The sequence below is a fragment of the Pseudoalteromonas luteoviolacea NCIMB 1944 genome (assembly GCF_001625565.1).
GTDB lineage: Bacteria > Pseudomonadota > Gammaproteobacteria > Enterobacterales > Alteromonadaceae > Pseudoalteromonas > Pseudoalteromonas luteoviolacea_F.
The window spans coordinates 1-56,804 of sequence record NZ_AUXS01000012.1 but is presented as its reverse complement, the minus strand read 5'-3'; the positions used below and the strand labels follow the sequence as shown (position 1 = coordinate 56,804).

Here is a 56,804-nt window from a genome sequence, read left to right as displayed (position 1 = left end):
CAACGCGTCAATATCTACGACGGTTCCGCGCGACGCGTTGATTAAAATAGCGCCTTGCTTCATCACTTCAATTTCAGCCATGCCAATAAGGTTTTTAGTCTGCGGAGTTTCTGGGACATGTAAACTGATCACGTCTGCACGTTGTAATAGCTGAGTTAAGTTCTGCACCTGTTGTGCGTTACCTAGCGTGAGCTTGTCCTCGATGTCATAAAACTCTACTTTCATGCCAATATTTTCGGCCATGATCCCCAACTGGGTGCCGATATGGCCGTACCCAATGATGCCTAAGGTTTTACCTCGCGCTTCAAATGATCCAATGGCAGATTTGAACCACTGGCCACGGTGTGCCATGGCATTACGTTTTGGAATTCCGCGAAGTAGTAACAGAATTTCACCTAACACTAATTCAGCAACTGAACGAGTATTTGAAAACGGTGCATTAAAGACCGCAATGCCAAGCCGCTTAGCTGCCTCTAAGTTCACTTGATTGGTGCCGATGCAAAAACAACCCACGGCAACAAGCTTTTCAGCGGCATTTAGGACTGCTTCATTTAGGTGCGTTCGCGAGCGTATACCGACAAAATGAACATGCTTAATACGCTCAATTAATTCACTTTCAGGTAACGATGTCTTAAGGTATTCGATATTGCTATACCCATTGCGCTTCAATGTTTCAACCGCACTTTGATGCACGCCTTCTAACAATAAAATTTTAATCTTATCTTTTGACAAAGATACCTTACTCATGACTCATTCCTATTACCTAGTTTGTGGACCTTTTGGTGTCCCTGTTATTACGGTGTTTGCTCCTCTATGGGCAAATAGTCCATTTGTGACAACACCGACGATTTGGTTAATTTGTTCTTCAAGTGCTTTTGGATCTGTAATATTTAATCCGTGAACATCTAAAATGACGTTGCCATTATCTGTGATCACACCTTGGCGATAGACAGGATCTCCACCAAGTTTAAGAAGTTCTCTGGCTACATAGCTACGCGCCATTGGGATAACTTCAACAGGCAGTGGAAAATTGCCTAATGTGTCAACATGTTTGCTTTCGTCGACAATACAAACAAATTTGTTGGCAACTGCCGCAACGATTTTTTCACGAGTTAATGCCGCACCGCCGCCTTTAATCATATGACCGTGCTCGTTAATTTCATCGGCACCATCAACATAGACGTCAAGTTGGGCTACATCATTTAATTCAAATACTTCAATACCGAGTGCTTTGAGCTTTTCAGTTGAGGCTTCTGAACTAGAGACTGCACCTTTTATTTCATCTTTAATGCTTCCAAGTGCGTCTATAAAATGATTAACCGTGGAGCCTGTACCTACACCGACAATTGTATTTTCTTTTACATGTTCGAGGGCTGCCCACGCGGCTGCTTTTTTCATTTCATCTTGTGTCATAACGTAATCACTTTGTTGTCTTTAATTGAGCTGAGATTATACGCTTAAACACTCGAGTTGTATGACTATAAATTGCATACATAGCACTATTTTTAGCAACGGCAGTAAATTAGCCCCATTGGTAATATTGAGTCGGCGTCAATATCGCAGGAAGAGGAACGTCCCAAGCTTCAATTGGTAATTGACTGACTTTTTGGCAATCATGAGCAAGTCCAATCAAACGAGGCTTTGTCCAACCTTGGTTATAATATGTTGCCAAGGTTCTGTCGTAATAACCGCCCCCCATACCTAACCTGTTTCCTTGTTCGTCAAATGCAACCAATGGCATGAGTAAGAAATCAAGTTGATCAATTGGGCAAATTTCACTGCAATTCAATTTAGGTTCTAAGATAGCATAGCGGTTTTGAGTCATGGTTGAGTTTTTTTCATACCTTTGGAATAGCAAAGTCTTGCCGCTAAAAGGGTGTATAACGGGTAAAAAAACAGCGATATTTTTATCCCAAAGTGATTGAATTAAAAGGTTTGTTTTAAGCTCGCCATCATTTGCAAGGTACACCCCAATTGCGGTGTTTTTTGCTGGGTTTATATGTTGAAAAAAACTAATATTTAGGGAGGATTCAGCTTGAGTTTGAAAATTTTCATCTAGAGACTTTCTTCGTTTTCGTACTTCAATTCGAATATTTTTTCTTAACTCAGAACTTTCTACGTTTGAACTTGAATTTTTTTGCATTAGAACTTCACCATCTCTGGGAAAGCGAGGCTGAAACCAAGTACGATGAGCAATATAAATAAAATAACTAACAGTGTATAAAGTAGCTTTTTAGATTTGGGCTTGGGCTCAGTTTCTAAGTCAAGCTCATCGAACAGCTCGTCGCTTTGCCAGTGTTCGTCATCTTTTTCGTCAATACTTTTCGCTTGTACATCTATCCGTTGTTCTAGCTCTTCTAATTTTTCTTCAATGCGGATCAGGCTACTGGTTATGTAATCAAGAGCTTCAAAGACGCGTTCGTTGGCTGCAGTATCGACTTGTGCTGTGCTAGTTGCACTATTTTGTAGCGGCTGTACTTTGCTTTGAAATCCGTAAATTGCTAGCAGCTTAGCTTGTTTCAAACATTTGTTCTTATCAGCGGCGCCAAAGAGTGGTTTGCCCTGTGTAAACGCGACAATTTTTTCTTTCGACACGCCTAATTTTACAGCGAGACTCTCCATAGCATTTTGGCTATCGGTATCAGCATTAAACCCTACAAAGACAACTCTAAATTGGTCACTCATATATGATCCTATTTTCGTTCTAATATGAAGAGTATACCCAAAAAGTTATCGGAAGCATTGAATTAATCCGTTGAAGTTGGAGGCGGCGATCAATGTGAGCAAGGGAATTGTTGTAAAGGCAAATTATTCTGTAGAGAGAGGAGGGGGGTTTAGCGCGAAGGGCCATCTAAGTTTAAAAGAACAGAGTACTTCGCACCTTGATATGGTGTGAAAGCAACGCCCTCACACCATTGACGATATTAGTACTTCGCAGGCTGCCCAGCTTTAGGTGTTGCCTTTAAGATGAAATCTCTTAAGTCTTGATTTGATAATTTAAGGTCTTCATAACGCAAATACATCATATGACCTGAGCGGTAACCTTTAAAGCTTAAACGCTCTTGCATTTTGCCGCTTGGATCTAAATGCCATAAATTGTATTTACCATCAAAATAGTTAGTGGCACCGTCGTAATATCCAGACTGCACCATAACATGTAGATAAGGGTTTTGTGCCATTGCTAAGCGCAAACGTTCACCCACGTTATTTTTGGTTCTATCCCAAGGACGCACTGGACCAAACATATTGTATTTGATGTCAGTTTTATAATTTAGCTCTTGGCGGAAATAATGATTAATTGCTGGCGTGAATGAATGCAACCAAGACGTTAGCTCTGGCCAGTAATCAGGTATGTCACCAGCGGCACGTTTGTCTATGCCCAGGTAGCGTGAATCTAGTCGGCCGACCGTAAATTCTCTCTCGCGAAGAAGCTCTTTCCAAAACGCGGAATTTGGAATGTCCAAGTTATTTTGTGCGACAAATAGCTCAGATAAACCCGCATACTTGGCAACTTGAGTGATCACGGATTGTTTCTCTTGTGCGCTGATCATGGCACCTTTGGCCAAGGCTGGTAAATAGTGGTTCAGTGTATAAGCTTCGACCTCTTCTAGCAGTTCAAGTAGGTCTTTATTTTGCAGCTCCTCGCTGAGAGCTTTATGGTACCATGCAGTGGCGGCGAAATACGGCAAGCGATTTGCTGCTTTTACAGGTCCGTCTCGCTTAATACCAATATCGGTAGGAGAGACCAAAATAACCCCATTTAAGTACATCCATTGCTTATTTTGCAGCTCATGAGCCAGTCCAGCAACACGTGTCGTACCGTAACTTTCTCCGATCAAAAACTTAGGCGATAGCGCTCTGTCATGGCGGTTGATAAAAGTATTTAGCCAAGTTGCAAGGTATTTGACATCAGCGTTGACTCCAAAAAACTGCTTTTTTTGCAATTCTTTACTTGGCATTTTTCCGTTGCCGTCAGGTAGCATTCTTGAATACCCAGTATTGACAGGGTTTACAAATACGATGTCGGTTGTGTCTAACACCGAGTATGGATTATCTCTAAGCCCGTAGGGTTGAACAGGGAAGCCTTCATCATCGATTTTTAATACTCTAGGTCCGGTATATGCGATGTGCATCCATACAGATGCTGAGCCTGGGCCACCATTAAATGAGATAAGGAGTGGGCGCTTAGAAAGATCTTTGACCTTATCTTTTTTGTAATAAGTATAGTGTAGTGAGGCGATTGGGTTGCCTTCATTGTCCCATAGTGGTTGCGTACCAGTTGAGACCGTATAATTTAGGCGTGTGCCATTTATCGTTGCTTTATGCTTTGTGGTAATTTGATGATCAATATCAAAACTTAATTTTTCAGCTTGTTTAACATTGGCAGCACTGGCTGCGCTAATGCAAAGCAACAATAGACCTGATATTATTTTAGGTACAGCGGTCATGGTAATCCTCAAAATTCACTAATAGTGTCCATTTAATGCTTTTTTTACGCTGAATTCAAAGTGAATGAGACTAAATAGCAATATTCGCAGGCTATTACAATTTGTTTACCAATTAGGGGCGATGCAGGTTTTTTTTGTCACAAAAATCGCGTATATTTCACCCTTATGTCTGTAGTATTAAAGTATTTAGCCCTGTTAAATTCTTGTGTAACTACATCTCTCATTGCAGTCACTAGAGAAAGCTTCCATGCAAAAAGTATTAATTGTTGAAGATAGTAAGGTTGTTCAACAGATCTTACGCCATTTGGCATCACAACATTTAAATGTCGATATAGACTTTGCTTGGTCACTCAAGGAAAGTAAAGCATTACTAAAAAGCAACCGCTACACCTTGGCCTTGGTCGATCTAACTTTACCTGATGCGATGGACGCAGAGGTGGTGCAGTTAACTTTGAGCCACAATGTACCCACAGTCGTACTGACATCAAAAATTGATGAATATAGCCGCCAACAGATGCTCGAAATGGGCGTGGTCGATTATGTGATTAAGGATAATCGTGATTCCTACTTGTATGCGATTAAACTCGTCAGTCGATTGTTAAGAAATCAGGGCTGTAAAGCACTCATTGCCGATGACTCAATGATCAGTCGAGCAGTAATGAGGCAAATGTTAGAAAAGCAGCTATTTACAGTTTTTGAAGCGCAAGATGGTGAGCAAGCGCTTACTATGCTAAAAGCTGAGCATGAAATTAAACTCCTACTTACCGATTATGCTATGCCAACGATGGATGGTTTTGAATTGGTCAAAGCGGTGCGTAATTTCCGGGGGCGTGATGACCTTGCGATTGTAGGGTTGTCTGGTGCTGGAACTCACGGCCTTTCTGCTAAGTTTATTAAATATGGTGCCAATGATTTTTTAATGAAACCTTTTATGAACGAAGAGTTTCATTGCCGAGTAATGCAAACAATGGAGCAATTAAATTTAATTGCTGATATTAAAGATTATGCTCATCGAGATTATCTCACAGGCTTATATAACCGCCGTTATTTCTGCCAACAAATGGATAAATTGCTTAAAACAGGTTTACAACATAGCTGTTTAGCCTTGCTAGACTTGGACCTGTTTAAAGAAATCAATGATAAATACGGTCATTTAGGTGGGGATAGTATCCTTACCCAAGTTGCTCAGCTGTTGACGGATTCATTCTCAGATAGCCTCGTTTCACGAGTCGGTGGAGAGGAGTTTGCTGTGTTGTTAGCTGAGCAAGATATACAGAAGGCAAAAGCTGCGTTTGATGGCTTCCGAAGAAAGTTTGCCGAGAACATTTTCTCCATAGATGAACACAAGTTACATTGCACTGTAAGTATAGGTATCGCAAGATGTGAATTTCCCACGTTGAGTGAGGTAATGCGTCACGCTGATAAAGCTTTGTATCAAGCAAAAGCACAAGGCCGCAATAGTGCAGTTGGTGCCTGCACCAAATCAATTCAAATACTGGAAGAGTGCACCACCTAAGTGCACTTTTTGCAATTCCCCATCTCATTTCAAGTTTTATCTCATTGATTAATAAAAATTAATTTTATTGGCACAAAGGTTGGATTGTGTATTCCATCAACAACAGGAATCACACTCCTCTGGAGGTCAACGATGAAAATGATAAGTGCGATTATCAAGCCATTTAAATTGGATGAAGTTCGCGAGGCGCTCGCCGAATTAGGTATTGAAGGCATGACGGTTGTCGATGTCAAAGGGTTTGGCAGACAACGAGGCCACACTGAGTTATATCGAGGTGCTGAGTATCAAGTCGACTTTATTCCAAAAATAAAACTCGAAATAGCAACACACAGTGAAAATTGTCAGCGAGTTGTAGATACGTTAACACAAGCAGCCAATACCGGAAAAATCGGCGATGGTAAAATTTTTGTGTATGACCTAGAGCAAATAGTGCGGATCCGTACTGGCGAATTAGACGAAGAAGCAATTTGAGAGGCAACTGATGGACAACACAATTATAGAATTACAATTCTCGCTCAACACGTTTTACTTCTTGATATCGGGCGTTTTAGTGATGTGGATGGCTGCGGGGTTTGCCATGTTAGAGGCGGGATTGGTCAGATCAAAAAATACCACCGAAATTTTAACCAAGAATATCGCATTGTATGCGATCGCTTGCACCATGTATTTGTTGATTGGTTATAACATTATGTATGTAGGAAATTCAGAAGGTGGATTTGTCCCAAGTTTTGGAGCATTGATTGGCGAAGCCTCAGCGGATGCGGATCATGCACTAGAGTCTGATTTTTTCTTTCAGGTAGTTTTTGTAGCCACGGCTATGTCTATTGTCTCAGGCGCAGTTGCCGAACGGATGAAGCTATGGGCGTTTTTATTGTTTACCGTGGTATTGACCGGTGTTATTTATCCAATTCAAGGTTATTGGAGTTGGGGAGCTGGATTTTTATCTGAACTGGGTTTTGTTGACTTTGCTGGTTCGGCAATTGTTCATGGCGCGGGGGCTGCGGCTGCACTTGCAGGAGTTTTGCTATTGGGAGCGAGAAAAGGAAAGTATGGTAAGCACGGTGAAATATACCCGATCCCTGGTTCTAATTTACCACTAGCAACACTCGGTACCTTTATTTTATGGATGGGGTGGTTTGGCTTTAACGGAGGGTCTCAGTTGTTTATAGCAGACAAAGAAAACGCCATTGCGGTGAGTCAGATCATGCTCAATACCAATGCTGCCGCTGCTGCAGGCGCGATATCAGCACTACTAGTATGCAAAATTATGTGGAAAAAAGCGGATTTAACGATGATTTTAAATGGTGCACTGGCTGGGTTGGTGAGTATTACCGCGGAGCCTGCCTCTCCAACACCGCTTTTAGCATGTATCATAGGTGCACTGGGTGGCAGTTTGGTGGTGTTCAGTATCGTTACATTGGATAAATTTAAAATTGATGATCCGGTCGGTGCTATTTCTGTTCATGGTGTATGTGGATGCTTAGGGGTAATGATGGTGCCATTTTCAAATAGCGAAGCCAATTTTGTATCTCAGTTAATTGGTCTTATGTCCATTCTCGGTTTTGTGTTTGTTACCTCTTATTTGGTCTGGGCGCTTTTGAAAAAGACCATGGGGATCCGAGTTAGCGAAGAAGAGGAACTCAGTGGTATGGACCAGCATGACTGCGGGGTTGACGCGTATCCAGAGTTTGTCACGATACGTAACCACTAGCAGTTAAAAAGATTAAAAAAGCAGGCTTTAGCCTGCTTTTTTGGTTTCAGTGGCCGTTAATCTAAGTTACTCTAGCATCATTCTAGATATCGTAAAAATTACTCCGGTAAATGTCAGATAAAAAACGTACCCCTGCAAAAAAATCAAAGTCGAAGCGCACAACTAAGAAGTCATCAAATTCTAAAAAAATGCCTATAAAGCAGCGCTTAGGGGTATTTAAATCCCGGGTTTTACAAACGCTTTGGTCGCTATTTTGGAAAGGTGGCCTAGCAGTTTGCTGTGCGGTTGCTATGTACGTTGTATACCTAGATGCGAAAGTGAGTAAGCAATTTGAAGGCAATAAGTGGCAACTTCCAGTGCAAGTATATGCACGAGCTATGACCTTTTATCCAGATCAGTATTTGTCAGAAGATGAAGTGATTTGGGAGTTGGAACGACTAAATTATTCTCGAGTAAATCGCATTAAAAGAACGGGTCAATATCTGGTTCAAGGTCGCACGGTCACCATATATCGTCGCGCTTTTGAGTTTTATGAAGGCGAAGAGTCGGCAAAAGTATTTACGCTTAACTTTGCCGGAAAAAAACTGGCAAGTGTCGTTGATAAGAGTGGTAGAAGAACTTCATCTGAACGTCTAGAACCTGTGCAAATTGCTCGGATCGGGAATGAAACCAATCAAGACCGAGAGTTTGTTCCTTTAGATAAATTTCCTAATGTACTCAAACAAGCGCTATTGGCCGTCGAAGATCGCAATTTTTATGAGCACCACGGAGTATCCGTATGGTCAATAATGCGTGCCCTTTACAGTAATATTCGAGCGGGAAGAACAGTGCAAGGGGGTAGTACGCTCACTCAGCAGTTGGCTAAAAATTTCTACCTGACACGTGAACGTTCAATTGTACGCAAAATCAATGAAGCTTTTATCGCGTTGATTTTGGACTACCGATATAGCAAAGATGAAATTTTGGAAGCTTACCTCAATGAAGTTTATTTGGGTCAAGCATACAACCAAGGTGTACATGGTATGGGGCTAGCTTCGGAATTTTACTTTGCTAAGCCTGTAGATGAGTTAGAGTTTGACCAAATTGCGCTGTTAGTTGCGATGGTTAAAGGGCCTTCTTATTACAACCCGCGACGATACCAAGAGCGGACTATGGAACGTCGAGATCTCGTACTTAGACTGATGGCAGAAAATGGCATCATCACAACCACTGAATATCGTCAGTCGCTAGAGCGTAAAATTGAGATTCAGCCGCTAAAAGAAAGTTTACTTCAGTCTTATCCGGGGTATCTGGAGTTGGTAAATCGAGAGCTGAAAGGCCTGGTGCCAAATGATGATATTATTCACGCAGGTGTGAGGATATTTACCTACTTTGAATTGCAAAAACAAAGTGCGATGGAAGAAGCTATCACATCTGGCTTACCTTATTTAGAGCGTCGCTTTGGTACTTCAGGACTGGAAGTGGCCATGTTGTCTGTAAATGCAGAAAAGTCTGGAGTATCTGCATTGGTGGCAGGTAGGCAGATGCGTTTTTCTGGCTTTAATCGAGTGTTGGATACAAGGCGCAGTGTCGGCTCTTTGGTCAAACCTGCAATATACTTAACGGCACTGCAAAAAGACTACAACTTGGGCACATTGGTCGATGACTCACCACTTCAAGTAACTGATGCATCGGGTAAAACTTGGTCTCCTGAAAATTTTGATCATGAGTTTCGAGGTCAGGTGCCGCTTTACGAAGCGTTCAGTAAAAGTTTAAACATACCAGCAGTAAACCTTGGGTTAGACGTTGGGGTACATAAAGTAGCAGATACCATGACTGAACTGGGGATAAAAAGTGATATTCCGACGTACCCTTCAATGTTGCTAGGGGCCGTAGAGCTTTCTAGTTTCGATGTTGCTCAAATGTATACAACGTTGGCTGCCGATGGACGTTATAGTGAATTGACCAGTATTTCTGCGATCACCGATTCCAGCGGAAAAACACTCTATAAACACCAACCTGAGCGGGAGCAAAGGTTTGAGCCTGCATCTGTGTACATGACGAAATATGGTCTAAAAAGAGTAACTAAAAGTGGTACTGGTAAGCGTCTTAATAAACACTTTCCTTCGATTCAACTGGCAGGCAAAACCGGGACGAGTAATGATTTGAGAGACAGCTGGTTTACCGGTTTCGATCATAATACCGTTACGGTAACTTGGATCGGCCGAGACGATAATAAACCTGCAAAGTTGACTGGCGGAAGAGGCGCACTTGAGCTTTATATTCGCTATTTGAAACCTCTTAATCCGCAGGCTATTGTGGATGAGCGGCCTGCAGGAGTTAAGTGGGCGTTTGTCAATAAAGCAACGGGTAAACAAGCTGCACCACACTGTGGACCAACTATTCAGTTGCCTCTGCGGGCGGAGTTATTTAACCCACGCCCAAGTTGCGAGTAGAGCTTATGTTCTGAACTGGCTCATGGCAGACTTTAAATTGGCTGCCATGTTGCTCAGTTGATGGGCATCATCTTGCGTAGCTTCCGCTGAGCCCAATGTATGTTCAGCAAGATCGCTAATTTCGCTGGATTCAGAAAGCGCTTGTTGTGTGGCTTGAGTTTGCTGTTGTACGAGCTCTCGAATGACATGTCCTTGTTGATCAATATCTGTCATGCTTTGCTCGGCGGCACTTAATATTTGATTGGTCTCGTTGGCTGCACTTACCCCTCGCTCCATTTTTTCAACGCTACTCAGCATTTTTTGCTGAGTATTATTTGACGCACTTTGCAATGACTTGATAATCGAATGGATTTCCTCAGTTTGTTGTTGGGTGCGCTTAGCGAGTGTGCGTACTTCATCTGCAACAACAGCAAATCCTCTTCCTTGTTCTCCCGCCCTCGCAGCTTCTATGGCCGCATTGAGAGCCAATAAATTTGTCTGTTCGGCAATTTCACTGATCCCTAGGCTTACTTTACTGATGTTTTGGCTGTCTTGAGCAAGTTTGTCTAACGCTTGTCTACTCTCCTCAAACTCGCGTTGTAACACAGTCATATGTTGGGCGAGCTCAGTCGTATTCACACTGCCTTGTTTAACTTGTTGAGCGGCGGCGCTTGCCAGCTCAGTCGCGTGTTGTGCAGAGGTTTCCACTGAATCTGCGGCATTGGCCATATCGGAAAGGGCATTATGAATGCCGGAAATTTTAATTTGTTGCTGGGCGACATCATGGCGAGTGTCTTGGCTTATGTGACTTAGTTTGTCGGTAGCATGATGCAGGTCGCTGGTGGTATTGTGCACATCTGCTAATAATTCAGTAAAGGCATCCAGCACACGGTTATATTGGGCAACGATATCATTTAACTCATCATCTCCCCGAGAAACAGCTCTAGCACGCAAGTCGCCCTGAGCTGCCTTTTGTGCAGATACCGAAAACTCAGAAATGGTGTCAACAACGGCAAAATAAAAACCTAGCATTAGATACAGAGCGATAAACAGACTCAGCAGAGATGCCGAAGCTACAAGGTTTCGGATCGTTTGTTCTGTACTGAGCTTCTCCTGCAGCAAGGTTTTTAGTGTGGGTAGCGCGGCTTCAATCAAGTCCTGCGTTTTTCGTTGTACATTTCTATGACTGCTGGCAAAAGCGCTGGCGGTCAGCTCAATATCATCTGGCTCGAGCAATTTTGTTCTAATTGCTAGCTGGTATTGGTCCAATGCTTTGTTGAGTGCATCAATTTGTCCAGAAAGCTGCTGCTTAACAAATGGACTTTCTTGTGTGGCAACTTCAAGTTTATCTAACAACTGAGCTTTTACTATGGGCAGAGCTTTGTTGAGATTAGACAGCGCGATAAATGAGTCTGGCGTAAAACGACCTCTGCTAATGATGGCATTGGCCTGCTCTGCAATGTTGTTTATTTGATATACAACTTTGGGTAGAGACTCCACCAGTGAACGGTTTAAGTAAGAGCGACTTAAGTCGTTATCAATGGCTAACTTGGAGGCAATGGATACTTGCTCTAACGGCGTGTTGGACGCTTTTGCATTGACTGAAAAGCCATTTTGAGAGAGCAGTCTTTGATTATCTTTCTGACGGTTGTTGATGATGTTCTCTAGCAGTTTAGGGTAGAGGTTCAGACCCTGTTGCTGTTGTTGGCTAACTTCAATTGAGTGAGTCAAAGTTGAATTTAAAAAAAACAGACTTAGTGCCAAAGGCAATAGTAAAATACCGAATACCAGACTGATTTTTGTTTTATATTTTAACTGAGCCATAAATGAGATGGCGGGGCTACATAGCGATCTGAGTCCTGTCATAATTTAAATCTTTGTTATTGAGTCACGAAATAGAGACCTTATTAAGACAAAGAATAGTTCAAAGAAACAGAAATTTTTTTTCAATATGAAAAAAAAGCCCTTAATGGGCTTTTTCTTATGTACTTAACAACCAAACAAGGTTGGCATTTTTTGCTACTTATTTTGCGATTAGCTTTGCGAATGCGCGATCTGCGGCAGATATTGTGTTTTCAATATCTTTATCGCTATGCATCGTGCTGACAAAGCCGGCTTCAAACGCAGATGGCGCAAGGTATACGCCTTCGTCTAACATTAAGTGGAAGAAGCGTTTGAATTTATCTAAGTCACATTTTGTTGCTTGCTGGTAGCTATCGACACGCTGTGCTGAAGTAAAGAAAAAGCCAAACATGCCACCGGCATAGTTGGTTGTTAGTTCAATACCGTGTTTATCAGCCGCAGCTTGGAAACCGGCGCATAAAGCTTTGCTTTTTGCTTCCAATGCATCGTGTAGACCAGGCTCAGAGAGAAGCTCCAGAGCTTTTAAGCCCGCAGCCATCGCAATTGGGTTACCAGATAAGGTACCAGCTTGATATACAGGGCCAACAGGTGCGATGTAATCCATGATTTCACGTTTACCACCAAAAGCGCCTACTGGCATACCGCCGCCGATGACTTTACCTAGGCAAGTCAGATCAGGCACGATGTTGTAATATGCTTGAGCACCACCAAGAGCAACGCGGAAACCAGTCATTACTTCATCGAAAATAAGTACTGACTTGTGTTCATCACATATTGCACGCAGACCTTCTAAAAAGCCCTCAACAGGTGGGATGCAGTTCATGTTGCCAGCAACTGGCTCCACGATGATGCACGCGATTTCGTCTTTATATTCGGCAAAAATCGCTTTGACTTCATCCATGTTATTAAAAGATACCGTTAGCGTATGCTTGGCAAAGTCTGCTGGAATTCCCGGGGAATTGGGGACGCCCATAGTGAGCGCTCCAGAGCCTGCTTTTACTAGCAAAGAGTCAGCATGACCATGATAACAACCCTCAAATTTGAGAATCTTATCTCTGCCTGTATAGCCACGAGCAAGGCGTATAGCACTCATGGTTGCTTCAGTACCTGAACTGACCATACGCACAGTTTCAATTGATGGAACCAACTCTTTGACTTTTTCAGCCATCAAGATTTCGGTCTCGGTTGGCGCACCATAGCTTAAACCGTTTTCAACAGCGTCTAACACAGCTTGTTTGATAGCTGGGTGATTGTGGCCAAGGATCATTGGCCCCCACGAGCCAACATAGTCGATGTAACGGTTATCGTCAGCATCAAAGGTGAAAGGGCCCTGTGCTTTTGTAATAAACAAAGGTGTGCCCCCAACGCCGTTAAACGCTCTTACTGGTGAGTTTACACCACCAGGGATGGAAGCTTGTGCACGCTCAAATAAATCTTGGCTAATTGTCATAATGTGTCCTTCTTGATTAACTTTGACGTTTTCTGCTGAACCAAGGTACGTTTGTTTCATACTGTTGTACTTTATTTTCTACACCCAGTGTCAGTGCGAAAAGTGCCATCCGGATCAGTACACCGTTTTGTACTTGTCTAAAGATGGCTAAGTTATCGTTGCTGTTTAAATCGTTATCCAGCTCATTGGCATCGCTGCGGCTATCCCTTGGAAGTGGGTGCATCAGTACAGACTCAGGTTTACAGTGCGCATCGTAAATTGCTTGGCTAATTCTAAATCCACCACGATATTTATTGGCTTCTTCTTGCGATGGAAAGCGCTCTTCCTGGATACGTGTTTGGTAGACGATATCCGCTGCGAGGTTACCTTCCATTTGAGAAACAAGCTCTATTTGATGGCCTGCATTGGTGACCGCGTCGAGGACGTAGTCAGGCATTTGCAAACCGTCAGGTGCAACCATTGAGAATTTAATATTTTTATAATGGCACAGTAGTTTGGACAGAGAATGTACGGTGCGGCCATATTTCAAATCGCCGACCAAAGCGATATGCATACCATCGACTGTGCGATCGAAACGACTAAGTTCACGATCGATGGTCAGTAGGTCTAATAGCGCTTGAGTTGGATGTTCGTTCGGGCCATCGCCGCCGTTGAGTACTGGTACATCGGAGCCTGTCGCAAACTCTGCGACACTGCCAGCATCTGGGTGGCGCATGGCAACCGCGTCAGCATAGGCTGAGATAACACGGGCAGTATCATATAGTGACTCACCTTTTGCCAAGGCGGAGCTTTGCATGCCGGTGGTTTCTCTTACTAGACCACCTAATAAGTTAAATGCAGTACCAAAACTGACACGTGTACGGGTACTAGGTTCAAAGAATAAATTTGCGAGTACGGCACCTTCAAGCACTTGAGTACGTTTATGCTTTTTGGCATACGGCTCCATGCGCTTGGCGACGTCAAAAATTAATTCAATGGCTTCTCTATCGAGTTGATTGACAGAAAGGATGTTTTCACCTTGGAAACTTAGCATGCGGCGATTCCTAATCACAGATTGACAACAGGAGGCAAGGGTGCGCTCCTAACCGAGATAACCTTGGCAACAGCAGGTTACTGGAACGATATGATAGCATAATTGAACGTCAACAGGAGAGTATGACGGCAGGATACCGTCATATTTGTATTAAAAAAATGGTTTTAAGACTGCGAGCAATATGATGGGTAATAGCAAGAACACCGGAAACTCGTTAAAAAATCGATAAAAACGTGTGCTGCGAATATTTCGGTCGTGCTTAAAGTCTGCCAACAGTTTGAAACAATAGGCATGATATATATAAAGAATGATCACAAAGACCAGCTTATAGTGGAGCCATAAATTGTATTTAAACCACTCCCTGCCGTATTCAACAATAGTCAGCACACCAAAAACGGCGGTGAGTACTGCAAAAGGCGTCACGAAGTATAGCAGCCGTCGCTCCATAATTTTGAGCATGGCAGAGCATGCTTTTTCTTCAGTCATGGTGTGATAGATAAATAGCCGAGGCAAGTAGAAAATGCCTGCAAACCACGCGACCATAAAAAAGATGTGCAAAGCTTTGTAAATCAGCAAAGCGCTCATAGTGCCCCTTATTTTTAGTTAAAGTAAACTGTTTCTCATTGTTAGAATGTGGCGCAGTTTGTCCCAACGCACTACACCCATGATCTGGAGGCTGTCTTTTTGGTTATAGACATACACCGCACCAGAACGTTTATCTTTCAATATTTCAAATGCTTCCGCAAGTGTAGCCTGAGTGCTCAAGCCTTGAAGTGGGATATATTTAACGGTTGCGCTGTCGTCTGATACCAGCGTCAGGTCGTATTCTGCGAGGCGGTAGCCTTTTTGTTCATCATAGATAATGAGAGGTGTTTGGCTGTCAACGGCTGAAAGCGTGTCTTTAATTTGGTTTTTATCGCTTGAGTAAAGCAACTTAAAGTCTTCTTCCATTTCCTCTACGATCCCCACCTTTTGTAACGCTTCTTTCGCTGGGGAAACTTGATAGGGCAGGCCCTGGAAATCAAGTTGCTGAATAAAAATAGAACGATTGCCAAACACTTGTAGTGCTGTAACATAAGCTGTTGAAATAACGAGCATAGCAGGAACAACGATCTGAGGGTTTGAAGTCAATTCCATCACTGCTGTCAGTGCAGCCAACGGGGCATGTAACGTCGCCGCTAGTAATCCCGCCATACCAAGTACGCCATATGTCCCGGCGACGTTTGCTTCAGGAGAAATAAACTGAGCAAAAAAGGCCATCAAGGTACCCATCACAACGCCTAGTCCGATTACCGGGCCAATTAACCCTCCCGGAATACCGAGTCCTATTGCAAATAAAGTTGCGAGTAATTTGGCGATAAAAATTGTGGTGAGTAGTTGCAAGTCGTCAGGTGTTTCTATCGCTAATTTAATAGCGCTCATGCCAGAGCCCATGGCTTCAGGTACTAGGTATCCAATTAGGCCTGCGATGAGTCCAGCAAGTAGCAAGCGAGGAAACATGCTGATTGGTTTGAAGGTTTTAATAATGAGCATGAGGTTTTGATTAAACGCAAAAGCAACTGCGCCAAGTGCAAAACCACAAAGGATAAGGTATGGGTAGTGCCAGAAGCTTAACATTTCAATTTGAATTAGAGAGAGCTCAGAAACATTGCCAAATACAAACTGCGTAGCCAGTGCGCCAGTGACAGCTGCAAGCATGATAGGTACAAAAATATGGATTTTGTATTCCCTCAATACAACTTCCATAACAAAAATCACTGCGGCTAGTGGGGTATTGAATGACGCCGCGATGCCTGCTGCCACGCCACAGCCTGCTAGAGTTCTCGCTGCGTTATGAGGTAAATGAAGACGTTCTGTAAGGACACTTGCGCCAGTTGCGCCCATATGTACAGAAGGTCCTTCACGACCAACTGAAAAACCGCAAATGAGCGCAATACCGCCTCCAAAGAATTGATTTACCGAGTTCCAAATAGGCATATGGCCGTAATGGAGTTTGATACGGTTAATGACAAAAGGAATACCAAGTCGATAGTGCTTAAATCCAGTTAAGTTGGCAAAAAGGGCAATGATAAGGGCCGCGCCGACGGGCAGTAAAAGCCTTTGATGTTCGGCAAGAGAAGTAAAATCGTCATGACTATCAAGGAAGGCTGACTGAACTAGCTCGATCATTAATCTGAATAAGATTATTAATACGGCAGCAATTAAACCTGCACAAACGCCAAGCAGGCATAGTTGTGCTGATGTTCGAGGTTGTGCAAGGCGCCGTCTAACTTGGTCAAGTGTCATAGTTCATCGCTTGGGATTGAAATTATCTCTTTATTTTATCAAAAGATTAATGCTAAGTCCCTGCCATAAATTTAGCTTTATAGTGTTCTGCTGAGGGATTGGGCAATTTAGCGACTACTCATTGTGGAGCGCTCAGAGATACTTGATTAAAATAGTCGGGTATTAGATAATTCCGCTAATTATTGTACAAGGGTCGAACGCACATGTCAGAAGAGTTACCGATAAAGTTTAGCGATGCAGCGGCAGCGCGCGTAAAAGAGTTGATTGCTGAAGAGGAAAATCCTGAATTAAAGCTTCGCGTATACGTAACTGGCGGAGGATGCTCTGGGTTTCAATATGGCTTCACGTTTGATGAGAAAGTTAATCCAGGCGATTTGGAAATTGAAAAAAACGGTGTGGTTATGGTGGTTGATCCAATGAGTATCCAATATTTGGTTGATGGGATCGTCGATTACACTGAGGGGTTAGAAGGTGCGCGCTTTTTCGTAAACAACCCGAATGCGACAACTACTTGCGGTTGTGGTGCAAGCTTTAGTGTCTAATAGATTCAATTTAAACAGTAAAAAAGCCATGCAATTGCATGGCTTTTTTATGTCGGGTTGGTGACATGGATCATCAGAACAAAAAAGCCCAAGATAAATGCTGAAAAGAGAAGAATATAGATAAAACCACGTTTTCCTTGTCTGATAGGTACATTATTAACCCGCAAGAAGTAATACCATCCAAAGCACAAAACCAGTGGCAATAAAAATAAAATTCGGAACATTCTGAAGCCCTTTTTTTTAGGTTAATTTTAAGATTAGCTGTAAACACTTATTTTTTAAAGAAAAATAAATTATTTCAAATACTGGTACAAGATATAAAATTTTTGTTAAAGTGTACCTTGTACCCTACATGAAAAAAACGAATATAGTTTTTTGAAATTTTATTAGGATTTAGCGTTAAGATAGTCTATACCTAATTGGGTACATAGGAACAACCCTGTTGTTGATACAGGAAATGTGCAAGGCCTGTAAGGCCTCTAGCGAAATAATTTAAGCTACATTAATACAGCCGAGTGAGACGGGCAAATTTCACGAGGCCAGTTGAGATTAATCATCGAGTAGGAGATGTTTATTTATGATGGGTAAAACGGTTTCTTCGGAAGAAAACGGAAAGTTAACAAAATGGTTGAAATCAAAGCGTCATGAGAAAGGTCATACAATGCGTAGCCTAGCTCAAGTTTTAGGAACGCCACACTCTTTCATTGGAAAGATTGAAAACCAAGAGCGCCGTTTAGATGTGATTGAATTCTTACGTTACTGTGAAGCGTTGGAAGTTGACCCGTATGAAGGCTTGTCTTTAATTAACAAAGAAGAGCTTTAACCTGCAACGGGATTAAGAAAACAAGGTGCAAGGAAATGCACCTTAGTCTTGTTTTTTATATGCAGCTTCAATGGCATACAGTTTATGCCTAATAAGATAGAGAAACAGCAATGAAGGGATAACCATAAGTGCTGTGATGACAAAAAATACAGCCCAGTTTCCACCTAACCAATCATCAATGACCACGCCACTATAACTAGATAGCACGGTTCGACCTAAGCTGCCCAAAGAGGCAAGTAAAGCGTAATGTGTTGCGCTGAACGTTCTGTCACAGAGCATCGAAATAAATGCGACCATGGCAACAAGTGACCAAGCTTGTGTAAAGCCATCGACAACAATTGCCAATGCATATAGCGACTCTTTTGGTCCAGCTATGGCTATCCAAGAGAAAATTAAGTTGGATGCAGCCATTGCAATGCCACTGATGAATAGCCCTTTAACAATGCCATATTTATGGTTAAAAATACTTCCCAAAAAAGCAAAAATGATGGTAATAAGGCCTGTCCCAAGTTTTGAATACTGCGCAATTTGAGTATTGCTAAACCCCACTTCTTTGTAGAAAACAATCGACATGCGAGCTAAAAAAGCTTCACCAATCTTGAATAAGAAGATAAAAGTTAATAGTGCAAGCGCAGTTTTAACTCCGTTTTTGTTGAAAAAGCTAACAAAAGGGGCAACGAGTGTGACACCTAGCCATGCAAGGAGTTTATTCGCACGGGAATGACCAAGCTGAGATAATTTCTGTTCGTACGCTTTTTGTATTTGTGCTTGTGCTGTATCGCGATGGGAGTCGGGCTCTTTCGCCAATATTGTGACAACAGATAGCAATGCCATTATCATAGCCAACAGAAGATATATGTCTGGCCAACTCACGTTGGGAAGATCCGCAGCAAAAAATGGTATGGCTCCAAGCAGTGCATAGCCAGTCCACCATCCTGACGTTGCCATAGCTGCTGCGGCTGTCGACTTTTCACTCTCAGATTGTGGTAGAACGTCAATTCGATAGCCATCAATTGCAATATCATGTGTTGCGGCAAACAGCGCGATTACAAAGCACAGCAACGCGGCGTAAAATAAGCTGCTTTTTAGGTCGACAAAGGCCAAGCAAGCTGCACTCAGCGTGATGACAAGCTGCCCTAAAAAAATCCAACTCCTTCTTTGGCCGAGCTTTTTACCTATGAGAGGGAGAGTTAAGCGGTCAACTAAAGGCGACCACAAAAAATTGATCGTATAGGCACTAAATACAATACCAAATAACCCAATTAAGCTGCGACTAAGGCCTTCATCTTTAAGCCAAGCAGACATTACCGAACCGATTAAAACCCAAGGAAACCCCTGACTCATGCCAAAAGCAAAAACAGTTAATAGTCGTTTGTCTTTATAGTAGTTTAAATATTGTGCAATGCTTGCTGTTGTCATCATAGTTTAAGCTAGAGCTCTTCAACTGGCAGAATTTCAATGCTGTGGATAATTACCGCTGTTTTAGGAATGAATGAGTAACCAAGCTTTTTGTTATAACCGGTTTCTACTTGCATGATTTTATCTAAGGTTTCATAACCTTCTGTCACATTACCGAATACAGCAAAGCCCCATCCGCGGCCTGGATTTAAATGATTATTGTCATCCATATTGAAGAAAAACTGACGTGTGCCCGAATGAGGTTTGTTGTCTTGATACGCCATTGCGACCGAGTACATTTCATTTTTTAAACCATTGCCACTTTCATTGAAAATGGGCTTGCGTTCGAACATACCATCATAATCTTTGTCGTACCCACCACCTTGAATAACAAAATCCTTTTCATTTACTTCATCGCGTTCAACACGATGAAATACAGAGCCTTTGTAGTCGCCATTGACGACGTACGTCAAAAAGTTATTTACCGTTAAAGGTGCGCGAGAACGGTCGAGATCAATCACTATCTTACCGAGAGAGGTGTTGACTTGAACTCTAGGAAATAAGTTATCTTTTTGTACAAATCGTCCCTCTTTATTTGCTGCGTGGGCAAAACCAGCTGAAACAATTATTAATGCAAATACTAATGTACGGATCATGTCAGTGCCTATTTGTTTTTATTGTGAGATGAAGTTCGTTAGTTCTTTATCTTCCATTATATGCGTGACCAGTTGTTCTGCGAGAGTATTTAATTGTCCTTCGATTTTAGCTTGGTCGTGTTTTAAAGATCCAGATAGGGTACGCTTTCCACTATAAGATTTAGTAAATGTGCTGCCCCCTTTGGATACTGAAATTTTAAACTCCGCTTCTGCGTTACTTTCATGTTTGCTGTAGGATTCTGAGACCAAGGCTAAAAAGCGGTGAATTTCTAGGGTAAGGGTTGTCTTTGCTTCTGGTACTACGTTGGCGTTGTTGGCAGCTAGAGCTTTCTCTAACACAGCTGATACAGTCACAGGTAAGTTGGCATCAGGCAGGTAAACTGCTGGCTCAGTATCGAGGACTTTTACAGTGAACTTGGAAGTTCTTAAATCTACGACATTAACTGTGAGTGGTGTATTGAGCTGAACAATTTGGCCGGCAGAGTATTGAGGATTCATGATCACCGCTTTTGGCGCAGCTGCGCAGCCTGATAAAATAGTTAGCAAGCCCGCAGTTGCGACGGAGTAGAGAGTTTTGGCCATGATTAGCTCCTTTTTATTACACTTAATACGGTAAACTTTTTATTATTGCCCAGTACCTTACAATTACCAAAAAGGCGCTGCAACTTATCTTGGTAATCTAGGTGGCGATTTCCGATTATTCTGAGCTCACCACCATTTCTCAGAGTATATTTGGCCTGTAAAAACATTTGCCACGCAATGTGATCAGTGATGGCCTGAGCTTGGTGAAAAGGCGGGTTGCACAAAACCAAATCAGCACTATTAGGTGCAAAGTCAGTTAGGCAGTCGTTATGAGTAAATTGGCAATGGTTCAACCTTTCTGGCAAGTTGTGATGTACATTTTGTTTTGCGCTGGCAACAGCCATCGCAGATTCATCGACAAAAGTAACTTTTGCGTTTGGCATTCGCTTTAAAGTCTGCAGTCCAATGACCCCGTTTCCACAGCCTAAATCAATAATATTGAGAGGCTTTTTTCCGGCAGGCAAATAGTTAATAAAAAAGCGAGCACCGATGTCTAGGGAGTCACGCGAAAAGACATTTGCATGATTAATCAATGTCATATCAGTGCTTTCTAGCGGCCAAGAAACAGGAAACTTACTATCTACAGGTTTGTTCGTTGTGCTTGAAAAAATTAATCGAGACTTTTTGACTGCGAGGCTTGTTTTGGGCTCAGATAGAAAGTGATTGAAGGACTTCAGCGTTGAGGTGTGTATTTCTTTCGCTTTGCCTGCGGCAATAACAGGGATGTCGGCCGGTAAATGACTTAATTGTGCCAATTGATGCTGTAAATAGCCGGCATTTTTAGGTATTTTCAACACAACCAAGTCTACAGCATGGGGTAGCGTCTCTAAGCTGTGCAAAAAAGAGATATGTGTTAGTGGTAACTGGTTCTCTTTAAGGTTGTGTCGACATGCCGCTGTACTGACAAATGAATCGTTGACAAAATGAATGCTAGGTAATTGTTCTTCCTGTTTATAAAGCGCTGAAATGGCGCAGCTAAGTGCACCGAAGCTGTCGTTTAATACCAATATATTTCGAACACTTGGGTATTCTTCGCTGATATAGTCGATTAGATATTCGTCAGCGGAATCCCATGCTTGTAGGCTGCGATTTTTTTGTTCTAAGGGAAATCGATGTAGAGTAAATGGGTGATTAGCCAAGACCGCGTCGGTTGTCATAGTTCTTTATTTTTCACTAAAATTGTGAGTACATAATATCATGTCACAGCTGAACAAAGAATGTTTGCCTGAGGGCTTTGCTTATTTTCCGAGTGTTATTTCTTTTGATAAGAGCCTTGCGCTATATGATCATTTAGTTGACAGCATTCCATGGCAGCAACCTCAAATTCAGGTATACGGCAAATATCATCACATCCCACGATTGCAATGTTTTATTGCCGACCGAGAGGTTCGTTATGGATATTCTGGAAAATCATTGGATAACGTGGCATGGCTTCCCGCATTGTCGGCAATGCGGCAGAGATTACAGCGTCAGTACGCAAAGGAATTCAATGCGCTTTTACTTAATTGGTATCGTGATGGGTTGGATACAATGGGTTGGCACAGTGATGATGAAAAAGAGTTAGGCGCAACGCCTCTGATAGTGTCAGTATCTTTGGGGGCACCCAGATTGTTTAAAATTCGTCACAAGCAAACCAGAGAGGTGATGTCAATTATGCTCGAAACAGGAAGTTGTTTGCTGATGACAGGAGAAAGCCAGCGAGATTATGAACACAGCTTGCCCAAGCAAACAAAAGTTACACAAGGGCGAATAAATCTGACATTTAGAACGGTTGGTTAATCGGTATTATCGGCGTATAGTATGTGATGTTTAACAATATGAAAGTAAAGAGTATACCCATGTCTATGCAGGAACATATACACACAAAACTCAAAGATGCCCTTGATTGCACACATCTTGAGGTGATTAATGAAAGCCATATGCACAGCCGCGGGACTGAATCACATTTTAAAGTGATTGTTGTAAGCGATGAGTTTGCTGGGCAGCGTCTATTGCCACGTCACAGACGTATAAACGAAGTGCTCAAGTCAGAGTTAGCGAATGAAATTCATGCGCTAGCGATTCATGCCTATACGCCTGAGGAGTTTAGTGAGCAATCAGCACAAGTGCCGGCATCGCCGACTTGTTTAGGTGGCTCAAAACTTGATAAATAGCTGATCAGACCTGTATTTAGGTCATCAGAGATTACACTATAACGCAATTTTTCTGGCTCCATCTTTTTATATTCTTCATTAAATACTGTAAGAGGTGGGCCTAAATACTTGAAACAAATTCAAAATTTAGTAGGAAATATAATGGTAATTAAGCCGAAGATCCGTGGTTTTATCTGTACAAATGCTCATCCAGCAGGTTGTGCTGCACATGTAGAAGAACAAATCGCTTTTGTTAAGCAACAGGGCGAGCTAAAAGATGGCCCTAAAAATGTACTAGTCATTGGTGCTTCTACTGGCTACGGTCTTGCGTCTCGAATTACTGCCGCATTTGGCTCTGGTGCAAAAACACTTGGTATTTTCTTCGAAAAAGAAGGTACGGAGAAAAGAACTGCCTCAGCAGGTTGGTATAACACGGCCGCGTTTCAAAATGCTGCTGACAAAGCTGGACTGTGGTCAAAAAACATCAATGGTGATGCTTTTTCTACTGAGCTCAAAGAGCAAGCAATCGAGACGATTAAAGCTGAAATGGGCAAAGTTGATCTAATCATCTACAGCCTTGCATCACCTCGTCGTACAGACCCAAAAACAGGTGAAACACATAGCTCAGTACTCAAGCCAATTGGCGAAGCGATCACAACAAAGAACTTAAATACATCTAAGCGTGTTATTGACGAAGTGAGTGTAGAAGCTGCCAACGAAGATGAAATTGCTAACACAGTAAAAGTAATGGGTGGTGAAGACTGGGAGCTTTGGCTAGATGCGCTGAAGCAAGCCGATGTACTTGCAGATAACTTTAAAACAACTGCATACACTTATATCGGTAAAGAGTTAACTTGGCCAATTTATGGTCATGCTACTATTGGCAAGGCAAAAGAAGACTTAGATAGAGCTGCTGCGGCAATCAAAGCATCGACGGCGGATCTACATGGTGAAGCTTATGTCTCTTCACTTAACGCGGTAGTAACTCAGGCAAGTTCGGCAATACCGATCATGCCATTATATATCTCAGCTTTATTTAAGGTTACTAAAGAAGACGGTACTTACGAAGGTACAATCGAACAAATCCATGGCCTTTTCAATGAAAGCCTTTACAGTGACACGCCAAGGTTTGATGAAGGTGGTCACCTATTCCAAAACTATAAAGAGCTGGAAGAAGGTGTACAGGCGCGTATTCAACACATTTGGGACACAGTCGATACCGACACAATAGACTCAATGACAGATTACGAAGGCTACCATAACGAATTCCTAAAATTATTTGGTTTTGGCGTTGATGGCGTTGACTATGATGCGGATGTAAATACTGTAGTTGAAATCAATAATTTAGTATAAAACTTAACCGCAAGGTGAGGCGCCCGAGCCTCACCTCTATCGAGATTACCCCACAAACCCCTTTCATCTTTTTCTCATTCAATACCACTTTGGTCTATATTGAATTAATCGCAATTAGCTGAACTGAGCTAAAACCATTGTTAAGTCGTATTAATTTGATAATTCTACTCGCATAGTCAGGGCGATTAATGTTAAAATTGCGGAAATATGTGAGGACTATATATCACGACGCTTGTTTTTGGTTGATTTGGCTTTTGTCAAGTCTCTTTTGACTAGGCGGGTTCTTTTTGATACTGAAAACATGATGAGATAGCGGCCGTGATAACTAAAGATTTTTCAATTTCTTTCCGTTAATGTAATGCAAGTGCGTATGATCAACATAAAAAAAGGTCTGGACTTACCCATAGAGGGCGCACCACAGCAAGCTATTCATGATGGCGCTGCCATCAAACGCGTAGCTGTGCTTGGTGAAGAGTTTATCGGTATGCGTCCAACCATGCATGTTCGCGTGGATGACCAAGTCAAAAAAGGCCAAATTCTTTTTGAAGACAAAAAGAATCCTGGCGTCAAGTTTACTGCGCCAGCCTCTGGTGTAGTTAAAGAAATCAACCGTGGTGCTAAGCGTGTTCTTCAATCTGTCGTGATTGAAGTACAAGGCAATGAGCAAATCACTTTTGAAAAGGTCGCAGCTGCTGAATTAAGCAACTTAGATCGTGAAAAAGTGAAAGAAGTGCTTATTGAATCTGGTCAATGGCCAGCGCTACGAGCACGTCCATTTAGCCGTGTTGCAGTACCAAGTGCAACGCCGAGCTCAATCTTCGTGACAGCCATCGATACTAACCCATTAGCTGCGGATCCTGCTGTGATCATTGCCGAAAACGTTGAAGCGTTTGAAGCAGGTCTAGCTGTAGTTTCTCGTCTAACTGATGGTAAAGTATTTGTGTGTAAGCAGTCTGGTAGTAAAGTACCAAGCTCTTCGCTATCACAAGTAGAAGTACATGAGTTCGCGGGTGTACACCCAGCAGGCTTAGTGGGTACTCATATCCATAACTTAGATGCAGTTGGTGCAGATAAGCAAGTTTGGCACTTAGGTTACCAGGACGTTATTGCGTTTGGTAAGCTGTTCCTTACTGGCGAGATCTACACTGACCGAGTTGTTTCTTTAGCAGGTCCTCGCGTAAAGAATCCTCGTTTAGTTAAAACTCAAGTTGGTGCGTCGTTAACAGATTTAGTATCTGGTGAACTTGAAGACGGTGATAACCGAGTCATTTCTGGCTCTGTGTTAGCTGGTAAAACAGCAACCGGCCCTCATGCTTTCCTAGGTCGTTACCACGTACAGGTTTCAGTTCTTCTTGAAGGTCGTGAGAAAGAGCTATTTGGTTGGATTGCACCAGGTAGCAACAAATTCTCTGTTACACGTACATTCATTTCACACTTAGCACCTAGCCGTTTGTTCAAGTTTACAACGTCTACAGGTGGTTCTAAGCGTGCGATGGTGCCAATTGGCAACTACGAGCGTGTAATGCCTCTGGATATCCTACCAACGCTATTACTTCGTGATCTGATCGCTGGCGATCTAGATAGCGCTATCTCTTTAGGTGCGCTTGAGCTTGACGAAGAAGATTTAGCATTGTGTACCTTCGTATGTCCAGGCAAGTACGACTACGGCTTAATCCTACGTGATTGCCTGACTACTATCGAGAAGGAAGGTTAAAAATGGCCTTAAAGAAATTTTTAGAAGACATTGAACCTCACTTTGAACCAGGTGGAAAACACGAGAAGTGGTATGCGCTTTACGAAGCCATTGCAACTGTGTTTTATACTCCTGGTTATGTAAACAAAGGCGGCACGCATGTGCGTGATAACATCGACCTAAAACGTATCATGATTTTGGTATGGATGGCGACGTTCCCGGCTATGTTCTTCGGTATGTTCAACATTGGTCACCAAGCCGCAATCGCGATTGGTAACGGTTTTGACATCGCAACTACTTGGCAAGCTGGTATTTTCCAAGCGCTAGGTGGTGAGCTGACAGCAACTTCCGGCTGGGCAGCGAAAATGTTTTATGGTGCGTGTTTCTTCCTGCCTATTTACGGAACTGTGTTCATTGTAGGTGGTTTCTGGGAGGTATTATTCGCATCAGTTCGTAAGCACGAAGTAAACGAAGGTTTCTTTGTAACTTCTGTATTATTTGCATTGATCCTGCCTGCAACTATTCCTTTATGGCAAGTTGCATTAGGTATCACATTTGGTGTTGTAGTCGCTAAAGAAGTATTCGGTGGTACTGGCCGTAACTTCCTTAACCCTGCACTAGCTGGTCGTGCGTTCCTATTCTTCGCATACCCAGGTGATATCTCAGGTGACACAGTATGGACAGCAGTAGATTCGTTCTCTGGTGCAACATACCTAGGTCAAGCAGCGATTGGTTCACTAGATTACAGCAACATGCAGTTGTGGTGGAATGCGTTCTACGGCTTTATCCAAGGTTCAGTGGGTGAAACGTCTACGCTAGCACTGGCAATTGGTGGCTTGTTCTTAATGTATGTTCGTATCGCGTCATGGCGTATCGTACTAGGTACTTTCCTAGGTATGGTTGTGATGTCTACGTTATTGAACATGATCGGTTCTGACACAAACGCGACATTTGCTATGCCTTGGCATTGGCACTTAGTGCTTGGTGGTTTCGCATTCGGTATGTTCTTTATGGCGACAGACCCAGTTTCTGCGTCTTTCACTGATAAAGGTAAATGGGCATACGGTGCATTAATTGGTGTAATGGTTGTTCTTATTCGTGTTGTTAACCCGGCATACCCAGAAGGTATGATGTTAGCAATTCTATTCGCTAACCTATTCGCACCACTATTCGACCACTTTGTAGTGCAGTCTAATGTGAAGAGGAGATTGGCACGTGTCTAGTAACAATGAAACTATCGGCAAAACGTTAGGCGTTGTTGTTGGTCTGTGTTTAGTGTGTGCAATCGTCGTATCTTTTGCGGCAGTACAGTTACGCCCACTACAGCAAGCTAACAAAATTGAAGATGTTCAACGTAATATTCTAGCTGCGGCTGGTTTTAAAGACGTTGAAAACGTTGCTCAAAAGTACAACGAAGTAATCGATGCGCGCGTTGTTGACTTTAAATCAGGTGAGTTTGTTGAAACTGATCCTAACTCATTCGATTTTACAATGACTAAGTTTGATGCAGAGCGCAGTTTTGCACTTCCTAAAGAAGAAGACTTAGCTGGTGTACTTCGTATGACTCATGAGTCTCCTGTATACCTTGCTAAAGGCAGCAATGGTCAGGTTGAGTCAGTGATCCTACCGATTCAAGGTTACGGTCTTTGGGGCATCATGTATGGTTTCATCGCTCTTGAACTTGATACAAAAACCATTAAAGCTATCAACTTCTATCAGCATAACGAAACCGCTGGTCTTGGTGGTGAAATCCAGAACCCTAAGTGGACAGCTACTTGGGAAGGCAAGCAACTACCTGTTGATATCGTAAAAGGCACTGCTGGCAGCGATGTAAATAAAGTAGATGGCATCTCTGGTGCAACACTGACGTCGAACGGTGTTGAAAATACATTCAAGTTCTGGACAGGCGATAAAGCGTTTGGTCCATTCCTAGCGAAAGTACGTGAAGGGGCATTGAACTAATGGCTAATGCAAAAGAAATGAAGGAAGTCTTGTTAGGACCAGTCTTCGCAAACAACCCGATTGCTCTGCAAGTATTGGGTATTTGTTCTGCGCTAGCGGTTACTTCAAGCCTTAAAAATGCGCTTATCATGTCACTAGCTTTGACTGTGGTAACTGCGTTTTCAAGCTTATTTATCTCGTTGATCCGTAATCACATTCCGTCAAGTGTACGTATCATCGTTCAAATGACGATTATCGCATCGTTGGTAATCGTTGTTGACCAAACACTTCAAGCATTTGTTTATGCAACAGCTAAAGAACTTACCGTATTCGTTGGTCTAATTATTACCAACTGTATCGTAATGGGTCGTGCTGAAGCGTACGCAATGAAGTCGCCACCGCTTATGTCTTTCTTAGACGGTATCGGTAATGGTCTTGGTTACTCTGTAGTTCTACTTACAATTGGTTTTGTTCGTGAGCTATTCGGTGCAGGTGCACTATTTGGTGTTGAAATTCTTCCACTTGTTGCTGACGGTGGTTGGTACCAGCCAATGGGTCTATTAATTATGCCATTCAGTTCATTCTTCCTAGTTGGTTTCTTCATTTGGGTACTACGTACTTATAAGAAAGACCAAGTAGAAGCGAAGGCATAAGGGGAGAAAGATGGAACATTATCTTAGCTTATTTGTAAAAGCTGTTTTCATTGAAAACTTAGCGCTATCTTTCTTCTTAGGTATGTGTACATTCCTTGCGGTATCTAAGAAAGTAACTACCTCATTTGGTCTTGGTGTTGCTGTAATCTTCGTACTAGGTGTTGCTGTACCGGTAAACAATATTGTTTACCACGCAGTACTTGCACCAGGTGCGTTAGAGTGGCTTGGTTTCCCTGAAGCGGACTTGAGCTTCCTGAAATTCCTGACTTTCATCGGTGTAATTGCAGCACTCGTACAGATCCTAGAGATGACTTTGGACAAGTTCTTCCCTGCGCTATATAACGCGCTTGGTATTTTCTTGCCACTTATCACTGTAAACTGTGCGATTTTCGGTGCGGTAGCATTCATGGTAGAGCGTAACTATAACCTTGCAGAATCAGTCGTTTTCGGCGTAGGTTCTGGTGTGGGTTGGGCGCTTGCAATTGTATTGCTAGCTGGTCTTCGTGAGAAGATGAAGTATGCTGATATTCCTGATGGTCTTCGTGGTTTAGGTATTACCTTTATCACTGTAGGTCTAATGGGCTTTGGCTTCTTGTCATTCTCTGGTATTTCACTTTAATTAGCGAGGAAACTATACGATGGAAACGATTGTATTAGGCGTAAGTATGTTCATCGCTATCGTTGTGATCTTGGTGCTAGTCATCATCGCAGCGAAATCGAAGCTTGTACCAAGCGGTGACATCACGATTGGCATCAACGGCGATGCTGACAAAGCAATTACTTCAGCACCAGGTGGTAAGCTTCTAGGCTCACTAGCTGATGCAGGTATCTTCATTTCATCAGCATGTGGTGGTGGTGGCTCTTGTGGCCAGTGTCGCGTACATGTTCACTCTGGTGGTGGTGATATCCTTCCAACTGAGCTTGACCACATTACTAAAGGTGAAGCGCGTGAAGGTTGTCGTCTAGCGTGTCAGGTTGCTGTTAAGACTGACATGGAAATCGAAGTAGAAGAGTCTATCTTCGGTGTTAAGAAGTGGGAATGTACAGTTATCTCTAACGATAACAAAGCGACATTCATTAAAGAGCTTAAGCTTGGTATCCCTGAAGGTGAGGTTGTTCCTTTCCGCGCAGGTGGTTATATCCAGATTGAAGCGCCAGCTCACCACGTTAAATATGCTGACTTCGATATTCCTGACGAATATCGTGGTGACTGGGAGCGTTTCGGTTTCTTCAACCTTGAATCTAAAGTTGATGACGAAACAATCCGTGCATACTCAATGGCGAACTACCCAGAAGAGTTTGGCATCATCATGCTGAACGTACGTATTGCGACTCCGCCGCCAAATAACCTAAGCCTACCTTGTGGTAAGATGTCATCGTACATCTGGTCACTAAAAGAAGGTGATAAAGTAACTATTTCTGGTCCATTCGGTGAATTCTTCGCGAAAGAAACTGAAGCAGAAATGGTATTTGTTGGTGGTGGTGCAGGTATGGCACCGATGCGTTCACACATCTTTGACCAGCTTAAGCGTCTTAACTCAGACCGTAAGATGTCTTTCTGGTACGGTGCACGTTCTAAGCGTGAGATGTTCTACGTAGAAGACTTTGACGGCCTAGCTGCTGACAACGAAAACTTTGAGTGGCACGTAGCACTTTCAGATCCTCAACCAGAGGACAACTGGGAAGGTTACACAGGCTTCATCCACAACGTATTACTAGAAAACTATCTGAAGGACCATGAAGCGCCTGAAGATTGTGAGTTCTACATGTGTGGTCCACCGATGATGAACGCGGCTGTTATCAACATGCTGAAAGATCTTGGTGTTGAAGACGAAAACATCCTACTTGATGACTTCGGTGGTTAATTAGGAATTTAGATATGATGATAAATCGTATTTAATAAGATTAAACCCCTAGGGCGCGCTCTAGGGGTTTTTTTATTTTGTTTAAGGACTAAAAAATAGATGCAAAAACTAGGCACTTTATTCTCAGTTGTTTTTTTAGTGGTTTTCTTGTCAGCCTGCGGACAGCAGCAGTCTCAACAAAAGCCGGTTGAAATAAACGGCAAAACTATGGGGACGACCTACAATATTAAAGTTTTCCCAGGTCCAATAGCACTGGAGGCGGAGCGTTTTAAAAAAGAAGTCGATGACACCTTGATTGCTGTTAACCAATCTATGTCGACATATATCCCGGACTCAGAAATTAACCGTTTTAACCGCCTTGATGCAAACACAGTGATGCCAATCAGTAGTGACTTTCGAATTGTAGTCGCTGAGTCTATTCGTTTAGGTCAGTCGACTAAAACCTTAGATGTGACAATGGGGCCTCTTATTGATTTGTGGGGTTTTGGTCCGGATAAAAGGCCTACTAAAAGGCCATTGCAGGCAGAAATTGAAGCTATGCAGGCAAACATCGGGGTGAATAAACTTCAGCTCACCTCAGAAGGTCTTGCTAAAGCTTTGCCTCATTTAGAGCTGTCATTTTCAGCTACGGCTAAAGGTTACGGAATTGACAAAGTCGCTGAGTTAATCGAGAAAAAAGGGTTTTCAAATTATATGATAGAGATCGGCGGTGAACTTCGAATTTCGGGCAGTAAGCCGGAAGGTGTACCTTGGCGTATCGCCATCGAAAAACCGGATGCACCTGCTGGGCAACGTCAAATTCACCGTGTTGTAGAGCCAGGTAATAATGCCATCGCGACATCTGGGGATTATCGAATTTTCTACGAAATGGATGGTGAAGTATTTACACATTTAATTGACCCAGGTACAGGTAAGCCTGTACGTCATGACTTAGTGTCTGTAACGGTATTGCATCCATCTGCAATGACAGCCGATGGGCTGGCCACAGCGCTCACAGTGATGGGGACACAACGAGCGAGAGCTTATGCAGAAAAACATAACCTACCAGTATATTTGATTAGTAAAACCGATGCTGGGCTAGAGACATTCTCAAGTACAGCTTTTGCGCCGTATTTAGATGTAAAAAAGTAACCAGTGAATTAGGTTAAATATCATTGCTTTTAGTGTGGTAAATTCATTCAACTTTGGCAGATTTAGATATATAATATCGAAAGTATACCGTCAGTTGCTTGGATGTTGACCAAGCTAGTTTATTGAGGGGCCTTTGCCTATGTCACTATTTATTCTTACCTTTGGATTACTTGTATTGATTGCTGCAGCTATGGCTGTGGGTGTTATAGTTCAGAAAAAATCAATGGCAAGCAGCTGTGGTGGTTTAGGCTCTATGGGTATCGACAAAATTTGTGATTGTGATGATCCATGTGACAAGCGTAAAAAGCGTTTGGCGAAAGAACAGTCTTGGCGCGAAAACCAAATTTTATAAATTGATTTAAAAACGCAGGGTATCCTGCGTTTTTATTGTCTGTTTGATCAGATGATCCAAACTCTTTATTTTGTTCGTCATACCAAAACAACACAGTCGGGCAAGCTGTTGGGTAAAACTGACCCTCCCCTTACCACTGCTAGTCATCAGCAATTACTCACTATTTTTGATTCTCTTTCCAAGCCTGATAGGGTGATAAGTTCCCCAAAACTTCGTTGTTTGGAGCCAGCACAAACATATGCTGAAAAATCAGGTCTCATCCTATCTATAGAAAATGAGTTGCAAGAGATGGATTTTGGACTTTGGGATGGCAAAAGCTATGATTGGTTGTGGCAAAATACAGCTCACCCAAGTATTGGTGAATTCTGGCAAAACCCTTGGGATATCGCAGTTCCAGAGGGAGAGTCCATGATTAGCTTCAGCACTAGAATCGCATTGTGGTGGCACAATTTTACTGCCGATCGCACCGATGACACTGTTTTGATAGTGACTCACGGCGGCGTAATAAAACAGTTGCTAGCACTTTGGCTCGAGCTTCCTAACGGTGTCTCAAGTCACTTAAATTGTTTTGAAGTTGGTTATGGCTGCGTGGTTAAAGTAACCGTTTTTTATGATGAAAATGGCAAGGCATGGCCCAAAGTTGTGTTTTAGCCATCTAGACTTCATAATACACAAAATTATTTCGACATCACTTGGGAATGAGGTGCAAGCCCTCAGCTGTCCCCGCAACTGTAAGTGCGTCAGATCGACTAGCCGCACAAAGCCAGATACCAAGGTTGAAATAACAGCTTAAGCGGGCGCACTTAAGTTACATCCACATGTTTCATTTGTTTTGCAAGCTGTAGTGATGTGTGCCCGAAAAAGAGGAATTATGGCGGCAGCACAAGTATCAGTTAGTAACCTACATCTAGTTATCAATAATAAATCCATTTTAACTGACATGAGTTTTTCTATCGAACAGGGGCAGTTCCTTGGCTTGATAGGTCCAAATGGAGCAGGGAAATCTTCATTGCTACGATGCCTGTACCGCTTTCAAGATCAAACATCTGGTACTATTACGATAGATGGTAAAAATATCGCGGAATTTAACCGGCAAGATTATGCACGTAAAGTTGCGGCTGTACTGCAGGAGATCCCAAGTCAGTTCAACCTAGGGGTGTTTGATGTAGTCGCAATGGGTTTGACCCCCCATAAAAGTCTATTTGCGAGTGTGTCTCTGCGCGATAAACAGGCCATTCAAGAAGCGCTATTAAAAGTCGGATTGACTCATAAACAAAAGCAGCCCTACGAATCGTTGTCAGGAGGGGAAAAACAAAGGGTTATGATTGCAAGAGCAATTGTGCAAAGCCCAAGTTTGCTGCTGATGGATGAGCCGACCAGTCACCTGGATGTGAAATATCAAATTGAAATTATGGCATTGGCAAAATCACTGGGGATCACGGTCGTTGCTTCCTTTCATGATTTGAACCTAGCTGCTGCATTATGTGATTCAATTTTGGTTATAAATAATGGAAAGTTGGTTGCGCACGGTTCACCACAAAGTGTGGTCTCATCGTCTATGCTTGCACAAGTTTTCGGTGTAAATGCGGATGTAACTTTGCAGCAATGTGCTGAGCGTGAGCACGCTATTCCCCATATTCGCTATCAATACCAGTCACTGCAATCTGCGATTAATAGCGGTACCTCAAGGAGTCAGCGATGAGGTTTGCGGCAAGTAACGTTTTGTTGTTGGTGTGTTTATTTAGCTTCGTTTGTAGCCTGAGCATTGGTGCAGTACAGGTTGACTTTTACGATGTATGGTTAGCACTTTGGTCATATGACAACACACAATTGGCGCAAAAAATCGTAATAGAGCTCAGGCTTCCACGAGCCGTTCTCGCATTTTTGGCTGGCGCAGGGCTGGCAACAGCAGGGCTGATTTTACAAACAGTTACTCGCAATCCTCTTGCTGATCCATATCTTTTTGGCATTTCTTCTGGTGCATCATTTGGTGTAGTTTTACTACTCACCTTGTTTGGGGTTCAAAGTGGGTTAGCGATGTCTGGGGCAGCACTTCTTGGCAGTATATGCGCAATGAGCTTGCTGCTTTTGATTGCTTATCATAAAGGAACTGCACAAATAGAAAATATGCTACTTGCTGGTGTTGCGCTATCTTTCTTGTTCAATGCCTTCACTAGCTTGCTTTTGTATTGGAGTGATCCTCAAGCGGTCAGTGCCATTATATTTTGGAGTCTCGGCAGTTTTAGTCGAGCTGATTGGGCTTGGATGTGGTTACCATCGGTTGTCGTAATAAGTGGCTTGGTGATTGTAATTTGCTTTAGGCGACATTTAAATGCGTTGCTTTTGGGGGACGAAAGCGCTGTTACGCTGGGGGTTAATGTTCATCGACTACGCTTGGGTATGTTACTGGTAAGCTCTTTGTTGACGGCAGTGTTAGTTGCAGCGTGTGGTGGTGTCGGATTTGTCGGGTTAATGATCCCCCATATTGTGCGTTTTTTCATTTCCCAAGCTCGCGTACTCGGTATGGTAGTTACTGCCTTAAGCGGTGGATTGCTGATGCTGTGGGTAGATGTCATAGCGCGTATCATCATTGAAAATCAAGAGTTACCCATTGGCGTTATCACAGCAGCAATAGGTAGTGTATTTTTTCTTTCTTTGCTTATGTTCAGAAAACGCACCGCAAGTATTTAATGAGGCTTAAAATGATCTCTCCTTTGGATTTAACGCACAGCAATTTTATTCAGCAAAAAATAGATATGAAGATCAAGCCTAAAGGCTCTTTAGGTAAATTGGAAGCACTGGCAAAACAACTGGTTTTGATTTATGCACAAGGCATTGGAGAGCGATCTCTGTCGTCAATGCAATTTGCTATTAAAGAGCCAAGTATCAGTGTGTTTGCAGGCGATCACGGTATAGCGAAAGAAGGTGTATCGATAGCGCCTAGCGAAGTCACGGGCCAAATGGTTGCTAACTTTGCAAGCGGCGGTGCCGCTATTTGTGTTTTAGCTCGTCAGTTAGGGTGGCATTTAAATGTTGTTGACTGCGGAATTTTAACCCCTGTTCCAATGTCCAATGTCGTCGATAGTCGACTCGGTGCAATAACAGCACCATTCCATCAACAACGTGCTATGAACTTAGCCCAATTAGAAGCTGGATTTGTGAGCGCTAAACGGCTGGTTGAAGCTGACATACAACGCGGTTGCAACCTTTTTGCATTTGGTGAAATGGGTATCGGCAATACGACCTCTGCTGCTGCGATATTTTCAGCTATGTCTGGACTGCCTCCGTCACAGACCGTTGGGCAGGGGACAGGTGTTAGTCAGGAAGTTGTCAATAAGAAACAGCGTTTAGTGAAACAGGCGTTAGCAAAGCACAAGCTAAATAGCACCAAACCCGAAGAGGTTTTACTGTCTGTTGGTGGGTTTGAAATTGTTCATATAGTTGGTGCAATACTGGCCGCCGCCGAGGCACAAAAACCAATTGTCATCGATGGTTATATCGCTACGGCAGCCGCCATACTGGCAATTGCGATGGAACCACATTGTAAGCACTATATGATATTTGCCCACTGTTCAAACGAGCAAGGACACAAAAAAATGTTGGATTATTTAGAAGTAGAGCCATTATTGCATTTAAATATGCGATTGGGAGAGGGCAGTGGTGCAGCGCTTGCTCTGCCAATAATTCAAAGTGCACTCGCAATTTACAATGAGATGGCGAGCTTTTCAGACGCGCAAGTAACGCAAGTTGTAAAATGATATGAGACAACTCTCTCTATTTAAACTTGCTGTTATTTTTCTCACCCGTGTGCCAATCAAACTAACAGCTCCTGTGAGTGATGAGCACATCAATCAAGCTGCTCGGTATTTTGCTTGTGTGGGCTTGTGCATTGGTTTGTTTATGGCGTTAGTTCTTTGGGCTATGTCACTATTCTTGCCATTTGGTGTGGCAATTGTATTTACACTTGGCGCGAGCTTACTTCTTACAGGCGCATTTCATGAAGATGGATTTGCAGACGTTTGGGATGGTTTTGGTGGGGGATGGAGTCGGCAACAAAAACTCGACATTATGAAAGATAGTCGTCTGGGTACCTATGGTAGTGTGGCGTTATTATTATTGCTACTCGGTAAGTTTCAACTCATGCTTGCACTGAGTGAAAACTTAGCTGCACTGCTGTGCAGTGTGGTGCTTGCACAGACCCTGAGTCGGGTTAGTGCAACGAGTTTAATTGGTAAACTACCTTACGTTCAACTTGATGCACAAAGTAAAGTAAAGCCTATTGCTAAAAGCTTAAATACTCAATGTCGCACAATTTTGTATGCCTCTGGGGGCATGATTTTATTTTTGACTTATCTGCTTTCTCTTGTGTCTATCTGGCAAATTCTAACACTCATTGTCATTTTGTGGGTAACACGATGGTTATGTCAGCTATGGTTTAGACATCAACTTGGCGGATACACTGGCGATTGTTTAGGGGCAGCGCAGCAGCTCTCAGAAATTGCCATCTATACTTATTGCGTGGTGAGCTTTTTATGACTAGACGCGTAGAATTTATCCTTGGCGGTGCTCGATCTGGAAAAAGTTCGATGGCGGAGCACAGGGCACAAAACTGGTTGGCTTCAGGTAATGTTCAAGAGCTGATTTATGTGGCAACGGCTCAGAGTAAAGATGAAGAAATGGCGCGCAGAATTGCGCATCATAAAGTCAATAGAGACCCCTGCTGGCAAGTCATTGAGTGCCCTTGGCATATAGCACCCATCATCGCTCAATTAAAACCTTCACAATGTGTACTAGTGGATTGTTTAACACTCTGGCTGACATTCGGCTTGTGTGAGGTTGAGTGGTCAGAATATCAAACACAAAAAAAACACCTGATTGACGCGTTGTTGGCGACTTCTGGAAGCGTGATACTTGTGAGCAATGAAGTGGGTCATGGCATTGTGCCCCTAGGTGAATTAAGTCGCCAATTTGTTGATGAATCGGGTCGATTGAATCAAGAGGTTGCGAGCATTGCCGATCACGTGGACTTTGTGGTGGCGGGTTTGGCATTAAATTTAAAACGTGGTTTAAAATGAAAACAATAATGGTTCAAGGAACTACCTCTGATGCGGGTAAAAGCACTTTGGTGGCAGGTTTATGCCGTTTGGCTGCAAGAAAGGGCGTGCAAGTCGCCCCGTTTAAACCGCAAAATATGGCGCTTAATAGCGCGGTTACTCCTTGCGGAGGAGAGATCGGGCGCGCACAGGCGCTCCAAGCTATGGCGGCACAAGCCCCATTAAGTGTCGACTTTAATCCAATTTTGCTAAAGCCTAACTCGGACACCGGTGCACAGGTGATTGTGCATGGTCAGGCACTGACCAATATGGAAGCGGGTAGCTATCACGATTATAAAGCGGTTGCTATGCAGGCTGTACTGGAGTCTCATCAACGTTTGTCACAGTCTTATCAGCTTTGTTTGGTAGAGGGAGCGGGAAGCCCAGCAGAAATCAACCTTAGAGAAAATGATATTGCCAATATGGGGTTTGCTTGTGCAGTAAACTGTCCCGTTATTATCATTGCAGACATCGACAAAGGAGGCGTATTTGCACATCTAGTTGGTACCTTGGCACTGTTAAGTGAACAAGAACAGGCGTTGGTGCAAGGGTTTGTGATTAATCGATTTCGGGGGGATATCGGGTTACTACAATCCGGATTAGATTGGCTAGAGGAGTATACTGGTAAACCTGTATTGGGTGTTTTGCCCTATCTACATGACTTAGCCTTAGATGCAGAAGATGCGGTAACAATAGAAAACCGAACAGATAATGCAAGTTTAAATATTGCTGTTTTACTATTGCCTCATATTAGCAACCATACTGACTTTGATAGTCTTAGGCTAAACCCCAAGGTGGATTTGAGATATGTTCGCCATGGAGAAAAGATTGGAAGCGTTGATCTCATTATTATTCCAGGTAGTAAAAATGTCATTAGTGATTTGGCCTTTTTGCGTAATGAAGGATGGGATCAGGAAATCGAGCGTCATTTGAGGTATCAAGGAAAAGTTTTAGGGATTTGTGGTGGCCTGCAAATGCTTGGGCAAAAAATAGTAGATCCGCTTCATATAGAATCGTCACAAAGGCTTACCATGGCGCTTGGTTTAGCCGCCTTAACTACCGAGTTGAGAGAAACAAAGCAACTAACCAATGTGTCAGGGCACTGTTTATTGAACAATGGGAAAGTTGATATATCAGGGTATGAAATTCATTGTGGTCAGAGCGTGGGTGAGGCACTTGAGCGGCCATTTTTAACTTTCGTCGATCACCCGTTAGGCGCGGTTAAGGATGGTTTTATTTCCAACGATAATCTAATAGCGGGTACTTACTTACATGGTTTGTTCGATAATCCCGATACCAGTACCGCGATTTTGCAGTGGGCCAGCAATGGTAAATTTGATTGTGGTGGGTTTGATTTAGCAAAACACCGCGAAGCACAATTAGAAAAATTAGCTGATATTTGTGAGCAGCACCTAAATATAGACAAGATTTTTGCACTCGACGTATAGGAGTCAAGTATGACAGATAAAAACCAAGATAAGCATAAAGAGAGACAACAAAAAGTCAAAGAGCAAGTTGATCAAAAAGTTGCACAAGCCACCATTGAACAAGGCATTCTGCAAGTGATCACCGGTAACGGCAAAGGTAAGTCGACATCAGGCTTTGGCACAGTGGCGCGTTGTGTCGGTCACGGTATGAAAGCGGCTGTTGTGCAATTCATTAAGGGGACTTGGGAATGTGGCGAGCGTAACTTATTGGAAGGTGCAGGTGTGCCGTTTGCTGTTATGAAAACAGGCTTTACTTGGGAAACTCAAAATAGAGATACAGATACGCAAGCAGCTCAAGCGACGTGGCAACAAGCGAAGGCTTGGCTTCAAGATGATGATATTAACTTAGTGTTATTGGACGAACTAACCTATATGGTGAGCTACGACTACTTAGACTTAGATGAAGTGATTGAGGCATTGAATAACAGGCCTAAAATGCAATCTGTGATCATCACAGGTCGAGGAGCACACCGTCGGTTGACCGAGTTGGCCGATACGGTGAGTGAAGTCAGGAATGTTAAGCATGCTTTTGAAGCGGGCATTCAAGCACAAATAGGGTTCGACTACTGATGGTCAAACAGGCTTTCATGCTATTTATAGTTGTGCTGGTTTGGGCAAAGAGCGCGCAGGCACAATCGGATAAAGCATTTAACCGCATAGTCGCACTGGCACCGCATATTGTAGAAAACCTCTATGCAATCGGTGCTGGAAATAAAATAGTCGGTACAGTTGAATATGCAGACTATCCAGAGGCTGCAAAAAAAATTCCTCGTATTGGTGGGTTTCACGGTATTCAGTTAGAAAAAGTCTTGGCGCTTAAGCCAGATCTGGTGATCGTATGGCAAAGTGGTAACAAAGAAGGAGATATTGAAAAGCTTAAATCGCTTGGTATTCCTGTGGTTTACAGTGTGGCAAAAGACATTCATCACGTTCCGAGAGAGCTAATAAAGTTGGGAAGACTGACTGGACGTGAAGCGCAAGCTAAGTTGAAAGCTGATAAGTTTCTTTCTGATTATCATGCACTGGTTGAAAAATATAAAAACATGCCGTCACTCGATGTCTTTTATCAATTATGGCCGTCACCTATGATGACGGTCAGTGGAAAAACCTGGATACATCAAACGTTATCAACGTGCCAGGTGCGCAATGTCTTTGCTAATGCGACAACAGAGTATCCCCAAATAAGTCTTGAAAATGTCATAGCTAAGCATCCACAAGTTATTATCATTCCAAATGAAAAGGCAAAAAAACAGCCTCCAAAAGTCGATTGGGGACGATGGACCGAAATTCCAGCGGTAAAGCACAATCAGTATATTGAAGTCGATGCAGATTTGCTGCACCGCTTTAGTACTCGGATGCTGACCGGCGTGAAAGATATGTGTGATAAACTGCATGCATCACGAACTTACTACGGAAAACGAACATGACAACATGGCAAGAATTGTTAGGAGCAGAAAAACAGCAGCCTTATTTTCAAGATACGATGAACTATGTTGCACAAAGGCGTAACGAAGGCGTTACTGTCTTCCCGCCACAAGCACAGGTGTTTGAAGCTTTTAAAGTTACAGAACTCAATGAGGTTAAAGTCGTAATTCTGGGTCAAGACCCTTACCATGGTCCCAATCAAGCTCACGGATTATGTTTTTCTGTATTGCCCGGTGTTAAAGCACCACCTTCTTTAGCGAATATGTACAAAGAGCTGGCGACAGATATCGCTGAGTTTACGATACCCGATCATGGCTATTTACTACCTTGGGCACAGCAGGGGGTATTATTACTGAATACGGTATTGACCGTAGAGCAGGGTCAAGCGCATTCTCATAAACATTTAGGGTGGGAGCGTTTTACCGATGTGGTGATAGCACAGCTCAACGAACATTGCGAAGGCGTTGTTTTCCTTTTATGGGGGGCACATGCCCAGAAAAAAGGAAAAGCAATTGATAAGTCGCGCCACCATGTTTTGCATGCGCCACATCCGTCCCCTCTATCAGCACACAGAGGGTTCTTTGGCTGTCAACACTTCTCGAAAACTAACAAACTACTCGAATCAATGGGTAAAAGCCCCATTAATTGGCAAGTGTAGGCTAGTTACTGGCATGCTTTTACATGCCAGTGCAAACGCTCAGACAAACAAAAGGCTCTAATTTATAGAGCCTTTATGTCAAATAAAGTCGAGTTCGTCTAAATCGACGCTGTCTGCGAATATGTCTAGTTCTTCTAATTCCTTACGAAGGCGTTGTCGGTCTTTAAGCGCTTCTATTTCACGCCACTTTCTTTTTTTCCCCTTCGATGAGGTTTTCTTTTTTGGTTCCGGACTTTCTATTACTTCAATCATATCGTCTAGGCTATCCATGAATATCTCCTATTGATGTACTAACCTCAAAACATGTGTTTTAGCATTACCCCATTTGCACGAAAAACACACTTGAGTAATGCTGGTATACCACAGACAGTAGAAAAATAAAACACTAATATGTATTTAAAGTGAAAACAAAGTGACACTTTAATTACAAAGGTCGGTTCGGAGAATACTGCAGTTTTTGAATGAAAGGCGGCTCTGGTTAGGGTACTATTGCGTTCCAATAATAAAATAAGTAATGGAAATGTTTATGAAAAAAACAATACTAGCCTCTTCTCTTTTGTTCGCTTCTCTTAACGCTATGGCTAACCCGTCTGGCAAGTCAATAGATCTTGTTTTTAATTGTGGCGAAAATTTTGCGATTTCAGCTGGTGGTAAGCTATACCTACTAGACAGCACAGCCTTTTCTGAAGCCCAGTACAACCGTTTGTATAGCATGGCAATGACCATGGTAACGACAGGCAAAGCTGCGGGGAATGTATTCACTTCTGGTGGTACAATCAGGTGGTGTGGTAACGATGTGACTAAGATTACAAACTTGAGTATGCGTCGATAATCTGCGGCATGCTGTAGAGCAATAAAAAAGCGCCCAAGGCGCTTTTTTACATTTTAACCAAATTATAATTTGGTCACTTCAGATTCCAGAATTTCCTGAGCATGTGCAAATGCTCTTATGCCTTCTGCGAGTTTTTCAGTTGCCATTGCGTCTTGGTTATGTAACCAGCGGAACTCACTTTCAGTCAATGGAGCTGGCTTCTCAGCACTAGCTTGCGCATTTTCCAGCAAGTATTCTTCGGTTGCAGGTAATTCGCCAAGCTCTTCTAATAGAGCTGGACTAATTGTCAGTTTATCACACCCAGTCAGTGCAACGATTTCTCCAGTGTTGCGGAAACTTGCTCCCATTACGACTGTTTTATAACCGTGACGTTTGTAGAAGTCGTAAATGGTACGAACAGATTGTACACCTGGGTCGTCTAGCGGATCGGTTGGCTTATCAACACCATGGGCAACGTGCCAATCAAGAATACGGCCAACAAATGGAGAGATAAGAAATACATTTGCGTCTGCACACGCGCGTGCTTGAGCTTGGCTAAATAGCAGTGTTAGATTACATTTAACACCTTGCTTTTCTAACTCTTCAGCAGCTTTGATACCTTCCCAAGTTGAAGCTATCTTGATGAGGATTTTATCTTTACTCACGCCTTGCTCTTCGTACAGAGCTAGCAGTTGTTGTGCCTTTGCAATGGTTGCCTGTGTATCAAATGACAAACGAGCATCAACCTCTGTTGAAATGTAGCCCGGTACGATACTTGCGATTTCTTTGCCAATTAAAACTGCGAAATAATCACATGCCAACTCAATTTGCTTTTGCGCGTCCTGCTCTTGAGATTTTGCGTAATCTAATGCTTGTTTTAGAAACGGCTGATAGGCAGGCGTTTGTGCTGCTTTGAGTAAAAGTGATGGATTAGTTGTTGCGTCTTCCGGTTGATGTTTACGGATCGCTTCGATGTCGCCAGTATCGGCAACAATCGATGAATGCTGTTTTAGCCTATCTAATGCTGAAGTCATGCTGTCCTCATTCCTATATTTGCAGCTATAAATAAATTACACACCTTATGTTGCAACACCATGATCGGCTTTTATAGGTCAAATGTCCGCATGACTTATATCATATGGTTTTGTCCTAGCCGGTTTTGGTCATTTTTATAATAAGGCGAGTTATGTTTACCCACAGTAAGGTGCTGTCTATTACCTCGTGGTTATGTGACTGAGCAACTGAAGGCGGAAGATTTTACGCTTGCGATCAACTGTGGATAGTGTTGAAATTGACATTAATCAATATTTAAGTCAATAGGCTATCAATGATCACGGTAATTTCACCAGCAAAAAATCTCGATTACGACTCTAGTGTGCCAACAACGCATCACACCCTACCTGAATTATTGACGCATTCCGAAGCATTAATTTCAGTATGTCGTGATTTAAGCCCTCAAGAAATAGGTAGTTTAATGAAAATCAGCGATAAACTGGCTGGTTTAAATGCGGCGAGATTTGCCGAGTGGTCACAGCCTTTTACTGCTGACAATGCAAAACAAGCTATTTTTGCTTTTAATGGCGATGTGTATGCAGATTTAGATGCCACCAGCTTACCTCAAAATGTATTGGAGCATACGCAACAGCACTTGCGGATTTTATCTGGATTGTATGGAGTGTTGAGACCCCTGGATCTTATGCAAGCATATCGTTTAGAAATGGGTACTAAGCTTGCCAATTCACGAGGAAAAAACCTCTATGAGTTTTGGGGCAGCATTATTGCAGATAAGCTCAATGAAGCTTTGGCAGAATCAGATTCTAGTCAGCTTATTAACCTTGCTTCTAATGAATATTTTAAAGCGGTTGATAAAAAGGCACTGAAAGCTGAAATTATCACTCCTGTATTTAAGGACTGCAAAAATGGTCAGTATAAAGTGATCAGCTTTTATGCTAAAAAAGCACGTGGAATGATGGCAAGATATATTATGGAAAATAAAGTAAATGATATCGAGTCATTAAAAGAATTTAATATTTCTGGTTATTATTTTAGCGAAGAGGCAACAGTTAAAGCTAATGAGCCAGTATTTTTAAGAGAAGAGCAAGCCTGAATAAAATAATTTATATAGGGCTTTTTATATTATTACAAGTGTGTGGTGCGCGAGTGTCAATTTTGAACTCCAGTGGTGAAATTTCATGTCAGCATAAGCAGCAAGAGTGTCTTAGCATATGCAAAGAAAATGAACTTACACAACCCTGTGCAAGGCATTGCCAAGCAGAATCAATCTGTGAAGTTATTCCACACCCGGAAGTATATTAATAATTTGGCCCGACTAATAAAGCTCACAGGCAGTATGCTTTGAATAAAAATGTATTCTTACTGGCTTGCTGCCAAGGGTTGATGACGACTGGCAATATATTGTTAGTCACTATCTGCGCTTTAGTGGGGCAAATGTTGAGTTCGTCAGCATCATTGACAACCCTGCCAGTAGCAACTCAAATGTTTGGGTTGTTGCTCACTACAGTGCCAGCATCTTTGATAATGGCCAAAACTGGCCGAAAATTGGGTTTCAGCCTTGGAAATCTAATCGGCATATCAGGGGCTATGATGGGGTTTTGGTCCCTCTTGAATAGTCATTTTTACCTTTTTTGTTTGGCAACTTTCTTAATTGGCATCGGTATTGGATTTGCGACTTTGTATCGTTTTGCCGCGATTGAAGCTAGCGATAAACCTGCGCGAGCGATTTCGATGATTATGGCAAGTGGCGCGATTGCAGCTATATTAGGGCCAAATTTGGCTGTCTGGGTAAATAATTACCTACCAGAAATTAACTATGCAAATTCATTTCTGGCTTTGAGTGGCATTTATGTCATTGCGCTATTTTTGTTACAACTCGTAAGCTTTGAGGAAGTGTCAACACAGTCCGCTCAACAGAAGCAAAGATCAATTAAGATCATCATTACTCAGCCGCAGTTCGCTGTAGCTGCGTTTATCGGCATGGTGAGCTACTCTGTCATGAATTTGTTGATGACTGCGACACCGCTGGCAATGCACCGCCATGGCTTCGATCTGGCTGAGTTAGCTATGGTAATTGAATGGCATGTTTTAGGTATGTTTTTACCGTCTTTTTTTACAGGCAAACTCATTGAGCGCTACGGTTCTATCACAATGATCATCAGTGGCTGTATTTTGATGTTTGTGTGTACCTTAATTAATTTGACTGGGGTGAGTCAGTGGCACTTTTTACTTGCGCTGTTGGTCCTAGGTGTCGGCTGGAATTTCATGTTTATTAGTGCAACAGCGTTAGTTAGCCAAGCCTATTTTCCACATGAGCGGGCTAAATCACAAGCCGCAAACGAATTTTTCGTATTTAGTATGGTTGCGTTGTCATCATTGTTTGCCGGGTTGCTCGAAAGTACCATTGGATGGCAAGCGCTTAACATAGGTTCCGCTCCTATTTTGATATTGGCACTGATGGCGTCAATGTGGTTTAAGCGACACTCGCCCCTTGCGCCACAAGCAAATAGGCTTTGACGACTTCATCTCGAAAGAGCAAGTCATGCTCTTTGTGTTGCTCTCTGTAGCGCTGGCAAAATTCAGCGGCACTGTACGCGGTGTCTTTTAATAGATAATCTGTGTGGTCAGAGTATCGACGATACCAATGCTGCTTTATGGGTGTTGGTGTGCTTGGTAATTCGTTTAGTATGCGCTCACTCAGTACAAAACAAGATTTTCGCGCCAATGCAATCATGTCGTCATTGGCGGCTGCGAGCCAGCTCGCCCCTAAATTATTGACGCATACTAGTGGTAAGTATGGAGCCAAAGCTGGATAGATGTCGTTTTTATAAATCGTGACTTGCCAGTATTTTCTTGCAATTAGGCAAAATTGCTCAAAGCTTGTAATGGCGCTGAATCCACTTTGCTCAAGTTTGACGATTTCAACACGGGGCTTGTTTGGGTTCACGGTATCATTGGCGGTATCAATATACCAATCACCAAGCAAAATAGCGTTTTGAAAATACTCATCTCTGAGGGAACCCCAAGCCGGTTTTAAAGTCTGCCCAAGGTTTAGTTCATTTTTCAATATTTGCAGTGGTGCCGGTAAGGTTGGCATAGCGAGACGCGTTTGAAGTAGTTCTAACATTGCATTGCGGATCTCTTTACAGCGGCCAAGCGGGTAGGGCTTTTCTGAAAAGTACGGATATTGTGTTGTAAGGCGAAGATCTACAATTAAACGTAATTCAGCTAAATATTGCTCTAGGGTAATTTTCTGTTCTTCTTCCATATTGCTGCTTAGTTATATAAATAAACTCATTAAATTGTAGTTATGATGTGGATATTGTACAAATCACGCCATTAAAGAGGGTAGGCTACTTGCTGCTTCTTTATTCTTTAATATAATGCGCACTTTAAATTAACTAAGGATGAAAAATGTTTAGAGTTAGTCTTTTTATACTTATTGCGCTATTTTCTAAAATCACGTTTGCAAAACAAATTGATACTCAAGTTACTCATGTTGGGTGTCACGTAAATAATAATATTTGCTATATCTATATTCCAAAAGTAAATAATGGATCCGCAATTCCTAGTTCAAACAATTGCCCTAATAGGCATTTGGACTCAATTCGCTGGGATACATCAAAGATAAAAAATGCAGACGCTATTCTCGCTATATTGTTATCCGCTCAGACGACACAAAAGAAAGTATCTATCTGGATCCCTGATGACAGCTCTTCGTGTGTTTCAGGCTTCCCAACCTTGTCTTTTGCCCATATCCGAGGCTAAGTTGTGTAGCGCATTGCTTGCGTAATGATAGTCACAACTAAAAAGCCCCGTTGATACGGGGCTTATTTTTTACTTTTACTTTTACTTTTACTTTTACTTTTTACTTTTTCTTTTTACTTTTTGCTTTAGCGGCTTTTTTCTTTGCTTTTATTTTTGCTGCATCTTTTTTCTTTTTCGGTGGCTTGGCTTCTTTGTGTTTTGGCTCCAACCCTTCAATTGTTCTACGTTTTAGCTTCTGATCCGTATAACGCTCAACTTTACCTAGCATTTCGACGTCATGGGCTTCAACAAGTGAGATTGCAGTCCCTTTTTTTCCAGCACGGCCTGTTCGGCCAATACGGTGCACGTATATGTCGGCAGTGCGCGGCATATCAAAGTTAATTACGTGAGTAATATCGGCTACGTCAATACCACGGGCAGCAACATCTGTCGCAACTAAAATATTGGTTCTGCCACTGTGAAAGCTAGCCATGGCTGTCATACGCTTGTCTTGAGGCATTTCTCCGCGCAGCCAGGTTGTTTTGATTTCATTTGCATAAAGCTCACCAATCAGTTGCTCCAAACGCTCACGGGTTTTGACAAATACGATGGCTTTTTCTACTTCTTCACTTTTTAGTAAATGAGTTAGTAAGGCAAGTTTATGTTTGTAGTCATCGGCAAGGTGTGCCCATTGATGGATCTTACCTTTTTCCTTTCTCGACGGCTCAGCTTCTAGCAGTGCCGGGTCGTTAAGCATACGTTCGGCAAAAAGTTCGACGCTATCGCCCTCGAGAGTTGCAGAGAATAAAAAGCTTTGGCGGCGGTTCTTTGCTTCGTCACAGATCCGCAGCATTTCTTTTTTGAAGCCCATATCAAGCATTCGATCAGCTTCATCAAGCACCAATAGCTCAACATTGTCGGCATGGAAGTTTTCTGTCTCTAAGTATTCCATTAATCGACCAGGTGTGGCGATTAGAATATCATTATTCTTCTCGAAGATTTCTTTATGACTGCCGTAGTTAATACCCCCAGTAACCACACCAATTCTCAAATGGGTGTTTTCGGCAAGAGACTGACACTGATCATGAACCTGATAGGCTAATTCTCGAGTGGGCGTCATGATTAGGACGCGTGCAAATCCTGGGTCTTTTCTTGGAAAGTCCAGTAAATACTGAATCGCTGGGATAAGAAAAGCGGCGGTTTTTCCCGTTCCTGTCGGAGCAGATGCAAGAATATCACGCCCTAGTAGCGCTTCAGGAATAGCCAACTGTTGAATGCTCGTGGCGGTTGTATAACCAATTTTTTTTATGGCAGAGAGTACCTTGCCATCAAGATCGAATTCAGAAAATTGCATAATGCATCACAAATAAAGGACAATAGCGGAATTATACTTGTGCTTGGCGTTTTCTAAAAGGTGCAATATGACAAGCTTTGCATTTAAACAATTTAAAATTGACCAAAACCATGCCGCAATGAAGGTTTCAACCGATGGGATAATGTTTGGCGCATGGGTGTCGCTGCGCGGCGCAAAGAGGGTATTAGATATCGGAACGGGCACTGGGCTGTTGAGTTTGATGGTCAAACAACGAAGTCCAAGCTTAGCTATCAGTGCGATTGAAATTGATGAGCTCGCAGTCAAAGATGCACGTCACAACTTTGATCAGTCGCCATGGCCCGATATAAACTTACACCATCAGGCGGTTCAGGGATTTGATAATGGGGAGAAGTTCGACCTAATCATCAGCAATCCGCCCTATTTTCAAGGCAGCCTGAAAGGCAATAATACACAAAGAAATACAGCGCGACATACCGACAGTTTGAGTTTTTTCGAGTTGATAGAGGCTTTTCTTCGCCTCTCGTCAGAAGCTGGGAGGCTGGCGATTATATTACCCTATGATGGTGCACAGGTTTTTATTGAACAAGCGCGATGTAAAGGTCTATATTTAGTCCGTCAATGCGAAGTAAATACCACGCCAACAAAGCCGGTCTCACGTTTGATGTTCGAACTGTCAAAATATGCAGAGCCGCTAAAAACAGAGTCTCTGTGTATTTATGATATGAATAATCACTACAGTGAGTTATACACAAGGTTGTGTCGAGATTTTTATTTGAAAATGTAAAGCTGTACAGGGAGTAAACATACGAACAAGTTGTTTAAAAATAAGGAGTGAGATGGAGCGCGCACAACAGCTAAAGTTAATTCTGAGCTTTTTAACCGAAATAGGCCTGCCATATAAGCTGTCAAGTTTAGGCGAAGATACTTTTCTGCCAGGATTGCGGCATCGTCAGGGTCGACTAGAAATTGATCTTAATAAACTGACTTACCCTGGGGATATTTTACATGAGGCAGGACATTACGCTGTATGTGAGCCTACTGAACGTCATCTGCTAGATGGTGATATCTATAAGACGGGACTAAAGAATAGTCGTCCCAAACAACAAATGATGGGCGAAGAAATGGCTGCCACTGCTTGGTCTGTAGCGGCGGCGAAGTATTTAGGCTTTTCGTTGGACATTGTGTTCCATGAAGCCGGGTACCGAGGAGCCAGTGAAAGTCTCATCAGCGCTTTTGAACAGGGTGGAGGGATTGGACACCCACTGTTAAGCGCATACCAAATGAGTTGCCCTGAGAAAGGGTTTCCGACTATGAAAATGTGGATAAGAACCATGTCTTGGAACTGATAAGGAGTATTGAGTGCTATATCGTTGTGTTGTCATAGTTGCGACAAGTTTCTTAGCATTTATTTGCTATATGGTCTATTTGGCCAATACAGGCGGTCACAGTATCTTTTTTGAACTGGTGCAAAGGTTGCCTTATGGAGACAAAATAGGGCATTTTGTTTTATTTATGGTGCTAAGTTCATTGGTGAATGCTGCTTGGAAGTTTAAAACTCGGCGATTTTTGGGTTGGAGAGTTTATCAAGGGAGTTTATTTGTTTTGTTATTTGTTGTGATTGAGGAGTCTAGTCAGTTATTTATTCCCAGTCGTTCATTTGACCCATTGGATTTTTTGGCAAATTTACTGGGCGTATTGGTAGGTACAATGTTTTGTCGGCTAGTTGTAACAACTGCTAGGTTGCCACAGGTATAATGAGCGGGCTTTGCCGCTCAATAACAATCTAAAGGGTATTGGCGTATTCAGTCATTACTTGTTCAATCCAAGTGGCAATGCGCTCATCGCTTTTTTCATATTGACTGTCTTCGTCTAGCGCGAGTCCGACAAAGTGTTTGCCATCCTCACTGAGTGCTTTTGATGCTTCAAATTCATAGTCATCAGAATTTGGCCAATATCCAATAAAATTAACGCCTTGAGGAGCAATTTTATCATGTAGCATGCCCAGTGCATCTTGAAACCATTGGCCATAACCTTGTTGATCACCCATGCCAAATAACGCGATGGTTTTGCCACCTAGCTCGACATTCTCGATATCATCCCACTGAGACTCCCAGTCTTCTTGCAGTTCACCAAAGTCCCAGGTTGAGATACCAAAAATCAAAAAGTCGAATTGCTCCGCATTTTTCAATGGTTCATCTTTGATATTGTGTAGTGACACCATGTCTTTACCTATGATGTCTTGCATTTTTTCGGCGGCCATTTCTGTATAACAGGTTGTTGAACCGTAAAATAACCCGATTTGCATTGTATTCTTCACTCGAATGGCTGTTATTATATGGGGGCAGTCTACATTAAGGCTTAATCAATTGATACAGGCAGCCCGTGAACGAACAAGAAACCATACTCGAATTAGATGATGACCATTTTGATCCCATAGAATTGTTTTTAGATGCGCTATTTTTAGAGCAAGGGCTGAGTGATAATACAATCGCTGCGTACAGGAATGACTTAGAGAAGTTTTCTGATTTTGTACAAGCACAGCTCAATGGACAAGAGATCTTGGCGGTCAGTGTGGCAGATATCGAAGCCTATTTGGCTCACCGTGTTGATTTAGGCCTCAAACCTAGGAGCACCGCACGTTCAATAAGCGCATTAAAAAGATTTTACTTGTATTGGGTGAATCACAAAAAAATCGCTCAAAGTCCTTTGGCGAATATTGCACAACCTAAAACAGTACAGTCTTTGCCAAAAACGCTAACGGAGCAAGAAGTCGAAGCATTACTCGCTGCACCGAATGTGGAAGATGCCATGGGGCTAAGAGATAAAGCAATGTTGGAATTGCTGTATGCTACGGGATTACGTGTAACCGAGCTGGTTGGTCTGAGAATTGAGCAAATCAATTTACGCCAAGCTGTGGTGTTAGTGAAAGGCAAAGGCGGCAAAGAGCGTATGGTCCCGATGGGTCAAGAGTCATTGCGTTGGGTTGAACAATTTTTAAAAGTGGGTCGGCCACAAATGGTCAAACATGCCAATGATTTTGTGTTTCCTTCCAAGCGTGGCATAGGTATGACACGGCAAACTTTTTGGCATAGAATCAAACACTATGCTATGTTGGCTGATGTTAAGTCTCCGTTATCGCCACATACGTTACGTCATGCATTTGCAACACATTTGCTGAATCATGGAGCGGACTTACGCGTTGTGCAAATGATGTTGGGTCATAGTGACTTGTCAACGACACAAATATATACCCATGTTGCTAGTGAGCGATTAAAATCATTACACGAGCAACACCACCCTAGGGCTTGATGGAATTTATTTGCAGTTTTACGGTCTTATTGGTGAATGAAGAACGAATTTACGAGAACAAAGATGAAAAAGTTATTGTTAGCAGCCGCGCTTGCGGTTGGTGCTTCTGCGTATGCAAATGAGGCACCTGAAAAAGAGGGAGTTTTTGCAATCAACCCAATTCAGCAGTCGTTAGCTGGGTTAGGGTTGTCAGTTAATGACATTTCGGATAGCCCGATCCCAGGTTTAAAAACGGTGATCACAGACCGAGGTGTTTTTTACTCAAGCCCAGACGGTCGTTACTTAATGCAAGGCGCATTAATTGACATTCCAAACAGAAAAAACCTAACTGAAGATGCATTGAGCGGCGTTCGAAAAGAAGGCTTAAAGCAATATGAAGACTCAATGATTGTCTATAAAGCTGAAAATGAAAAGCATCAGGTTACGATTTTTACAGATATCACTTGTGGTTACTGTCGTAAACTTCACCGTGAGCTAGAAGACTACCTAGAAGCAGGTATCACCGTTAAATACCTTGCTTTCCCACGCGGCGGTATCCAAAGCCAAGGTTATGAAGATTTAATGAATGTTTGGTGTGCAAAAGATGCAGCAACGGCAATGACAGAAGCGAAAGCAGGTAACCCTGTTGCGGATGTAAAAGGCTGTAGCGCACCTGTTGCTGAACATTATCAGTTAGGTCAAAAGTTCGGTGTTTCTGGCACTCCAGCGATTATTCTTGAAGACGGTACGATCATTCCTGGTTATCAGCCTGCGGCCGAGCTAGCTGCGTCTTTAGAAAGAAATGCAAAGTCTTAAGCTTTACGTATAATAGATACATTGCGAAAAAAAGGCCGGTCGGCCTTTTTTTGTGCCTGCAAGCTTTACGCTACAAATACGCTTCGCAGCGGCACATTGATATATTAGAAAGTTAAATGAAGAGTTCTATGCAAACCAAGATCCAGCCTCGGGCGCGCGTTGAAGACAGCTACTTACCTGATAGCCTCCATCCAGTAATCAAACAGCTCTATGCTGCACGAGGTGTGCAATCTGCAAATGAGTTGAATAACAGTGCAGCAACTCTGTTAGATTTTAAGTTATTTAAAGACATGTCAGTTGCCTGTGAGATACTGGCTTCAGCCCTCAATGCACAGCAGCGTATTCTCATCGTCGGTGACTTTGATGCTGATGGGGCGACCAGTACCGCCGTACTGATGCAGGGGTTGCCTGAGTTTGGTTTTGCCAACGTAGATTATTTGGTGCCAGATAGGTTTAGTTTAGGCTATGGCTTGAGTCCTGCACTGGCGGAACAAATTGTACAATTGGGGCCAGATCTCGTCATTACAGTGGACAATGGTATTTCATGCATTGCCGGGATTGAGATAGTAAAAGCAGCGGGGATCGCTGTGATAGTGACAGATCACCACTTGCAAGGTGAGCAGTTGCCAAATGCGGACGCTATCATCAACCCTAATCGCCATGACTGTGAGTTTCCGTCGAAATCGATAGCTGGAGTGGGTGTCGCGTTTTATCTATTGATCGCATTGCGCCATCACCTTAGGGGTACATCGTACTTCCAAAATGCGCAGCGACAAGAACCTAATTTAGCTTCTCTACTTGATATAGTCGCCTTGGGTACGGTTGCAGATGTTGTTGCTTTAGATGCAAACAATCGTACCTTGGTATTCCAAGGTTTAGCGCGCATTAAAAACGGCCAAACGCGCCCAGGCATTAAAGCGCTGATAGAAGTGTCCAATCGCAATATGAATCGTTTAACAGCCAGTGATTTTGGCTTTTCCCTTGCGCCGCGATTGAACGCGGCTGGGCGGCTAGATGATATGAGCTTGGGCATTGCGTGCTTATTGGCCAAGGATGAGTACCAAGCCCGTCGAATTGCCAACGAATTAGATAGTTTAAACCACGAAAGGCGCGAGATAGAGCAGGGCATGCAACAAGAAGCGCAAGCCGTACTAGAGCGATTGAGTTATAAGACCCAAACAATTCCAACAGCCGTATGTTTGTTTCAAGATGACTGGCACCAAGGTGTGATAGGGATCTTAGCGGGCCGACTAAAAGAAAAGTACCACAGGCCAGCGGTGATATTTGCGCAAGGGGATGAGGGGCAAATAAAAGGTTCTTGTCGTTCCATAGAGGGCATTCATATGCGGGATCTGTTGGAGCGCATAAATACTCAATCCCCGGGGTTAATTTTAAAGTTTGGTGGTCATGCTATGGCTGCTGGCCTTAGTATCAATGAAGCTCAATTTACACAGTTCAAAGTCGCATTTGAAACTGAAGTTGAAAAACAACTCACAGAAGAGTTAAAACAAAGTGTTTTGCTTACAGATGGCGCATTGCCTAGCGAGTGCTTTAACATGGAGTTTGCCAACCAGCTTCAAGCGGCTGGGCCGTGGGGGCAACAATTTCCTGAACCGATATTTAGTGAACGTTTTGAGCTAGTGCAGCAGCGGCTCGTCGCGGAAAAACACTTGAAACTTGTTTTAAAACACCCGACGGGAAAACTGGTTGATGCCATTGCATTTAATGTTGATCTCAGGGCTTGGCCGAATATGTCAGCTCAGTTTGCTGAGGTAGCATATCAATTGGATATCAATGAGTTCAGAGGCAAGTTTTCGTTGCAACTTATTGTGCGTGAAATTCAAGCTGTCAAAGAGTAAGACAGTACATTTGCACCCACAGTGAGAGATATCCCGGATAAACCCCAAAATTATCGCGTTTTGGGGCTGATATCTGACGGCAAATTTTGTTAGTATTGGCCGTTTAGATAGCCTACCTGAACACTCATCGTAAATTGACTAGAAAATAGCGAGTGCAGGCTAGGTGGTAAAGGCATAAATTGGAGTAATGTAGATGTTTGAAGTGAATCCTGTGATTAATCAAATCAAGGAAATTCGCGAACGTACTGAGCTTCTTCGGGGGTATCTTTGACTATGCTCTAAAACAAGAGCGTTTAGAGGAAGTCAATGCCGAACTTGAAGACCCAGCAGTATGGAATGAGCCAGAAAAAGCACAAGCTTTAGGTCGTGAAAAGTCATCTCTTGAGGTGATTGTCGAAACCATAGATAACCTAGTTGCTGGTGCGGATGACGCGGAAGGCCTGGTAGAACTCGCGGTAGAAGCAGAAGATGAAGACACTTTTGTTGAAGCGCAAGGGGAAGTTGAAGGTTTAGTCGCGCAGCTAGAAAAACTAGAATTCCGCCGTATGTTCTCAGGTGAGCAAGATGCCAACGATGCCTATATAGATTTACAGTCTGGCTCTGGCGGTACCGAAGCACAAGATTGGTGTAACATGCTACTGCGCATGTATTTGCGCTGGGCGGAAGCGAAAGGCTTCAAAGTCGAAATCGTTGAGGCAACTGATGGAGATGTAGCAGGTATCAAAGGCGCGACAGTACGAGTTTCTGGAGAATATGCTTATGGCTGGTTACGCACTGAAACAGGTGTTCACCGCCTTGTACGCAAGAGCCCGTTTGACTCAACAGGCCGCCGTCACACCTCTTTTGCCTCTGCATTTATTTACCCTGAAATTGATGACAATATTGAGATTGAGATTAACCCAGCAGACTTACGTATTGACGTGTATCGCGCGTCCGGGGCTGGTGGTCAGCACGTAAACCGTACAGAATCTGCGGTACGTATTACTCACTTACCAACGAATACCGTTGTGCAGTGCCAAAACGACCGTTCTCAGCATAAAAACAAAGCGCAAGCAATGAAGCAGTTGAAAGCTAAATTGTTTGAACTTGAAATGAAAAAACAAAATGCTGAAAAACAGTCTCAGGAAGATGCAAAATCAGACATCGGGTGGGGTAGTCAGATCCGATCTTATGTACTAGATGATTCTAGAATCAAAGATTTAAGAACTGGCGTGGAAAACCGTAATACACAAGCTGTATTAGACGGCGACCTAGACAAATTTATCGAAGCTAGCCTGAAATCAGGCCTTTAATCAACAAGCTAAACTAAGAGCTAAAAAATGACAGATCAAATCCAAGACGAAAACAAACTCATTGCTGAGCGTCGCGCAAAATTGGACTCAATTCGTGAGAATTGTGATGCCAATGGCCATCCGAACACCTTCCGCCGTGAAGACTATACGGCTGATCTACAGGCTAAGTTTGGTGATAAATCGAAAGAAGAGCTTGTTGAATTAGACCATCAGGTATCGGTAGCTGGTCGTATCCTTGCTAAGCGTGGCCCTTTCCTTGTTTTACAAGACATGAAAGGTCGCATCCAAGCATATGCATCAAAAGACGTACAGAAAGCACTTAAAGAGAAGTATGGTCAACTAGATATTGGCGACATCATCGGTGTATCTGGTCCACTTCACAAGTCAGGCAAAGGTGATCTATATGTAGATATGGTTCAGTATGAACTGTTGACCAAATCACTTCGTCCATTACCTGAAAAGTTTCATGGTCTGACTGATCAAGAAGCCAAGTATCGTCAGCGTTATGTAGATTTAATCACCAACATGGATACGCGTGAAACTTTCCGTATTCGCTCAAAAGTGATTGAAGGTATTCGCCGTTTCCTTGCTGAGCGTGACTTCATGGAAGTTGAAACACCAATGCTTCAGGTTATTCCTGGTGGTGCAACGGCACGTCCATTTGTGACGCATCACAATGCATTAGACATTGATATGTATCTGCGTATCGCTCCTGAGCTTTACCTTAAGCGTTTGGTCGTTGGTGGGTTTGACCGTGTATTTGAGATCAACCGTAACTTCCGTAATGAAGGTCTTTCAACACGCCATAACCCAGAATTCACTATGATTGAGTTCTACCAAGCTTATGCTGATTACAAAGATCTTATGAACTTAACAGAAGACATGTTGCGTACAGTTGCTCAAGATGTACTTGGCACGACAACGGTTATCAACACTGTTAAGAATGCAGAAGGTGAAGTTGTTGAAACAATCGAATACGACTTTGGTAAGCAATTCGAACGTTTATCAATGGCGGATGCAATCATTAAGCATGGCCCAGATGCAGAAGAAAGTGCCCACATCTTTAAAGATCCTGAAAACCACTTTGATGAGCTAGTTGCTTACGCGAAGAAAGTGCATGTGAAGATCCCTGAAAAGTGTGTATGGGGTGCTGGTAAATTCTTGTGTGAGATCTTTGAAGAGACTGCAGAACACAAGCTAATTCAGCCAACTTTCATCACTGAATACCCTTGGGAAGTATCTCCATTAGCACGCCGCAACGATGAAAATCCATTCATTACAGATCGCTTCGAGTTTTTCGTAGGTGGACGTGAGCTTGCAAATGGCTTCTCAGAGTTAAACGATGCTCAAGATCAGGCTGAGCGTTTTGCTCGTCAGGTAGAAGAAAAAGATGCTGGTGATGACGAAGCGATGCACTATGATGCTGACTACATTCAAGCGCTAGAGTATGGTTTACCACCAACGGCAGGTGAAGGTATCGGTATTGACCGTTTAGTGATGCTATTCACAGATTCACCGACAATCAAAGATGTTATCTTGTTCCCGCATATGCGCCCGCAAGCGGACTAACAATATATAGAAAGAAAAGCGCCTTTAGGCGCTTTTCTTTTATCCATGTGAGATATATCTCAAAAATAATTTGGTATTTCTCAATAATATCTCTGTTTTTACGCAAAAACAGGCTCTTATCATTTATGTATCCGTAATAAATACAAAATATTCCAGTCAGGCTTGTTGGCAATTTTTTGGCTCATTCCTATACTGACGAGGCATTTACGACACATCTGTTAAATAAATCATCAGAAAACATACAATTATGCCGGAATTAGATGAAGAACAAATTAAGCATGAAGCTGCCAGAAGGGAATACTGCAGACAGTGTATTGTCGAATTTCAAAAGTTGGGTTATTTGGACTCCTACCTTGAAGAGGTTTTTGACCGTAAACAACGTCTCATGAGCAAGTTCTCCACCCCTACAACTTACAGAAATGACTAGGAATAGAGCAATTTGTAAGAAAAAAAGGCAGTGTGTTCAATCTGTCACCATATAGTCATTTTTTACAAGAAAAGTGTTTGACTTATTTTTTCTGTTCTATATTATACGCCCCACAAAGACGGAGAGGTGGCCGAGTGGCT

58 protein-coding genes and 1 riboswitch (1 of these 59 running past the window's edge) are annotated in these 56,804 nt (G+C 42.7%); of the genes, 39 read left to right on the top strand and 19 right to left on the bottom strand.

The genetic code is table 11. The features are described 5' to 3' along the window. From serA to N483_RS01450, 5 genes are all read right to left on the bottom strand, one after another. Nucleotides 1-747: the 5' portion of a phosphoglycerate dehydrogenase gene (gene serA / locus N483_RS01470; protein ID WP_023399539.1), read on the bottom strand. The gene continues 483 nt to the left of window position 1, outside the view; only the first 747 of its 1,230 coding nucleotides appear in the window; the start codon lies at nt 745-747; the stop codon falls past the left edge of the window. A gap of 12 nt (nt 748-759) precedes the next feature. Next, nucleotides 760-1,413, bottom strand: a complete 654-nt coding sequence (gene rpiA / locus N483_RS01465; protein WP_023399540.1) for a ribose-5-phosphate isomerase RpiA — start codon at nt 1,411-1,413, stop codon at nt 760-762. 109 nt (nt 1,414-1,522) lie between these two features. Continuing rightward, the gene (locus tag N483_RS01460; protein ID WP_023399541.1) at nt 1,523-2,143 is read right to left on the bottom strand and encodes a 5-formyltetrahydrofolate cyclo-ligase; all 621 of its coding nucleotides are present in this window, start codon (nt 2,141-2,143) and stop codon (nt 1,523-1,525) included. Beyond that, the gene (locus N483_RS01455; RefSeq protein WP_023399542.1) at nt 2,143-2,685 is read right to left on the bottom strand and encodes a hypothetical protein; all 543 of its coding nucleotides are present in this window, start codon (nt 2,683-2,685) and stop codon (nt 2,143-2,145) included. Before N483_RS01455 ends, N483_RS01460 begins: the two co-directional genes overlap by 1 nt. A 239-nt stretch (nt 2,686-2,924) precedes the next feature. Beyond that, nucleotides 2,925-4,448 carry a S10 family peptidase gene (locus tag N483_RS01450; protein WP_023399543.1) on the bottom strand — a complete coding sequence of 508 codons (1,524 nt, stop codon included), beginning with the start codon at nt 4,446-4,448 and terminating at the stop codon, nt 2,925-2,927. Between the two features lie 247 nt (nt 4,449-4,695). Here N483_RS01450 and N483_RS01445 point away from each other — a divergent pair, with 247 nt between their 5' ends. The 4 genes from N483_RS01445 to mrcB all read left to right on the top strand — a co-directional run bounded on the left by N483_RS01445 (nt 4,696) and on the right by mrcB (nt 10,110). Continuing rightward, complete coding sequence (locus N483_RS01445) at nt 4,696-5,964, top strand: response regulator (RefSeq protein ID WP_023399544.1); 1,269 nt, start codon at nt 4,696-4,698, stop codon at nt 5,962-5,964. Nucleotides 5,965-6,096: 132 nt separating this feature from the next. Further along, nucleotides 6,097-6,435 carry a P-II family nitrogen regulator gene (locus tag N483_RS01440; RefSeq protein ID WP_023399545.1) on the top strand — a complete coding sequence of 113 codons (339 nt, stop codon included), beginning with the start codon at nt 6,097-6,099 and terminating at the stop codon, nt 6,433-6,435. Between the two features lie 10 nt (nt 6,436-6,445). Next, nucleotides 6,446-7,675, top strand: a complete 1,230-nt coding sequence (locus N483_RS01435; RefSeq protein ID WP_023399546.1) for an ammonium transporter — start codon at nt 6,446-6,448, stop codon at nt 7,673-7,675. A 110-nt stretch (nt 7,676-7,785) separates the two neighbouring features. Then, nucleotides 7,786-10,110: a penicillin-binding protein 1B gene (gene mrcB, locus N483_RS01430; RefSeq protein WP_023399547.1), complete on the top strand. Its 2,325-nt coding sequence runs from the start codon at nt 7,786-7,788 to the stop codon at nt 10,108-10,110. 3 nt (nt 10,111-10,113) lie between these two features. Here the strand turns inward: mrcB and N483_RS01425 are convergent, their stop codons facing one another. The 5 genes from N483_RS01425 to N483_RS01405 all read right to left on the bottom strand — a co-directional run bounded on the left by N483_RS01425 (nt 10,114) and on the right by N483_RS01405 (nt 16,721). Then, nucleotides 10,114-11,955 (bottom strand): methyl-accepting chemotaxis protein, encoded by a 1,842-nt coding sequence (locus tag N483_RS01425; protein ID WP_023399548.1) that lies wholly within the window; start codon nt 11,953-11,955, stop codon nt 10,114-10,116. 157 nt (nt 11,956-12,112) lie between these two features. Then, on the bottom strand, nt 12,113-13,402 hold the full coding sequence (gene hemL / locus N483_RS01420) for a glutamate-1-semialdehyde 2,1-aminomutase (protein WP_023399549.1): 1,290 nt from the start codon (nt 13,400-13,402) through the stop codon (nt 12,113-12,115). Nucleotides 13,403-13,418: 16 nt separating this feature from the next. Next, the gene (locus N483_RS01415) at nt 13,419-14,435 is read right to left on the bottom strand and encodes an aspartate carbamoyltransferase (protein ID WP_023399550.1); all 1,017 of its coding nucleotides are present in this window, start codon (nt 14,433-14,435) and stop codon (nt 13,419-13,421) included. 150 nt (nt 14,436-14,585) lie between these two features. Beyond that, nucleotides 14,586-15,020: a CopD family protein gene (locus tag N483_RS01410; protein WP_023399551.1), complete on the bottom strand. Its 435-nt coding sequence runs from the start codon at nt 15,018-15,020 to the stop codon at nt 14,586-14,588. An 18-nt stretch (nt 15,021-15,038) separates the two neighbouring features. Beyond that, on the bottom strand, nt 15,039-16,721 hold the full coding sequence (locus N483_RS01405) for a chloride channel protein (RefSeq protein ID WP_023399552.1): 1,683 nt from the start codon (nt 16,719-16,721) through the stop codon (nt 15,039-15,041). Between the two features lie 203 nt (nt 16,722-16,924). On the opposite strand from N483_RS01405, the gene erpA reads away from it, so the two are divergent. Both erpA and N483_RS01395 read left to right on the top strand, forming a co-directional pair. Then, entirely contained in the window at nt 16,925-17,263 is a 339-nt protein-coding gene (gene erpA, locus N483_RS01400) for an iron-sulfur cluster insertion protein ErpA (RefSeq protein WP_023399553.1), read from the top strand. Between the two features lie 577 nt (nt 17,264-17,840). Then, nucleotides 17,841-18,086, top strand: coding sequence for a helix-turn-helix domain-containing protein (locus tag N483_RS01395; protein WP_023399554.1), 246 nt, complete (start codon nt 17,841-17,843; stop codon nt 18,084-18,086). A 42-nt stretch (nt 18,087-18,128) separates the two neighbouring features. On the opposite strand, the gene N483_RS01390 is transcribed toward N483_RS01395, so the two are convergent. The 4 genes from N483_RS01390 to N483_RS01375 are packed head-to-tail and all read right to left on the bottom strand — an operon-like array spanning nt 18,129 to nt 21,879. Then, entirely contained in the window at nt 18,129-19,508 is a 1,380-nt protein-coding gene (locus N483_RS01390) for an AmpG family muropeptide MFS transporter (protein WP_023399555.1), read from the bottom strand. 8 nt (nt 19,509-19,516) lie between these two features. Continuing rightward, entirely contained in the window at nt 19,517-20,140 is a 624-nt protein-coding gene (locus N483_RS01385) for a peptidylprolyl isomerase (protein ID WP_023399556.1), read from the bottom strand. 18 nt (nt 20,141-20,158) lie between these two features. Then, nucleotides 20,159-20,722 carry a YajG family lipoprotein gene (locus N483_RS01380; RefSeq protein ID WP_023399557.1) on the bottom strand — a complete coding sequence of 188 codons (564 nt, stop codon included), beginning with the start codon at nt 20,720-20,722 and terminating at the stop codon, nt 20,159-20,161. A gap of 2 nt (nt 20,723-20,724) precedes the next feature. Next, on the bottom strand, nt 20,725-21,879 hold the full coding sequence (locus N483_RS01375) for a methyltransferase (RefSeq protein WP_023399558.1): 1,155 nt from the start codon (nt 21,877-21,879) through the stop codon (nt 20,725-20,727). 40 nt (nt 21,880-21,919) lie between these two features. On the opposite strand from N483_RS01375, the gene N483_RS01370 reads away from it, so the two are divergent. The 21 genes from N483_RS01370 (at nt 21,920) to ung (ending at nt 40,505) form a co-directional block, all read left to right on the top strand. Continuing rightward, nucleotides 21,920-22,501: an alpha-ketoglutarate-dependent dioxygenase AlkB family protein gene (locus N483_RS01370; protein WP_023399559.1), complete on the top strand. Its 582-nt coding sequence runs from the start codon at nt 21,920-21,922 to the stop codon at nt 22,499-22,501. Between the two features lie 59 nt (nt 22,502-22,560). After that, complete coding sequence (locus N483_RS01365; RefSeq protein ID WP_023399560.1) at nt 22,561-22,875, top strand: BolA family protein; 315 nt, start codon at nt 22,561-22,563, stop codon at nt 22,873-22,875. Between the two features lie 141 nt (nt 22,876-23,016). Next, entirely contained in the window at nt 23,017-24,207 is a 1,191-nt protein-coding gene (gene fabV / locus N483_RS01360) for an enoyl-ACP reductase FabV (protein WP_023399561.1), read from the top strand. 370 nt (nt 24,208-24,577) lie between these two features. After that, nucleotides 24,578-25,921 carry a Na(+)-translocating NADH-quinone reductase subunit A gene (locus N483_RS01355; RefSeq protein ID WP_036976344.1) on the top strand — a complete coding sequence of 448 codons (1,344 nt, stop codon included), beginning with the start codon at nt 24,578-24,580 and terminating at the stop codon, nt 25,919-25,921. Between the two features lie 2 nt (nt 25,922-25,923). Continuing rightward, complete coding sequence (locus tag N483_RS01350) at nt 25,924-27,123, top strand: NADH:ubiquinone reductase (Na(+)-transporting) subunit B (RefSeq protein ID WP_023399563.1); 1,200 nt, start codon at nt 25,924-25,926, stop codon at nt 27,121-27,123. Then, nucleotides 27,116-27,862, top strand: coding sequence for a Na(+)-translocating NADH-quinone reductase subunit C (locus N483_RS01345; protein ID WP_023399564.1), 747 nt, complete (start codon nt 27,116-27,118; stop codon nt 27,860-27,862). The genes N483_RS01350 and N483_RS01345 overlap by 8 nt, the downstream gene beginning before the upstream one ends. Beyond that, nucleotides 27,862-28,494 carry an NADH:ubiquinone reductase (Na(+)-transporting) subunit D gene (locus N483_RS01340; protein ID WP_023399565.1) on the top strand — a complete coding sequence of 211 codons (633 nt, stop codon included), beginning with the start codon at nt 27,862-27,864 and terminating at the stop codon, nt 28,492-28,494. Before N483_RS01345 ends, N483_RS01340 begins: the two co-directional genes overlap by 1 nt. A gap of 10 nt (nt 28,495-28,504) precedes the next feature. Further along, nucleotides 28,505-29,113, top strand: a complete 609-nt coding sequence (gene nqrE / locus N483_RS01335) for an NADH:ubiquinone reductase (Na(+)-transporting) subunit E (RefSeq protein ID WP_023399566.1) — start codon at nt 28,505-28,507, stop codon at nt 29,111-29,113. A gap of 19 nt (nt 29,114-29,132) precedes the next feature. Then, nucleotides 29,133-30,359 (top strand): NADH:ubiquinone reductase (Na(+)-transporting) subunit F, encoded by a 1,227-nt coding sequence (gene nqrF / locus N483_RS01330; RefSeq protein ID WP_023399567.1) that lies wholly within the window; start codon nt 29,133-29,135, stop codon nt 30,357-30,359. Nucleotides 30,360-30,458: 99 nt separating this feature from the next. Further along, entirely contained in the window at nt 30,459-31,490 is a 1,032-nt protein-coding gene (locus N483_RS01325; protein ID WP_023399568.1) for an FAD:protein FMN transferase, read from the top strand. Nucleotides 31,491-31,629: 139 nt separating this feature from the next. After that, on the top strand, nt 31,630-31,842 hold the full coding sequence (gene nqrM, locus N483_RS01320) for a (Na+)-NQR maturation NqrM (RefSeq protein WP_023399569.1): 213 nt from the start codon (nt 31,630-31,632) through the stop codon (nt 31,840-31,842). Between the two features lie 51 nt (nt 31,843-31,893). Further along, nucleotides 31,894-32,493, top strand: coding sequence for a histidine phosphatase family protein (locus N483_RS01315; RefSeq protein WP_023399570.1), 600 nt, complete (start codon nt 31,894-31,896; stop codon nt 32,491-32,493). A 6-nt stretch (nt 32,494-32,499) separates the two neighbouring features. After that, a riboswitch (cobalamin riboswitch) is annotated at nt 32,500-32,636 on the top strand. A gap of 77 nt (nt 32,637-32,713) precedes the next feature. After that, nucleotides 32,714-33,544, top strand: coding sequence for an ABC transporter ATP-binding protein (locus tag N483_RS01310; protein WP_023399571.1), 831 nt, complete (start codon nt 32,714-32,716; stop codon nt 33,542-33,544). Further along, nucleotides 33,541-34,533 carry a FecCD family ABC transporter permease gene (locus N483_RS01305; RefSeq protein ID WP_023399572.1) on the top strand — a complete coding sequence of 331 codons (993 nt, stop codon included), beginning with the start codon at nt 33,541-33,543 and terminating at the stop codon, nt 34,531-34,533. Before N483_RS01310 ends, N483_RS01305 begins: the two co-directional genes overlap by 4 nt. A gap of 11 nt (nt 34,534-34,544) precedes the next feature. Beyond that, nucleotides 34,545-35,600: a nicotinate-nucleotide--dimethylbenzimidazole phosphoribosyltransferase gene (gene cobT / locus N483_RS01300; protein WP_023399573.1), complete on the top strand. Its 1,056-nt coding sequence runs from the start codon at nt 34,545-34,547 to the stop codon at nt 35,598-35,600. A 1-nt stretch (nt 35,601) separates the two neighbouring features. Continuing rightward, nucleotides 35,602-36,378 (top strand): adenosylcobinamide-GDP ribazoletransferase, encoded by a 777-nt coding sequence (locus N483_RS01295; RefSeq protein WP_023399574.1) that lies wholly within the window; start codon nt 35,602-35,604, stop codon nt 36,376-36,378. Beyond that, nucleotides 36,375-36,917: a bifunctional adenosylcobinamide kinase/adenosylcobinamide-phosphate guanylyltransferase gene (gene cobU, locus N483_RS01290; protein WP_023399575.1), complete on the top strand. Its 543-nt coding sequence runs from the start codon at nt 36,375-36,377 to the stop codon at nt 36,915-36,917. The genes N483_RS01295 and cobU overlap by 4 nt, the downstream gene beginning before the upstream one ends. After that, nucleotides 36,914-38,383 carry a cobyric acid synthase gene (locus N483_RS01285; RefSeq protein ID WP_023399576.1) on the top strand — a complete coding sequence of 490 codons (1,470 nt, stop codon included), beginning with the start codon at nt 36,914-36,916 and terminating at the stop codon, nt 38,381-38,383. The genes cobU and N483_RS01285 overlap by 4 nt, the downstream gene beginning before the upstream one ends. 9 nt (nt 38,384-38,392) lie before the next feature. Further along, on the top strand, nt 38,393-38,992 hold the full coding sequence (gene cobO / locus N483_RS01280; RefSeq protein ID WP_023399577.1) for a cob(I)yrinic acid a,c-diamide adenosyltransferase: 600 nt from the start codon (nt 38,393-38,395) through the stop codon (nt 38,990-38,992). A 17-nt stretch (nt 38,993-39,009) separates the two neighbouring features. Further along, nucleotides 39,010-39,849: a cobalamin-binding protein gene (locus tag N483_RS01275; protein ID WP_023399578.1), complete on the top strand. Its 840-nt coding sequence runs from the start codon at nt 39,010-39,012 to the stop codon at nt 39,847-39,849. Further along, on the top strand, nt 39,846-40,505 hold the full coding sequence (gene ung, locus N483_RS01270; protein ID WP_023399579.1) for a uracil-DNA glycosylase: 660 nt from the start codon (nt 39,846-39,848) through the stop codon (nt 40,503-40,505). The genes N483_RS01275 and ung overlap by 4 nt, the downstream gene beginning before the upstream one ends. A gap of 78 nt (nt 40,506-40,583) precedes the next feature. On the opposite strand, the gene N483_RS01265 is transcribed toward ung, so the two are convergent. Next, a complete protein-coding gene (locus tag N483_RS01265; protein ID WP_023399580.1) occupies nt 40,584-40,775 on the bottom strand; it encodes a DUF3545 family protein in 192 nt (63 codons plus the stop codon). A gap of 256 nt (nt 40,776-41,031) precedes the next feature. Here N483_RS01265 and N483_RS01260 point away from each other — a divergent pair, with 256 nt between their 5' ends. Beyond that, nucleotides 41,032-41,337 carry a hypothetical protein gene (locus tag N483_RS01260; RefSeq protein ID WP_023399581.1) on the top strand — a complete coding sequence of 102 codons (306 nt, stop codon included), beginning with the start codon at nt 41,032-41,034 and terminating at the stop codon, nt 41,335-41,337. A 62-nt stretch (nt 41,338-41,399) separates the two neighbouring features. Here N483_RS01260 and tal read toward each other — a convergent pair whose 3' ends face one another. Next, entirely contained in the window at nt 41,400-42,350 is a 951-nt protein-coding gene (gene tal, locus N483_RS01255; RefSeq protein ID WP_023399582.1) for a transaldolase, read from the bottom strand. A gap of 293 nt (nt 42,351-42,643) precedes the next feature. On the opposite strand from tal, the gene yaaA reads away from it, so the two are divergent. Further along, nucleotides 42,644-43,423 (top strand): peroxide stress protein YaaA, encoded by a 780-nt coding sequence (gene yaaA / locus N483_RS01250; RefSeq protein WP_023399583.1) that lies wholly within the window; start codon nt 42,644-42,646, stop codon nt 43,421-43,423. 248 nt (nt 43,424-43,671) lie between these two features. Further along, nucleotides 43,672-44,847: an MFS transporter gene (locus tag N483_RS01245; RefSeq protein WP_036976311.1), complete on the top strand. Its 1,176-nt coding sequence runs from the start codon at nt 43,672-43,674 to the stop codon at nt 44,845-44,847. Here the strand turns inward: N483_RS01245 and N483_RS01240 are convergent. Continuing rightward, nucleotides 44,804-45,598, bottom strand: a complete 795-nt coding sequence (locus N483_RS01240; RefSeq protein WP_023399585.1) for a hypothetical protein — start codon at nt 45,596-45,598, stop codon at nt 44,804-44,806. The two genes, N483_RS01245 and N483_RS01240, sit on opposite strands and share 44 nt — an antisense overlap. A 146-nt stretch (nt 45,599-45,744) precedes the next feature. On the opposite strand from N483_RS01240, the gene N483_RS01235 reads away from it, so the two are divergent. Further along, the gene (locus N483_RS01235; RefSeq protein ID WP_023399586.1) at nt 45,745-46,098 is read left to right on the top strand and encodes a hypothetical protein; all 354 of its coding nucleotides are present in this window, start codon (nt 45,745-45,747) and stop codon (nt 46,096-46,098) included. A gap of 100 nt (nt 46,099-46,198) precedes the next feature. Here the strand turns inward: N483_RS01235 and srmB are convergent, their stop codons facing one another. After that, on the bottom strand, nt 46,199-47,431 hold the full coding sequence (srmB, locus tag N483_RS01230; RefSeq protein WP_023399587.1) for an ATP-dependent RNA helicase SrmB: 1,233 nt from the start codon (nt 47,429-47,431) through the stop codon (nt 46,199-46,201). A gap of 67 nt (nt 47,432-47,498) precedes the next feature. Here srmB and N483_RS01225 point away from each other — a divergent pair, with 67 nt between their 5' ends. From N483_RS01225 to N483_RS01215, 3 genes are read left to right on the top strand one after another with little or no spacing between them, the layout of a single operon-like run. Continuing rightward, nucleotides 47,499-48,197 carry a tRNA1(Val) (adenine(37)-N6)-methyltransferase gene (locus N483_RS01225; protein WP_023399588.1) on the top strand — a complete coding sequence of 233 codons (699 nt, stop codon included), beginning with the start codon at nt 47,499-47,501 and terminating at the stop codon, nt 48,195-48,197. 52 nt (nt 48,198-48,249) lie between these two features. Next, entirely contained in the window at nt 48,250-48,759 is a 510-nt protein-coding gene (locus N483_RS01220) for a hypothetical protein (RefSeq protein ID WP_023399589.1), read from the top strand. A gap of 13 nt (nt 48,760-48,772) precedes the next feature. Then, the gene (locus tag N483_RS01215; protein ID WP_023399590.1) at nt 48,773-49,168 is read left to right on the top strand and encodes a VanZ family protein; all 396 of its coding nucleotides are present in this window, start codon (nt 48,773-48,775) and stop codon (nt 49,166-49,168) included. 28 nt (nt 49,169-49,196) lie between these two features. On the opposite strand, the gene fldB is transcribed toward N483_RS01215, so the two are convergent. Further along, nucleotides 49,197-49,718 (bottom strand): flavodoxin FldB, encoded by a 522-nt coding sequence (gene fldB, locus N483_RS01210; protein ID WP_023399591.1) that lies wholly within the window; start codon nt 49,716-49,718, stop codon nt 49,197-49,199. A 95-nt stretch (nt 49,719-49,813) separates the two neighbouring features. On the opposite strand from fldB, the gene xerD reads away from it, so the two are divergent. From xerD to lysS, 5 genes are all read left to right on the top strand, one after another. Then, on the top strand, nt 49,814-50,722 hold the full coding sequence (gene xerD, locus N483_RS01205) for a site-specific tyrosine recombinase XerD (protein ID WP_036976353.1): 909 nt from the start codon (nt 49,814-49,816) through the stop codon (nt 50,720-50,722). Between the two features lie 63 nt (nt 50,723-50,785). After that, nucleotides 50,786-51,517, top strand: a complete 732-nt coding sequence (gene dsbC, locus N483_RS01200) for a bifunctional protein-disulfide isomerase/oxidoreductase DsbC (protein ID WP_023399593.1) — start codon at nt 50,786-50,788, stop codon at nt 51,515-51,517. Between the two features lie 128 nt (nt 51,518-51,645). Beyond that, nucleotides 51,646-53,376 carry a single-stranded-DNA-specific exonuclease RecJ gene (gene recJ, locus N483_RS01195; RefSeq protein WP_023399594.1) on the top strand — a complete coding sequence of 577 codons (1,731 nt, stop codon included), beginning with the start codon at nt 51,646-51,648 and terminating at the stop codon, nt 53,374-53,376. 193 nt (nt 53,377-53,569) lie between these two features. Next, nucleotides 53,570-54,668, top strand: a protein-coding gene (gene prfB, locus N483_RS01190; protein WP_155250764.1) for a peptide chain release factor 2 whose coding sequence is annotated in 2 segments (ribosomal slippage) — nt 53,570-53,644 and nt 53,646-54,668 — 1,098 coding nt in all. Because the reading frame shifts where the segments join, the coding sequence is not laid out codon by codon here. Nucleotides 54,669-54,695: 27 nt separating this feature from the next. Beyond that, on the top strand, nt 54,696-56,237 hold the full coding sequence (lysS, locus tag N483_RS01185) for a lysine--tRNA ligase (protein ID WP_023399596.1): 1,542 nt from the start codon (nt 54,696-54,698) through the stop codon (nt 56,235-56,237). The last annotated feature ends 567 nt before the right edge of the window (nt 56,238-56,804 follow it).

What these genes read in the sequence shown, in the direction of transcription:
- N483_RS01375 (WP_023399558.1), bottom strand. Translation starts at nt 21,879, where the DNA reads ATGACAACCGACGCGGTCTTGGCTAATCACCCATTTACTCTACATCGA.
- N483_RS01460 (WP_023399541.1), bottom strand. Translation starts at nt 2,143, where the DNA reads ATGCAAAAAAATTCAAGTTCAAACGTAGAAAGTTCTGAGTTAAGAAAA.
- cobU (WP_023399575.1), top strand. Translation starts at nt 36,375, where the DNA reads ATGACTAGACGCGTAGAATTTATCCTTGGCGGTGCTCGATCTGGAAAA.
- N483_RS01315 (WP_023399570.1), top strand. Translation starts at nt 31,894, where the DNA reads ATGATCCAAACTCTTTATTTTGTTCGTCATACCAAAACAACACAGTCG.
- N483_RS01220 (WP_023399589.1), top strand. Translation starts at nt 48,250, where the DNA reads ATGGAGCGCGCACAACAGCTAAAGTTAATTCTGAGCTTTTTAACCGAA.
- N483_RS01380 (WP_023399557.1), bottom strand. Translation starts at nt 20,722, where the DNA reads ATGGCCAAAACTCTCTACTCCGTCGCAACTGCGGGCTTGCTAACTATT.
- N483_RS01405 (WP_023399552.1), bottom strand. Translation starts at nt 16,721, where the DNA reads ATGACACTTGACCAAGTTAGACGGCGCCTTGCACAACCTCGAACATCA.
- N483_RS01395 (WP_023399554.1), top strand. Translation starts at nt 17,841, where the DNA reads ATGATGGGTAAAACGGTTTCTTCGGAAGAAAACGGAAAGTTAACAAAA.
- N483_RS01385 (WP_023399556.1), bottom strand. Translation starts at nt 20,140, where the DNA reads ATGATCCGTACATTAGTATTTGCATTAATAATTGTTTCAGCTGGTTTT.
- N483_RS01350 (WP_023399563.1), top strand. Translation starts at nt 25,924, where the DNA reads ATGGCCTTAAAGAAATTTTTAGAAGACATTGAACCTCACTTTGAACCA.
- lysS (WP_023399596.1), top strand. Translation starts at nt 54,696, where the DNA reads ATGACAGATCAAATCCAAGACGAAAACAAACTCATTGCTGAGCGTCGC.
- nqrF (WP_023399567.1), top strand. Translation starts at nt 29,133, where the DNA reads ATGGAAACGATTGTATTAGGCGTAAGTATGTTCATCGCTATCGTTGTG.
- cobO (WP_023399577.1), top strand. Translation starts at nt 38,393, where the DNA reads ATGACAGATAAAAACCAAGATAAGCATAAAGAGAGACAACAAAAAGTC.
- rpiA (WP_023399540.1), bottom strand. Translation starts at nt 1,413, where the DNA reads ATGACACAAGATGAAATGAAAAAAGCAGCCGCGTGGGCAGCCCTCGAA.
- N483_RS01305 (WP_023399572.1), top strand. Translation starts at nt 33,541, where the DNA reads ATGAGGTTTGCGGCAAGTAACGTTTTGTTGTTGGTGTGTTTATTTAGC.
- mrcB (WP_023399547.1), top strand. Translation starts at nt 7,786, where the DNA reads ATGTCAGATAAAAAACGTACCCCTGCAAAAAAATCAAAGTCGAAGCGC.
- N483_RS01265 (WP_023399580.1), bottom strand. Translation starts at nt 40,775, where the DNA reads ATGGATAGCCTAGACGATATGATTGAAGTAATAGAAAGTCCGGAACCA.
- N483_RS01260 (WP_023399581.1), top strand. Translation starts at nt 41,032, where the DNA reads ATGAAAAAAACAATACTAGCCTCTTCTCTTTTGTTCGCTTCTCTTAAC.
- N483_RS01240 (WP_023399585.1), bottom strand. Translation starts at nt 45,598, where the DNA reads ATGGAAGAAGAACAGAAAATTACCCTAGAGCAATATTTAGCTGAATTA.
- fabV (WP_023399561.1), top strand. Translation starts at nt 23,017, where the DNA reads ATGGTAATTAAGCCGAAGATCCGTGGTTTTATCTGTACAAATGCTCAT.
- N483_RS01275 (WP_023399578.1), top strand. Translation starts at nt 39,010, where the DNA reads ATGCTATTTATAGTTGTGCTGGTTTGGGCAAAGAGCGCGCAGGCACAA.
- nqrM (WP_023399569.1), top strand. Translation starts at nt 31,630, where the DNA reads ATGTCACTATTTATTCTTACCTTTGGATTACTTGTATTGATTGCTGCA.
- yaaA (WP_023399583.1), top strand. Translation starts at nt 42,644, where the DNA reads ATGATCACGGTAATTTCACCAGCAAAAAATCTCGATTACGACTCTAGT.
- N483_RS01425 (WP_023399548.1), bottom strand. Translation starts at nt 11,955, where the DNA reads ATGACAGGACTCAGATCGCTATGTAGCCCCGCCATCTCATTTATGGCT.
- dsbC (WP_023399593.1), top strand. Translation starts at nt 50,786, where the DNA reads ATGAAAAAGTTATTGTTAGCAGCCGCGCTTGCGGTTGGTGCTTCTGCG.
- N483_RS01440 (WP_023399545.1), top strand. Translation starts at nt 6,097, where the DNA reads ATGAAAATGATAAGTGCGATTATCAAGCCATTTAAATTGGATGAAGTT.
- hemL (WP_023399549.1), bottom strand. Translation starts at nt 13,402, where the DNA reads ATGACAATTAGCCAAGATTTATTTGAGCGTGCACAAGCTTCCATCCCT.
- nqrE (WP_023399566.1), top strand. Translation starts at nt 28,505, where the DNA reads ATGGAACATTATCTTAGCTTATTTGTAAAAGCTGTTTTCATTGAAAAC.
- N483_RS01390 (WP_023399555.1), bottom strand. Translation starts at nt 19,508, where the DNA reads ATGATGACAACAGCAAGCATTGCACAATATTTAAACTACTATAAAGAC.
- fldB (WP_023399591.1), bottom strand. Translation starts at nt 49,718, where the DNA reads ATGCAAATCGGGTTATTTTACGGTTCAACAACCTGTTATACAGAAATG.
- N483_RS01450 (WP_023399543.1), bottom strand. Translation starts at nt 4,448, where the DNA reads ATGACCGCTGTACCTAAAATAATATCAGGTCTATTGTTGCTTTGCATT.
- N483_RS01370 (WP_023399559.1), top strand. Translation starts at nt 21,920, where the DNA reads ATGTCACAGCTGAACAAAGAATGTTTGCCTGAGGGCTTTGCTTATTTT.
- N483_RS01235 (WP_023399586.1), top strand. Translation starts at nt 45,745, where the DNA reads ATGTTTAGAGTTAGTCTTTTTATACTTATTGCGCTATTTTCTAAAATC.
- recJ (WP_023399594.1), top strand. Translation starts at nt 51,646, where the DNA reads ATGCAAACCAAGATCCAGCCTCGGGCGCGCGTTGAAGACAGCTACTTA.
- tal (WP_023399582.1), bottom strand. Translation starts at nt 42,350, where the DNA reads ATGACTTCAGCATTAGATAGGCTAAAACAGCATTCATCGATTGTTGCC.
- N483_RS01435 (WP_023399546.1), top strand. Translation starts at nt 6,446, where the DNA reads ATGGACAACACAATTATAGAATTACAATTCTCGCTCAACACGTTTTAC.
- N483_RS01340 (WP_023399565.1), top strand. Translation starts at nt 27,862, where the DNA reads ATGGCTAATGCAAAAGAAATGAAGGAAGTCTTGTTAGGACCAGTCTTC.
- N483_RS01225 (WP_023399588.1), top strand. Translation starts at nt 47,499, where the DNA reads ATGACAAGCTTTGCATTTAAACAATTTAAAATTGACCAAAACCATGCC.
- N483_RS01365 (WP_023399560.1), top strand. Translation starts at nt 22,561, where the DNA reads ATGTCTATGCAGGAACATATACACACAAAACTCAAAGATGCCCTTGAT.
- ung (WP_023399579.1), top strand. Translation starts at nt 39,846, where the DNA reads ATGACAACATGGCAAGAATTGTTAGGAGCAGAAAAACAGCAGCCTTAT.
- N483_RS01455 (WP_023399542.1), bottom strand. Translation starts at nt 2,685, where the DNA reads ATGAGTGACCAATTTAGAGTTGTCTTTGTAGGGTTTAATGCTGATACC.
- srmB (WP_023399587.1), bottom strand. Translation starts at nt 47,431, where the DNA reads ATGCAATTTTCTGAATTCGATCTTGATGGCAAGGTACTCTCTGCCATA.
- N483_RS01355 (WP_036976344.1), top strand. Translation starts at nt 24,578, where the DNA reads ATGATCAACATAAAAAAAGGTCTGGACTTACCCATAGAGGGCGCACCA.
- cobT (WP_023399573.1), top strand. Translation starts at nt 34,545, where the DNA reads ATGATCTCTCCTTTGGATTTAACGCACAGCAATTTTATTCAGCAAAAA.
- N483_RS01325 (WP_023399568.1), top strand. Translation starts at nt 30,459, where the DNA reads ATGCAAAAACTAGGCACTTTATTCTCAGTTGTTTTTTTAGTGGTTTTC.
- N483_RS01415 (WP_023399550.1), bottom strand. Translation starts at nt 14,435, where the DNA reads ATGCTAAGTTTCCAAGGTGAAAACATCCTTTCTGTCAATCAACTCGAT.
- N483_RS01445 (WP_023399544.1), top strand. Translation starts at nt 4,696, where the DNA reads ATGCAAAAAGTATTAATTGTTGAAGATAGTAAGGTTGTTCAACAGATC.
- erpA (WP_023399553.1), top strand. Translation starts at nt 16,925, where the DNA reads ATGTCAGAAGAGTTACCGATAAAGTTTAGCGATGCAGCGGCAGCGCGC.
- N483_RS01295 (WP_023399574.1), top strand. Translation starts at nt 35,602, where the DNA reads ATGAGACAACTCTCTCTATTTAAACTTGCTGTTATTTTTCTCACCCGT.
- N483_RS01285 (WP_023399576.1), top strand. Translation starts at nt 36,914, where the DNA reads ATGAAAACAATAATGGTTCAAGGAACTACCTCTGATGCGGGTAAAAGC.
- N483_RS01310 (WP_023399571.1), top strand. Translation starts at nt 32,714, where the DNA reads ATGGCGGCAGCACAAGTATCAGTTAGTAACCTACATCTAGTTATCAAT.
- N483_RS01410 (WP_023399551.1), bottom strand. Translation starts at nt 15,020, where the DNA reads ATGAGCGCTTTGCTGATTTACAAAGCTTTGCACATCTTTTTTATGGTC.